Source organism: Nostoc sp., from assembly GCF_036919595.1.
GTDB lineage: Bacteria > Cyanobacteriota > Cyanobacteriia > Cyanobacteriales > Nostocaceae > Nostoc.
Genome location: NZ_JBALCO010000157.1, coordinates 1 through 57,671, shown reverse-complemented (window position 1 = coordinate 57,671; position 57,671 = coordinate 1). Strand labels below are relative to the sequence as shown.

49 protein-coding genes and 2 pseudogenes (1 of these 51 running past the window's edge) are annotated in these 57,671 nt (G+C 42.1%); 27 read left to right on the top strand and 24 right to left on the bottom strand.

Going from position 1 to position 57,671, the window contains the following annotated elements:
- The 3 genes from V7K21_RS24250 to V7K21_RS24240 all read left to right on the top strand — a co-directional run.
- A protein-coding gene (locus V7K21_RS24250; protein ID WP_335177750.1) for a glycosyltransferase family 4 protein crosses the window boundary here: on the top strand, window positions 1-900 show its 3' portion. Its footprint begins 159 nt before the window's first position; only the last 900 of its 1,059 coding nucleotides appear in the window; the start codon falls outside the window, past its left edge; the stop codon is at window positions 898-900.
- A gap of 164 nt (window positions 901-1,064) precedes the next feature.
- Window positions 1,065-2,258 (top strand): glycosyltransferase family 4 protein, encoded by a 1,194-nt coding sequence (locus V7K21_RS24245; RefSeq protein WP_335177748.1) that lies wholly within the window; start codon window positions 1,065-1,067, stop codon window positions 2,256-2,258.
- Window positions 2,259-2,794: 536 nt separating this feature from the next.
- Entirely contained in the window at window positions 2,795-5,008 is a 2,214-nt protein-coding gene (locus V7K21_RS24240) for a GumC family protein (protein ID WP_335177746.1), read from the top strand.
- A 585-nt stretch (window positions 5,009-5,593) separates the two neighbouring features.
- Here V7K21_RS24240 and V7K21_RS24235 read toward each other — a convergent pair.
- From V7K21_RS24235 to fabI, 5 genes are all read right to left on the bottom strand, one after another.
- Entirely contained in the window at window positions 5,594-6,952 is a 1,359-nt protein-coding gene (locus tag V7K21_RS24235) for a right-handed parallel beta-helix repeat-containing protein (protein ID WP_335177744.1), read from the bottom strand.
- A 1,390-nt stretch (window positions 6,953-8,342) separates the two neighbouring features.
- Window positions 8,343-9,806 (bottom strand): SLBB domain-containing protein, encoded by a 1,464-nt coding sequence (locus V7K21_RS24230; protein ID WP_335177742.1) that lies wholly within the window; start codon window positions 9,804-9,806, stop codon window positions 8,343-8,345.
- Between the two features lie 239 nt (window positions 9,807-10,045).
- The gene (locus V7K21_RS24225; protein WP_335177740.1) at window positions 10,046-11,029 is read right to left on the bottom strand and encodes an ABC transporter ATP-binding protein; all 984 of its coding nucleotides are present in this window, start codon (window positions 11,027-11,029) and stop codon (window positions 10,046-10,048) included.
- Between the two features lie 153 nt (window positions 11,030-11,182).
- The gene (gene hisB / locus V7K21_RS24220) at window positions 11,183-11,824 is read right to left on the bottom strand and encodes an imidazoleglycerol-phosphate dehydratase HisB (protein ID WP_335177738.1); all 642 of its coding nucleotides are present in this window, start codon (window positions 11,822-11,824) and stop codon (window positions 11,183-11,185) included.
- 67 nt (window positions 11,825-11,891) lie between these two features.
- Window positions 11,892-12,668 (bottom strand): enoyl-ACP reductase FabI, encoded by a 777-nt coding sequence (gene fabI, locus V7K21_RS24215; protein ID WP_335177736.1) that lies wholly within the window; start codon window positions 12,666-12,668, stop codon window positions 11,892-11,894.
- A 380-nt stretch (window positions 12,669-13,048) separates the two neighbouring features.
- Here fabI and ntcA point away from each other — a divergent pair, with 380 nt between their 5' ends.
- From ntcA to V7K21_RS24200, 3 genes are all read left to right on the top strand, one after another.
- Entirely contained in the window at window positions 13,049-13,720 is a 672-nt protein-coding gene (gene ntcA, locus V7K21_RS24210; RefSeq protein WP_010998529.1) for a global nitrogen regulator NtcA, read from the top strand.
- A gap of 168 nt (window positions 13,721-13,888) precedes the next feature.
- Window positions 13,889-15,376, top strand: coding sequence for a DUF3084 domain-containing protein (locus tag V7K21_RS24205; protein ID WP_335177735.1), 1,488 nt, complete (start codon window positions 13,889-13,891; stop codon window positions 15,374-15,376).
- Between the two features lie 145 nt (window positions 15,377-15,521).
- Entirely contained in the window at window positions 15,522-15,974 is a 453-nt protein-coding gene (locus V7K21_RS24200) for a Holliday junction resolvase RuvX (protein WP_335177733.1), read from the top strand.
- 59 nt (window positions 15,975-16,033) lie between these two features.
- Here the strand turns inward: V7K21_RS24200 and V7K21_RS24195 are convergent, their stop codons facing one another.
- Together V7K21_RS24195 and V7K21_RS24190 are read right to left on the bottom strand one after the other, a co-directional pair.
- Window positions 16,034-16,297 carry a DUF3146 family protein gene (locus tag V7K21_RS24195; protein ID WP_069070640.1) on the bottom strand — a complete coding sequence of 88 codons (264 nt, stop codon included), beginning with the start codon at window positions 16,295-16,297 and terminating at the stop codon, window positions 16,034-16,036.
- Window positions 16,298-16,555: 258 nt separating this feature from the next.
- A complete protein-coding gene (locus V7K21_RS24190; RefSeq protein WP_335177731.1) occupies window positions 16,556-17,092 on the bottom strand; it encodes a hypothetical protein in 537 nt (178 codons plus the stop codon).
- 386 nt (window positions 17,093-17,478) lie between these two features.
- Between V7K21_RS24190 and V7K21_RS24185 the strand changes: the two genes are divergently transcribed.
- Both V7K21_RS24185 and V7K21_RS24180 read left to right on the top strand, forming a co-directional pair.
- The gene (locus V7K21_RS24185) at window positions 17,479-18,345 is read left to right on the top strand and encodes an aldo/keto reductase (protein WP_335177729.1); all 867 of its coding nucleotides are present in this window, start codon (window positions 17,479-17,481) and stop codon (window positions 18,343-18,345) included.
- A gap of 91 nt (window positions 18,346-18,436) precedes the next feature.
- Window positions 18,437-18,865 carry a GNAT family N-acetyltransferase gene (locus V7K21_RS24180; protein ID WP_335177727.1) on the top strand — a complete coding sequence of 143 codons (429 nt, stop codon included), beginning with the start codon at window positions 18,437-18,439 and terminating at the stop codon, window positions 18,863-18,865.
- Between the two features lie 83 nt (window positions 18,866-18,948).
- On the opposite strand, the pseudogene V7K21_RS24175 reads toward V7K21_RS24180, so the two are convergent.
- Window positions 18,949-19,242: pseudogene (locus V7K21_RS24175) on the bottom strand (cyclic nucleotide-binding domain-containing protein); the annotation flags it as partial.
- A 2-nt stretch (window positions 19,243-19,244) separates the two neighbouring features.
- The gene (locus V7K21_RS24170; protein WP_335177725.1) at window positions 19,245-20,648 is read right to left on the bottom strand and encodes an amidase; all 1,404 of its coding nucleotides are present in this window, start codon (window positions 20,646-20,648) and stop codon (window positions 19,245-19,247) included.
- 208 nt (window positions 20,649-20,856) lie between these two features.
- Between V7K21_RS24170 and V7K21_RS24165 the strand changes: the two genes are divergently transcribed.
- The gene (locus V7K21_RS24165; protein WP_335177723.1) at window positions 20,857-22,311 is read left to right on the top strand and encodes a hypothetical protein; all 1,455 of its coding nucleotides are present in this window, start codon (window positions 20,857-20,859) and stop codon (window positions 22,309-22,311) included.
- A 260-nt stretch (window positions 22,312-22,571) separates the two neighbouring features.
- On the opposite strand, the gene map is transcribed toward V7K21_RS24165, so the two are convergent.
- The 4 genes from map to V7K21_RS24145 form a co-directional block, all read right to left on the bottom strand.
- Window positions 22,572-23,399, bottom strand: coding sequence for a type I methionyl aminopeptidase (gene map, locus V7K21_RS24160; RefSeq protein ID WP_335177721.1), 828 nt, complete (start codon window positions 23,397-23,399; stop codon window positions 22,572-22,574).
- 83 nt (window positions 23,400-23,482) lie between these two features.
- On the bottom strand, window positions 23,483-26,365 hold the full coding sequence (locus V7K21_RS24155) for a M16 family metallopeptidase (RefSeq protein WP_335177719.1): 2,883 nt from the start codon (window positions 26,363-26,365) through the stop codon (window positions 23,483-23,485).
- A gap of 141 nt (window positions 26,366-26,506) precedes the next feature.
- A complete protein-coding gene (locus V7K21_RS24150; protein WP_335177717.1) occupies window positions 26,507-26,950 on the bottom strand; it encodes a VOC family protein in 444 nt (147 codons plus the stop codon).
- 76 nt (window positions 26,951-27,026) lie between these two features.
- Complete coding sequence (locus V7K21_RS24145) at window positions 27,027-27,536, bottom strand: TIGR02652 family protein (protein ID WP_442935949.1); 510 nt, start codon at window positions 27,534-27,536, stop codon at window positions 27,027-27,029.
- 242 nt (window positions 27,537-27,778) lie between these two features.
- Between V7K21_RS24145 and V7K21_RS24140 the strand changes: the two genes are divergently transcribed.
- The 3 genes from V7K21_RS24140 (at window position 27,779) to V7K21_RS24130 (ending at window position 30,290) form a co-directional block, all read left to right on the top strand.
- Window positions 27,779-28,306, top strand: a complete 528-nt coding sequence (locus V7K21_RS24140; protein ID WP_335177715.1) for a gamma carbonic anhydrase family protein — start codon at window positions 27,779-27,781, stop codon at window positions 28,304-28,306.
- Between the two features lie 234 nt (window positions 28,307-28,540).
- On the top strand, window positions 28,541-28,666 hold the full coding sequence (locus V7K21_RS24135; RefSeq protein WP_335177713.1) for a photosystem II protein Y: 126 nt from the start codon (window positions 28,541-28,543) through the stop codon (window positions 28,664-28,666).
- 325 nt (window positions 28,667-28,991) lie between these two features.
- Window positions 28,992-30,290: a bifunctional folylpolyglutamate synthase/dihydrofolate synthase gene (locus tag V7K21_RS24130; RefSeq protein WP_335177711.1), complete on the top strand. Its 1,299-nt coding sequence runs from the start codon at window positions 28,992-28,994 to the stop codon at window positions 30,288-30,290.
- A gap of 16 nt (window positions 30,291-30,306) precedes the next feature.
- Here the strand turns inward: V7K21_RS24130 and V7K21_RS24125 are convergent, their stop codons facing one another.
- Entirely contained in the window at window positions 30,307-31,605 is a 1,299-nt protein-coding gene (locus tag V7K21_RS24125; protein ID WP_335177709.1) for an ABC transporter substrate-binding protein, read from the bottom strand.
- Window positions 31,606-31,874: 269 nt separating this feature from the next.
- Between V7K21_RS24125 and pilM the strand changes: the two genes are divergently transcribed.
- Window positions 31,875-32,981 (top strand): type IV pilus biogenesis protein PilM, encoded by a 1,107-nt coding sequence (gene pilM, locus V7K21_RS24120; protein WP_335177707.1) that lies wholly within the window; start codon window positions 31,875-31,877, stop codon window positions 32,979-32,981.
- A gap of 230 nt (window positions 32,982-33,211) precedes the next feature.
- Here pilM and V7K21_RS24115 read toward each other — a convergent pair whose 3' ends face one another.
- A complete protein-coding gene (locus V7K21_RS24115) occupies window positions 33,212-33,355 on the bottom strand; it encodes a hypothetical protein (protein ID WP_335177705.1) in 144 nt (47 codons plus the stop codon).
- Between the two features lie 52 nt (window positions 33,356-33,407).
- Here V7K21_RS24115 and V7K21_RS24110 point away from each other — a divergent pair, with 52 nt between their 5' ends.
- The 7 genes and pseudogenes from V7K21_RS24110 to V7K21_RS24080 all read left to right on the top strand — a co-directional run bounded on the left by V7K21_RS24110 (window position 33,408) and on the right by V7K21_RS24080 (window position 41,787).
- The gene (locus V7K21_RS24110) at window positions 33,408-34,184 is read left to right on the top strand and encodes a PilN domain-containing protein (RefSeq protein WP_335177703.1); all 777 of its coding nucleotides are present in this window, start codon (window positions 33,408-33,410) and stop codon (window positions 34,182-34,184) included.
- On the top strand, window positions 34,181-34,957 hold the full coding sequence (locus V7K21_RS24105; protein ID WP_335177701.1) for a pilus assembly protein PilO: 777 nt from the start codon (window positions 34,181-34,183) through the stop codon (window positions 34,955-34,957). The genes V7K21_RS24110 and V7K21_RS24105 overlap by 4 nt, the downstream gene beginning before the upstream one ends.
- Window positions 34,958-35,095: 138 nt before the next feature.
- The gene (locus tag V7K21_RS24100; protein ID WP_335177699.1) at window positions 35,096-37,519 is read left to right on the top strand and encodes an AMIN domain-containing protein; all 2,424 of its coding nucleotides are present in this window, start codon (window positions 35,096-35,098) and stop codon (window positions 37,517-37,519) included.
- A 320-nt stretch (window positions 37,520-37,839) separates the two neighbouring features.
- Window positions 37,840-37,935, top strand: a pseudogene (locus tag V7K21_RS24095) (Uma2 family endonuclease); the annotation flags it as partial.
- A 665-nt stretch (window positions 37,936-38,600) separates the two neighbouring features.
- Window positions 38,601-38,885, top strand: coding sequence for an HU family DNA-binding protein (locus V7K21_RS24090; protein WP_103137906.1), 285 nt, complete (start codon window positions 38,601-38,603; stop codon window positions 38,883-38,885).
- Window positions 38,886-38,911: 26 nt separating this feature from the next.
- Window positions 38,912-40,039 carry a threonine-phosphate decarboxylase CobD gene (gene cobD, locus V7K21_RS24085; protein WP_335177698.1) on the top strand — a complete coding sequence of 376 codons (1,128 nt, stop codon included), beginning with the start codon at window positions 38,912-38,914 and terminating at the stop codon, window positions 40,037-40,039.
- A 293-nt stretch (window positions 40,040-40,332) separates the two neighbouring features.
- Entirely contained in the window at window positions 40,333-41,787 is a 1,455-nt protein-coding gene (locus V7K21_RS24080) for a dihydrolipoyl dehydrogenase family protein (protein ID WP_335177696.1), read from the top strand.
- Window positions 41,788-41,940: 153 nt separating this feature from the next.
- On the opposite strand, the gene V7K21_RS24075 is transcribed toward V7K21_RS24080, so the two are convergent.
- Entirely contained in the window at window positions 41,941-42,651 is a 711-nt protein-coding gene (locus tag V7K21_RS24075) for a diacylglycerol/polyprenol kinase family protein (RefSeq protein ID WP_335177694.1), read from the bottom strand.
- 153 nt (window positions 42,652-42,804) lie between these two features.
- Window positions 42,805-44,559, bottom strand: coding sequence for a DUF3685 domain-containing protein (locus V7K21_RS24070; protein ID WP_335177692.1), 1,755 nt, complete (start codon window positions 44,557-44,559; stop codon window positions 42,805-42,807).
- A 472-nt stretch (window positions 44,560-45,031) separates the two neighbouring features.
- On the opposite strand from V7K21_RS24070, the gene V7K21_RS24065 reads away from it, so the two are divergent.
- Entirely contained in the window at window positions 45,032-45,196 is a 165-nt protein-coding gene (locus V7K21_RS24065; RefSeq protein WP_335177690.1) for a hypothetical protein, read from the top strand.
- A gap of 1,236 nt (window positions 45,197-46,432) precedes the next feature.
- Here V7K21_RS24065 and V7K21_RS24060 read toward each other — a convergent pair.
- Window positions 46,433-46,879, bottom strand: a complete 447-nt coding sequence (locus V7K21_RS24060; RefSeq protein ID WP_335177689.1) for a Fur family transcriptional regulator — start codon at window positions 46,877-46,879, stop codon at window positions 46,433-46,435.
- A 553-nt stretch (window positions 46,880-47,432) separates the two neighbouring features.
- Window positions 47,433-47,774, bottom strand: coding sequence for a hypothetical protein (locus V7K21_RS24055; protein WP_335177687.1), 342 nt, complete (start codon window positions 47,772-47,774; stop codon window positions 47,433-47,435).
- Window positions 47,775-48,038: 264 nt separating this feature from the next.
- On the opposite strand from V7K21_RS24055, the gene V7K21_RS24050 reads away from it, so the two are divergent.
- Together V7K21_RS24050 and V7K21_RS24045 are read left to right on the top strand one after the other, a co-directional pair.
- Entirely contained in the window at window positions 48,039-48,509 is a 471-nt protein-coding gene (locus tag V7K21_RS24050; RefSeq protein WP_334721327.1) for a CRR6 family NdhI maturation factor, read from the top strand.
- Window positions 48,510-48,593: 84 nt separating this feature from the next.
- Window positions 48,594-49,508, top strand: coding sequence for an aromatic alcohol reductase (locus tag V7K21_RS24045; RefSeq protein WP_335177685.1), 915 nt, complete (start codon window positions 48,594-48,596; stop codon window positions 49,506-49,508).
- Between the two features lie 294 nt (window positions 49,509-49,802).
- On the opposite strand, the gene V7K21_RS24040 is transcribed toward V7K21_RS24045, so the two are convergent.
- Complete coding sequence (locus V7K21_RS24040) at window positions 49,803-50,762, bottom strand: glycosyltransferase family 9 protein (RefSeq protein WP_335177683.1); 960 nt, start codon at window positions 50,760-50,762, stop codon at window positions 49,803-49,805.
- Between the two features lie 69 nt (window positions 50,763-50,831).
- Between V7K21_RS24040 and ispD the strand changes: the two genes are divergently transcribed.
- The 3 genes from ispD (at window position 50,832) to V7K21_RS24025 (ending at window position 52,761) form a co-directional block, all read left to right on the top strand.
- Entirely contained in the window at window positions 50,832-51,515 is a 684-nt protein-coding gene (gene ispD, locus V7K21_RS24035; protein ID WP_335177681.1) for a 2-C-methyl-D-erythritol 4-phosphate cytidylyltransferase, read from the top strand.
- Window positions 51,516-51,734: 219 nt separating this feature from the next.
- Entirely contained in the window at window positions 51,735-52,271 is a 537-nt protein-coding gene (gene scpB / locus V7K21_RS24030; RefSeq protein WP_335078699.1) for an SMC-Scp complex subunit ScpB, read from the top strand.
- 142 nt (window positions 52,272-52,413) lie between these two features.
- A complete protein-coding gene (locus V7K21_RS24025) occupies window positions 52,414-52,761 on the top strand; it encodes a DUF760 domain-containing protein (protein WP_273764562.1) in 348 nt (115 codons plus the stop codon).
- A 332-nt stretch (window positions 52,762-53,093) separates the two neighbouring features.
- Here the strand turns inward: V7K21_RS24025 and V7K21_RS24020 are convergent, their stop codons facing one another.
- A complete protein-coding gene (locus V7K21_RS24020) occupies window positions 53,094-54,302 on the bottom strand; it encodes an HhoA/HhoB/HtrA family serine endopeptidase (RefSeq protein WP_335177680.1) in 1,209 nt (402 codons plus the stop codon).
- A 225-nt stretch (window positions 54,303-54,527) separates the two neighbouring features.
- Between V7K21_RS24020 and V7K21_RS24015 the strand changes: the two genes are divergently transcribed.
- Window positions 54,528-55,421: a LysM peptidoglycan-binding domain-containing M23 family metallopeptidase gene (locus tag V7K21_RS24015; protein ID WP_335177679.1), complete on the top strand. Its 894-nt coding sequence runs from the start codon at window positions 54,528-54,530 to the stop codon at window positions 55,419-55,421.
- A 98-nt stretch (window positions 55,422-55,519) separates the two neighbouring features.
- Here V7K21_RS24015 and V7K21_RS24010 read toward each other — a convergent pair whose 3' ends face one another.
- From V7K21_RS24010 to V7K21_RS24000, 3 genes are all read right to left on the bottom strand, one after another.
- The gene (locus tag V7K21_RS24010) at window positions 55,520-56,557 is read right to left on the bottom strand and encodes an isochorismatase (RefSeq protein WP_335177678.1); all 1,038 of its coding nucleotides are present in this window, start codon (window positions 56,555-56,557) and stop codon (window positions 55,520-55,522) included.
- 38 nt (window positions 56,558-56,595) lie between these two features.
- Complete coding sequence (locus V7K21_RS24005; protein WP_335177677.1) at window positions 56,596-56,871, bottom strand: hypothetical protein; 276 nt, start codon at window positions 56,869-56,871, stop codon at window positions 56,596-56,598.
- Window positions 56,872-57,001: 130 nt separating this feature from the next.
- A partial coding sequence (locus tag V7K21_RS24000; RefSeq protein WP_335177676.1) for a hypothetical protein occupies window positions 57,002-57,671 on the bottom strand: 670 nt, incomplete at its 5' end.

Here is a 57,671-nt window from a genome sequence, read left to right as displayed (position 1 = left end):
TTTTTATGGATGTTAATAAAGGAAGAAGTTGATATTGTTCAAATTCAAATTTCCCAGCGCGGTAGTGTTTTCCGACAAGCAATTATGATACTTTTAGCTGGGGGATTTCACAAGCCGATAATTTTACATGCTCATGGTAGTCAATTTCATCTTTTTTACGCTGGACTTGCAAAATGGATCCAGAAATTATTAAGTTGGGTATTTGGCAAGTGTCAACGCTTAATTGTCTTATCTGAAAGCTGGAAAAGCTTCTACATAGAAAACCTTGGTCTGAAACCTGAACAAGTTGTAGTTTTTTACAATCCAGTAAAAATTCCTGCTGAAGTTCCAGACCGTTCAGTTTCTAAAAAAGTGAACTTACTTTTTTTAGGACGAATCGGTCAACGGAAAGGAGCATTTGATTTGATCAAAGCTTTTTCTTTTTTGCCTACTGAATATCAAGCCAGATCAAGTATGATTATGGCAGGAGATGGAGATATAGAACAAGCACGTAATTTAGTTACGACTTTAAATCTAGAAAAATATATACAATTGCCTGGCTGGATAGGGTCAGATGAACGTGATATTCTTTTAACTAAAGCAGATGTTTTTGTGTTGCCCTCTTACAACGAAGGTCTTCCATTAGCAATGCTGGAAGCAATGGCTTGGGAGTTACCAGTCATAGTTACACCAGTAGGAGGCATACCTGAAATAGTTACTCAATCTGAAAATGGATTAATTGTTAATTCAGGTAATGTTGAGCAGTTATCAGATGCTATGAAGTCTTTAATTGGAAATGATGGTTTGAGGCTTGATCTAGGTTCTAAAGCAAGAACAAGTGTTTTTGCTCTTGATATTAAAAATCACTGGGTTTCTTTTCTTGATTTATATCGTTCACTATTAAATTCAAATGATCAATAATGTGACTGTAAACAGCTAGCAATTGCAAGACTGAAAGCTATAAGGATGCAGATATGCAGGTTATTAAGTCCAGTTTCGCCAGGTATGACTAAAATTTCCCCAAAAAAGGCAGATTTTAGAACTGACAAGTCAGTCTTTTACTAAACTCATTAAGAATTGAGATTATGGCATTACCTAGAAAAGTACTAATTATCGTTGAAAATCTGCCAGTTCCCTTTGATCGGCGGGTATGGATGGAAGCAACTACTCTGCAAAAAGCTGGGTATGAAGTTAGTGTAATTTCACCCACAGGTAATGGTTTTGAAAAAGACTATGAGGTTATCGAGCAGATTCACGTCTACCGTCATCCTCTACCACCAGAAGAAAGTTCTGTCATTGGGTATCTTCGAGAGTATAGTTGGGCAATTAACTGGCAATTCCGTCTAGCTCAACGGGTATGGCAAGAGCGTGGTTTTGATGTCATCCATATTTGTAATCCGCCGGATTTACTTTTTTTAGTAGCAGGATGGTTTAAATTATTTTATGGTACATGGGTTATCTTCGATCATCATGACCTCAGTCCGGAGATGTATGAAGCTAAGTATCAACGGCGGGATATTTTTTATCATGGATTACGCTGGGCTGAACGCTTAACCTATGCCACAGCAGATATAGTAATTTCAACGAACGAGTCACACCGAGAGGTAGCTCTTACCCGAGGGCACAAGAAACCAGAGAAAATCTTTGTAGTTCGTAGTGCACCCGACCTTTCCCGTTTTTGCCGAATGTCCCCAAATCTCAATTACCGTAGAGGTAAGAAGTACTTGATAGGGTACATGGGTGTCATGGGTGAACCAGAGGGAATTGATTATCTCTTAAGAATGGTATATTACATTGTCCGCAAAAAAAATCGCCAAGATATTCACTTTATGTTAATTGGTAGTGGACCAGCAGCCGAAAAACTTAAAGTTTTATCTAAAGAGCTAGAAGTGAGTGAGTTTGTAGAATTTACAGGGTTTAAGCAAGGGGAGGAACTTTTAGAGCGGCTTTCTAGTTGCGATGTGTGTGTAGAACCCTCTCCAACATCTGCTTATAACGAAAACTGTACCATGAATAAAATCCTTGAATACATGGCAATGGGAAAAGCAATTGTCCAGTTTGATTTGCGAGAGGGAAGACGTTCTGCACAGGAAGCATCTCTTTATGCCAAGCCTAATAATGAGGTGGAATTTGCCGAGAAAATTTTAGAGCTTCTAGATTCTCCTGAACGTAGAGAAAAGATAGGAGCCGAAGGGCGACGCAGAATGGAGAAGATCCTTGAGTGGCAATATCAAGCTCCGAAACTGTTAGAGGCTTATGATAAAATCTGGCAAAGCTAGTAGTTACTTTAAATTCAGGAATCACTATTAAGTGAGGCTGAGTAATGGGTAGATATTTATGGTCAAAAATCGCAAACTGACTAGACGGTGAGTTTTTACTGGGCTGAGTAACTTTGGACAGCATGAGTGATTTGACAAGGGGGAGAACCATATAAATAATCTTCGAGGAAAAAAATCAATCCCTTGATAATCGAGAAATAAATTTTAATAATAATGGCTAATGGCAAAAAAACTTTAAATGAATGTAGTGGCGCTAAAGGGTTGATTTATGGTGTGGCAGAGAGTTATGACACCTTTAACTCGCCTCAAATCTAGAATTTCACAAGTTTTTTGCTGATTAGCATCGTATCAACACTATGGCATTATGGTGCCAAAATCGGAACTAAATTTGTAACTTGGATAGTCTATACTATTGTCATATTGTCAAACCGCATCAGTTCAGTATTGTCAATTGCAGTGGTTTGTGCATTGTCTAAGTCAATTTTTAGTTTCTTGCTTAAGATCTGTACTTTGGAAGATTTATGTTGGAAAAATCTATGGAATCTAGAGAATCTATTGATTTAGACCTTAGTCGTTACTTATTGATCTTGAAACGATGGTGGCTACCTGCTACTGCAATATTTGCAGCTACAGTTATGCTCAGTGCTATAGCTACACAATTTATGAAGCCATCCTATGAAGCTGAAGGAAAGCTATTATTTAGAATTCCTTCTTTTAAAGTAGTAGGATCTAATCTTTTGCCTACTAACAGTGAAGGAGGAGATGCAGGAGATTTAAAATCCCTACTAGCGACTCAAAATCCGATAAACACTCAAATTGAAGTTATTTCTTCACCTATTTTATTGCAGCAAGTAATAGACAAACTACGACTTAAAGACCAAGAAGGTAAACCTCTGGAAGTAGAAAAACTACGAAAATCTGTGCCCATGAAAATTGTTGGCGGCACAGATGTATTGCGAATTAGCTATACCAGCCGTGACCCCGAACAATCAGCGGCAGTGGTCAACACAATCATGAAGCTTTATTTAGAAAATGATATTCTGACAAATCGCTCTGAGGCAGCAGCAACTCGTCAATTTATTGCCAGGCAGCTTCCTAAAACTCAAGAAGCTGTTAATAATGCAGAAGTAGCACTACGTATATTTAAACAGAAGCATCAGATAGCAGATTTATCAGAGGAGACAAAGTCAGCCGTTACGACTATTGGAAATCTAGACAGTGAGATGGATACTGTTAAGGCTCAATTGGATGAGGTAAACGCCCAAACCAATGAGCTGCGCCAGAAAGTAGAGCTAAATTCTCAGCAAGCGATCGCTGTGAGTGCCCTCAGTCAGTCACCTGCAGTCCAGGGAATTCTTACACAACTTCAAGAAACCGACCAACAGCTAGCGATTGAGCGTAGCCGTTTCCTAGATGACAACCCCGTAATTGTTAACTTAGTAGCAAAAAAAGCTAGCTTAAAATCTCTCCTGCAACAGCAAATTGGTCAGACTGTTGGCAATCAAACACAAATTCCGCAGAACCTATTGCAGATTGGAGAACTCAGACAAAACCTGATCGAAAATTTTCTCCAGTCAGAAATACAGCGCTTTGGCTTAATTAAAAGACTTTCCTCTCTAAATAATTCCCGTTCTACCTACGAACAGCGAGTGAAAATCATACCCCAGTTAGCACAAAATCAGCGGGAGTTAGAACGGAAAGTTGATGTTGCAGAATCGACATATCAAACTCTACTGAAAAAGGTTCAGGAATTACAGTTAGTTGAGAATACAAATACAGCCAGCTCGCGGATTATTGCTCAGGCTTCAGTTCCTAATAAGCCAGTACAAGGCAAAAAAATTATCGTTTTAGTGTTAGGAGTAATGTTCGGTTTATTTTTGGCCACTACAACTGTTCTCTTTCTAGGAATGAGAGATAGATCTCTGAAAACACTTAAGGAAGTCAGAGATGTATTTGGCTATACTTTGCTGGGAATTGTTCCTTTGTCTGTTAAAAAAATTCGCTCCCGTTATTCAAATTCAGAATCAACAGTTCAAACAATTGCTGTCAGAGATACGCCCCACTCTTTGACGAGTGAAATGTACCGGATGATTCAAGCCAATTTGAAATTCCTGAGTTCAGATAAAGTGCTCAAAACTATCGTGGTAACTAGCGCAGTTCCTAAAGAAGGCAAGTCTACAGTTTCAGCTAATTTGGCAGCAGCGATCGCTCAACTAGGACGTAAAGTTTTACTAATTGATGCAGATATGCGAGTTCCTTCTCAGCATCATCTCTGGCAATTAACCAATGCAGTTGGTTTGAGCGAGGTTCTTGTAGGTCAGGCTGAATTTGACATTACTGTATCTAAGGTAATGGATAATCTTGATGTCTTAACTGCTGGAGTTAGACCTCCCAACCCACTTGCTTTGCTTGACTCAAAACGGATGGCATCATTAATTGAAAATTTCTCATCTCAAAATAACTATGATTTTGTAATTATTGATGCTCCTCCCCTCCTTTTGGCAGCCGATGCTTTGACTTTAAGCCAAATGACTGATGGGATTTTGTTAGTAGCTAGACCTGGGGTAATTGATTCTAATAGTGCTAACGCTGCTCAAGAGATATTAGAGAGATCCAATTACAACGTCTTAGGTTTAGTCGTAAATGGAATCATTGATAAAAATGATTCTAGTATTTATTTATATCATGAGCATGAATATTTTAAACCAAGGGAGTTGACAAAAGAACTTAAAAGACTTGCAAAAAAGTAAAATATCCAAAGTTTAGGGGCTACTAAAAGACATATCAATAAACTATTGACTAAAATTTCGTAGTTTCTCTAACCCCAAATTGTTTATCTCGACTTTATCCAAATCAAATAACGTCGCCTTATTATTTGAGAAAAAGTATAAATTTGAGGCTCAATTATTGGGTATTTTTTGTCTAAGTCCCATAAATAAAGAGACTATATTTAATTTGGTTCTACCGCCGCCTTATTTATGCTGCAGCATTAAAATCAAGGTTTTATATCAGGTTCGGAATGTGGGTTACAACAACGGGTTGTAGACAAAAACCTTCTAAAAATCAGGATTTTGCCATACAACCCTATGTTATACTATCGATTACCCAATATTTTTGCAAAAAAGAGAAGTAGGTTTAACTATTTGCCGAAACGACCCAAGATAAGTGTGTGTTTGGGTGTTAAGCAAAACAGAGAGCCGCAGTGCATGAAGATAGGACAGTAAAAATTCCTTTCATAAAAACCATACAGGGTTTTACCTGATGGCAACCAGATGCACGCATCATCCAGTTTTGTTTTATGTTAATCTTCGTAAATTGGCAAAGGGCATTGTTAACTAATACCGCATTTCGTATGCCCCTCTATCGGAGGCTGAACCATACACACGAGGGTTGCCTAAAGCATCAGTTTTTAAATTATTCCACTTCAAACCTCTATTGATTGCCGGACTCTTCTTTTTCAGTCTAAAGTCACCAGTCGAGGCATTAATAAACTGTGGATCTGCCATAATATCATTAGGCCCGACAGCAATTTGACTAGAACCATTGTTGTTGTAAAGGTTATAGTTAAAAGTAGTGTTGGGACTTTGATTTATTGAGCTTATTGGTCTGTTACGCGCAGAATAAAGGATGTTATTGAAAACTTTGATATCACTTGAATGATTACTCATGATTTGCCCGTAATTAATTACCGGAGTCTGGTTATTCAGATAAGCTGTGTTGTTAACAATATCTACATGTTCGCTTTCATAAGTATGAATGCCCGAACCACCATTTTTATATGAGATATTGTCTGCAATCAAAGTACGTCCTTTATACCCAAACCTTCTGGTACTGTCAACAATAATGCCATTACCGTCTTGGAACTTTTTGTTCTGATACCAGGGAATTAACATTTGATTGTTATAGACCTTGTTTCTGGTCACAACTATCTTATAATTTTGGCTGTTGTCATAATTCCGAGAGGTGAGCACCCCAATACCGCTACAGGCGAAGACTGAGTACCAAGCATTATTAAACACCTCGTTCTTATCCACTGTCACATAGTCCGATTCCACCACTCCAATACCTCCACCTCCACAATCGTGTACCTTGTTATTCAGAATACGTATATGGTGGGTGAGACGATTGTTTTTTCCATTTATGGCAATACAGCCTCCATTTGTCAGCGGGTTTGATTTGTTATTCTGCTGACTCCGAGCATAAGCAAGGGTTATATTGCTATTATTCCCTACAACCTCCAGCCCGTTTACCTCAATATATGACGCTCCATTGGAAATTAAAACTCCATGCCATCCATTGCTTTGAAGTCTCGGCCGATGTCCAGGATATGCTTTATACGTAATCCATGCATCTGCCCTTCCAGAGCGTTTAATATCTAGTACTGTTCCAACTTTGCTTGTATTCTTGTATACTCCATTCATAATGAGTACTGTATCCCCAGGGTCAGTCAGGTCTGCTGCCCTTTCAAGTGTCTTAAACGCTGATGAGGTAGAGAGTCCGCTATTTCTGTCGTTTCCGTTACTACTAACATAGTATGTTGTCTTAGTTGAAATAGCACTGATCAGCTTGCGGCTTGGTAGTGGGATTTCCTGATCAGTGAATGACTGACGAACATCTTTAGCTAAAGACTCTGTTATTCTCTCTCCTGTAACCAGACCTGTTAATGCCCAGGGAAGTACAAGAGATGCGCTCAAACTGAGAAAACCGAAACCATGAATCATCATAGGGAAAAAATAGGGTATGTTGCAAAAACTGAATCGTCAACGGTCAGTAGCTCTAGCCTTAGTAAATGACTCAATATTGGATCTGGTCGTGTAACTGCCGTTTGTTAAGTTTATACATGGTTTATTAGGTTACCACCTGAGAATTTCCACGTAAATACGGCTGAAAAGCCTTTTTATCTCGTTTTCCAAAAACTGGCACATATCTGGTAAAAGTACTGAAGAAAAATTATCAGTATCCAGAGATACTCAATAAATGCACACGAAGCAAGTGTACAAATGCCATCATTTCCAATTCGACATCATTGTACTGTGTATACGTGGTATCTGTGGTTAAGATAGTATATCTGTCATCAATCAGTTAATTTACTTAAATAATTCTTATAATAATGATAATCAAAAAATGAGTATAATAAAGGCATAGGCTGTAATTATCGCCTTCAAATTCTAAAAGATTCTCATTATCATAAAAAATTAGAGTAACTAAAACAAAGTTTGAAATAGCCTATCAATGGTAAATTAGTAATTTTCAGTGATGACTTTAGGTCTACAGGATTTTTAAATAAGTAATAGTACCTAAAACTACCCTCAAATGTGGATAGAAAATACAATTTTTGAGTAAGCGAACCAAAAGGCAAGCCAGTTCTGTACCCTAGTCTTGTCTTCTTTTGTGGTCGAGGCGGCGCGTAGCTTGCTTGTCTGTAGGAGTACGAGAACGGCTATTCTCAGTAAATCAAAAGCTTTTTCTTTGAAATAAGAGACGCTTTGTGTAGCTTGCTTCTCTACAAGAGTACGGCTCTATCGTTTATTCTTGCCTTCAAAAGGCAGTACAAGAGTTAATTTAATAGTCCCATTATGAATTAATAAGAAAGTTGTTTTTTATAGCAATCCAAATTAAATCTTGAGAAAATATGGAGATTGATTCTGAATGCAGAATCAACGACCGTGGGGAATTCAGACCCACTACTACGAAAGTTGACCACAAAACAAGAAAATTTGGTGGCAGACTTAACCCATTTATTCATCCACCTTTCTTCTGACGGAGACGCTAACGCCTGCCGTAGGATGCCCGAATGCAAGAGCGTTTCCTGTCTTGAGAGGGGCTGTAGGGAGAAGACCGCGCTGCTTCACCAGTTGCACAGAATTTAATTTTGAATTTTGGCTTTTGACTCTTGACTCCTAAATTCTTTCTTGTTAAAAGTACGTAGCTATAAACTTTTCAGCTTTTTTCTCTCTCATCAATGATTCAATGATTAAGTAGGGTTGTATTAACTCTTGACTATTAAGCTTTGACTCATAGATAGTGTAATTTGAGGGACAGAGGGGGTTGACCAACGCCCCCAATTCACATCTGTACTTTAAACTAAAGTCCGACCAAATTCAGAAGACTAAAGATAATACCTAGAGGTCCAGTTATAGTGCTTATGGTATCGCCAGTCTTAGCTGAACCAGATCGGTTGACTACCACAACATCATTATTACGGAGTATAGGATTAGTTTGCTCATTAATCCCAGCGGAGAAATCCACTTTTACTATCCGTTTAGTGACAGAACCATTAGGGTTGAGGCGAATCAAATCAACAGCCTTACTACTAGCTCTGGCATCATTAAATCCTCCAGCAGCGAGTATAGCTTGATTTAAAGAGCTATTTGGCTGAACGTCTGTTAAGCCTGGTTTTTTAACTTCACCTACCACACCAACTTGAATACGTGTAGGAGACAGAGTAGTGGTAGCTAATTGAGTAGCTTCTGCGGGGTTTATTTCAGTAGCCGTTGGAATAACAATTGTATCTCCGTCTTGCACAATGATGTCTTGATTAGCGTCACCACTCTGCAATAATTGCCAAAGATTAATATCTATAGCTTGTTCTGAGCCGGATCGTGTAGGTCGGCGTAGCCTGAGATTACGAACATCAGCCTGTGCTGTAATTCCCCCAGCTAGTTGAATTACCCGCGTCACATTTGGTAGACCAGCGGGATTGGCAGTGCCACTGTTAACGGTATTAGGGGTTGCGTTCCCCTGGGCATCTGTGTTACCTGGGGTGACAAGATAGGAACCGGGACGGTTAACTTCACCAATAATTGTTACTGTACGAGGTGTGGTTTGGCTAGCGGCAAAGTTAGCTGCAAAAAGATTGCGGGATTCTGCCACGTTGAAGTTGGTTGCTGTTGGGACAACTATGGTGTCTCCATCCCGCAAGGTAATATCCTGTGATAATCTGCCTGTTTGAATGAGTTCCTTCAAATTGACACTGACGGCTTGCTCTGAGGAGCGTCCTATTTTACGCCGTAATTGAACTTGAGTCACATCCGCAGCCAGGGTTACCCCCTGTGCTGTTGTCAATGCAGTTAATACTGTGGGGTATTGTACGCCTGGATTATCTCCCGCGCCTCCGCTCAAGCTGAGAGTGTAAGCTCCTGGACGTGTCACCTCTCCAGCAACGAAAACATTGATGGGACGAGGCGATAACAAATTGATTGAGATTAAGGGACGTTTGAGGAAGCGAGCATATCTTCTAGCAATTTCGTCAGCAGCCTGTTCAGTTGTTAGACCGAGGACTGACACGCTGCCAATTAAAGGCAGGTTGATTGCTCCACCTGGGGGAATTTGGTATTCACCTGTATATTCAGGTACTTCAAATACATTTACACGGATGCGATCGCCGCCTCCTAATGAATAATTAGTATCTATTTGTGTTTGTGTAGTTGGTGGTAATGGTTGTCCCTGAGCTAGACTGATACATGGCACAGCGGCATTGACAGCAGTTAACAAAGCCACACCCACAACTGGCTGAGTTAGGAATTTAAACAAACTTATGTTAAACATATTTACTTGAGACTCTGAAACTACGATCAATAATGTACTGTCTAAACATTTTTATTTTGACTATACCTAAGTATTCAAGTTCCCTGACACTCTTATTTTCCTCGAAAAGTGTGATTTCCCGGAGGAAATTTGTTGATTGAATTTGAATTTTTAGTGAAGTTAATTTAAAGTTAACTCTGCTTGATGGATATAGCAATTTTAAACACCTAAAATTTACTATTTGGCAATAAGCAACAAGACTATTTCAGTGAGTTATTTTTTATTTCGATTTGTTGAATAAAAAACTCTTCTAGGGAGTAACGCGACAAGTTCATGGCAATAATTTTACCCTCCATGAGACGAAGACTGGCGAGAAAATCATAGTAATCGTCTTGTAGTGTACCTTGCCAGGAACCATCTGGTTCAAATCTGAGAGTAGGTATCCATTTTTTGAGAACTTCCCAGTCACCACCTTGGCCTTTGACGTGATATGTGTTTTTCGTGCCTAAGAGTTCATTAAGGGAACCAGAGCAAATTAATTCACCTTGCGCGAGGATGGCAATGCGATCGCAAATCTGTTCTACTTCACTAAGAACATGGCTATTAAAAAAAACCGTCTTACCAGCAGCTTTTAGCGCCAGGATAATTTCCCGCATTTGGTAGCGTCCCACAGGATCAAGACCAGACATCGGTTCATCGAGAAAAACCAAATCTGGCTCGTTAATTAGCGCCTGTGCCATGCCAACACGCTGTAGCATTCCTTTGGAATAGCGGCGCAGCAGCTTTTTGCGGGCATCGGCTTGGGATAAACCCACTAATTCCAGCAGTTGGGGAATGCGTTGGCGTTGGACACTTTTGGGAATTTGGAATAGCCCAGCTGCTAGCTGCAAAAATTCCCAGCCAGTGAGATAGTCATACAAATAGGGATTTTCCGGCAGATAGCCGATATGTTGCTTGATAGTGCGATCGCCTACTGGTTTACCCAATAATAATCCCCGTCCAGAGGTAGGACGAATAATTCCCAGCAACAATTTTAAAAGGGTGGTTTTACCCGCACCATTTGGCCCCAGCAACCCAAAGGTTTCCCCTTTGTAAACTGTTAAAGAACAGTTTTTGAGAGATAGGATTTTTTGATTTAGCCAAAAACCAGTGCGATAGACTTTTCGCAACTCAGAAGTTAGGACTACTGGCGCAGTGTTTGTCGGATTAAGTTGAGAATCAGGGTCATCTGCAACAGACTTCATCTCGATTAAATCGCTATTTACCAGCTTGGTATTAATTACAAGTTACCCGATAGGCTGATAATAACCATCACGAAGCAGTGTGTCAATTATCGCAAACAGAGTAGCTGAATTAATACTATAAATGTCAGTCCTGGTAAGTAATTCTCGCTAGCTTTACAAAACGCCTTTAGAACTGGGAATTATACCAGCCCGACGGGGGTCGATTTCCACTGCCAACCGGGTTGCCCTCGCAAACGCCTTAAATGTTGCTTCAATAATGTGATGGGAATTAATGCCATCCAGTTGCCGAATATGCAGTGTCATTTGGCTATGGTTCACCAGTGCCACAAAGAATTCGCGCACCAGTTGGGTATCATAGGTTCCTACCCGCTGGCTAGGAATTTGCAAGCCGTAGCTAAGGTGAGGACGTCCGGAAAAGTCTAGCGCTATCTGAACTAAGGCTTCATCCAGTGGTGCAAGAAAATTACCAAAGCGGACAATGCCTTTTCTGTCGCCCAGTGCTTGGTTCAAAGCTTGCCCTAAGGTAATGCCTACATCTTCGTTGGTGTGGTGGTCATCAATTTCCCAGTCTCCTTTGGCTTGAACATCTATATCAATCAGCCCGTGGGAGGCAATTTGATGCAACATATGATCCAAAAACGGAATGCCAGTTGCTGCGTTGCAAGTTCCTCTACCATCCAGGTTGATGGTAACTTGCACATTGGTTTCACCAGTGGTGCGGTGAACAGTAGCAATCCGAGGGGTTTTAGTTGACTGGTCGTAGTTTGAATTAACTTGGCGATTGGTTGTTTGCATGGGGAGTGGAAAGAGTTAGAAGTTAGGAGTTATGAATTTTTAACTCTTAACTCCTCACTTTATCGCGTCACATTCCCATAATTTCATATCCTGCATCTACATACAGAATTTGTCCGGTAATGCCGCTGGACAAATCACTACACAAGAAAACCGCAGCATTGCCCACTTCTAACTGAGTGACGGTGCGTCGTAGGGGAGCTACTTCTTCTACATGATGAATCATATCCAAAATACCACCTACCGCTGAAGATGCCAAAGTGCGGATGGGGCCTGCGGAGATGGCATTGACGCGGATATTTTGCGGCCCTAGTTCAGCGGCTAGGTAACGCACACTAATTTCTAACCCCGCCTTGGCAACTCCCATAACGTTATAGTTAGGGATTGCCCTGACACCGCCTAAATATGTCAAGGTGACGATACTACCTCCGTCTGTCATCAAAGGTTTAGCTGCACCACTTAACTGCACCAGCGAGTAGGTACTGATTTCTAAGGCGGTGTTGAAGCCTGAACGAGAGGTTTGGCTAAAATCTCCACTCAAATCATCTTTGCTAGCAAAGGCAAGACAATGGATGAGGATGTCTAGCTTCCCCCACTGATCACGAATTGTTTCAAAAGTAGATTGAATCTGTTGATCATTTTGGACATTACAGGGAAGAAATAAGCTGGGGTTGAGGGGTTCTACTAATTCCGCAACTTTTTTCTCCATCTTGCCGCGTTCATCCGGCAAGTAGGTAATACCCAGGTTTGCTCCGGCTTTATGCAGCTGTTGGGCGATGCCCCAGGCGATCGAGCGGTTATTGGCAATACCTGTAACAAGAGCATTTTTTCCAGTCAGATTCAGCATAGAAATTATTAATGCGATCGATCATTAGGAGCATACTAGAATCTGAGGCACGTTTTGTCTTTGTTTTACATAGGATTTGCAAAAATGAATATTGGTAAGGGTGTTTCCTGTGACAAAATTCTTGATTTTTCCTAAAGATATTCTCAAGATATCTTTATTTGTTCTTTAAAAAACCCTTTTTAATACAGCTATTGGAACTACTTATCAAGAACTAGTAGCTGAAAGGATCAACAATTATGTATCATTATAAACAAAGAGTTATGAAGCGATTAGTTTGAGTATAGGAAAGTACAGAAAGGTTGACGGTGCTTTATTCATTTTTCAGGTGTATTCTTAGGTAATCAGTTTTTGTTTTTCCGGCATTGGGTAGGGGAAGGGAGATGATCGTGACACAAGATAAAGCCCTAGCAAATGTATTTCGTCAGATGGCGACCGGGGCGTTTCCGCCAGTTGTGGAAACGTTTGAACGCAATAAAACGATCTTTTTTCCTGGCGATCCTGCCGAACGAGTTTATTTTCTTTTGAAAGGTGCTGTTAAACTTTCCAGGGTGTACGAGGCAGGAGAGGAAATAACGGTAGCACTGCTGCGAGAAAATAGTGTTTTTGGTGTATTGTCTTTGCTGACAGGAAATAAGTCGGATAGGTTTTACCATGCGGTTGCATTTACCCCTGTGGAATTACTGTCAGCACCAATTGAACAAGTGGAGCAAGCACTCAAGGAAAATCCAGAATTATCAATGTTAATGCTGCGAGGTCTGTCTTCGCGCATTTTACAGACGGAGATGATGATTGAAACTCTCGCTCACCGAGATATGGGTTCCAGGTTGGTGAGTTTTTTGTTAATTCTTTGTCGGGATTTTGGGGTTCCTTGTGCAGATGGGATCACTATTGATTTGAAGTTATCTCATCAAGCGATCGCAGAGGCAATTGGTTCAACTCGTGTTACTGTCACTAGGCTGCTGGGGGATTTGCGTGAAAAAAAGATGATTTCTATCCACAAAAAGAAGATTACTGTGCACAAACCTGTTACCTTAAGTAGGCAATTCACATAAATGCAATTGGAGAAAGGGGAATCGGCGCGTGTTGTATTTTGAAAAATGGCACTAATAGCTAGAGGTAAATCTAAAATTGAGTAATTTCAGCTATTGCCAATTTCCACTTCTTTCCAGACAATGGTTAAAAGTAGTAGGCTGTATCTGGAAGGATTTCGGTAGCTAAAAATGACCACCGGATACATCCTCATCGCAGCAATTTTAATTCTGGGAGGCGTAATTGCAACCGTGGGCGATCGCATCGGCACACGAGTTGGCAAAGCCCGCCTCTCACTTTTTAATCTTCGTCCGAAAAACACTGCTGTACTAGTAACAATTTTTACGGGTGGTTTGATTTCAGCATCAACTTTAGGGATTTTATTCACTGCCGACGAAGGCTTGCGAAAGGGAGTCTTTGAATTAGAGGATATTCAAACAGACCTCAGGCAGAAGCGGGAACAGCTAAAAACCGCAGAAACTCAGAAAAGTCAGGTAGAGAGTGAGCTAAACCAAGCAAGAATTGCCCAAGCAAAAGCACAACAAGACTTGCAGGTAATCAATCAATATTTGCAGGCGGCGAATGCCAAACAACGCCAAACACAAGCTCAGTTGAATCGCACCATTAATCAACAAGCTCAAACCCAAACTCAACTCCAACGGACTCAAGGTCAGCTAGGACAAGTTGTAACTCAGTACCAAAAAGCCATAACTGAACTCCAAAGCGTTTACAATCAGAGAAAGGAGCTACAGGCGGCAGTAGAACTACTGAAGACAGAACGTCAACGACTGTACGCTGAAGCTAAAAAAGCCATTGACGAAGCCAAAACAGCTATTGAAAAACGCGATCGCGAACTTGCTAACCGTCAAGAAGCGATAGAAGTGCGCGATCAAAAAATCGTCCAGCTCGATCAACTAATTCAAAAGCGGAATGTAGAAATTACGGCGCGAGAGCAAGTGATTGCCAAACGTGAATCGCGCCTTAAAGAATTGGAAGCGCAACAGGAGCAGCTAGAACTGGAAGTTGCAAGGCTGGAAAAATATTATCAGTCCTACCGCGACCTGCGTCTAGGTAAGCTGGCCTTAGTTCGCGGTCAAGTTCTGTCTGCTGGTGTAGTTCGTGTTACTCAACCTGCTGCTGCTCACCAGGCAGTAGTACAACTTTTACAAGAAGCCAATCGCAACGCCAACCAGAAATTAAGTGAGCCTGGTGCTCCTGCCAATGTAGAGTTACTACGTGTGACCCAGGATAGAGTTGAGCAATTGAGCAAGCAGATTGAGGATGGTCAAGAATACGTGGTGCGAATTTTCTCGGCTGGTAATTACGTCAGGGGAGAAAAGCAGATAGAATTTTTCGCCGATACAGCCCGCAATCAATTAGTATTTTCGGGAGGCGCAGTCCTGGCCACAACCACTGCCGATTCCCAAACCATGACATCTTATGAGTTACAGCAGCGGCTGGAAATACTGATTTCTGCTTCCCAATTTCGTGCCCGTAACGCTGGAATTGTCGAAGATGTCCAAGTAGACGGGACTTTTCTGCGCTTTGTCACCCAATTAAGACAGTATAATCAACCATTGGAAGTTAAAGCGATCGCAGCAGAGGACACTTATACAGCCGGGCCATTGAGAGTAAAATTAGTGGCAATAGTAAACGGACAAATCATTTTTAGTACTTAAAAAATAAAAAAATATTTGCACACTGTTATTAGTAAGATTTAAACATATTTGAACAGTAGCTAAAATACTTGCTGCAATTGCATTTATTCTCTACGAGATGCTATGCGAACATTTCTAATTCTTCATTTTGAATTTTGAATTTATTATGATTTTCCGTGAATTTTCACCAACGCAACCAGTTATTTTAGGGTTTGATCCAGGTCGAGATAAGTGTGGTTTAGCGGTGATGGGACTGGATCGGCAATTGCATTATCATCAGGTCGTGTTAGCAAAAGAGGCGATCGCTACCATTGAGACACTCCGTCAAAAATTTCCGATCTCCTTGATGGTTATGGGAGACCAAACTACAGCAAAGCAGTGGAGACAGCAATTATATCAGGAATTGACAGAACCGCTGAATATCATTTTAGTGGATGAGCGCTACACAACCTTAGAAGCACGCGATCGCTATTGGCAAATGTTCCCGCCCAAAGGGCTAATGAAGCTATTGCCGCAGGGTCTGCGACAGCCACCAAGACCGATAGATGACATTGTTGCCATCCTGTTAATCGAAAGATACTTAAATCGCCTCACGGAATCAGCACTCAACCAATTTTAGATTTTGGATTTTAGATTTTTTCTTCAATCCAAAATCTAAAATTGAATCACTCCTAACTTTTAAAGTTCCGCCCGAATAGTGAAAGCATAGTCTCCTCCAGGCTCTAGCTGGTAGTCTTGTTGCTCCAAGAATCGACCAAGGGGTTCTTTGATTAAGGCACGGCCTTGGGAAGGCTTGACGGCAAGTTCCCCCCGGCGAAAATGCCACTGGAAATGCCACTCAAACTCACCCGCACTCACTTCGCCTTCAAGGAAGCCGTGTTGCCAGGATTGGCGAGTAATTCTAACATGGGCAATGGTTTCTGGCAGACGTTTGGCACTCACAATGCTTTATGTCAAGTGTGGAATAACAGCCGATCATGTAGGCTACTTATTTTATTTACCAAACATAGCTTAATTAAACAAACTGACAAAGTGGGTATTTGTAGTTGACTAGGTTGTGTTAATAAGCAAAACGACTTCGGTATCTTGAAGTCGTAGTTATAACCCAAGACAGTTCATACCAATTCCATGTGAGGTTGCGCTTTATTCACGTAGAGGCAATTCATAAATTGACCCTACAGGATGTTATGGTGATTTTTGTTAATATCTGAGGAATGAGTGTATCCTAGAAACTGCATATCTAATGCTCCTTTCATCAGTGTATTGTGGATTAATTGGGATTTCCTTGAAGGATTTCAGCAAAATTACAGCCCGATAAAGTTTGGAGTATTTATATTGCTTTTCTTGGATATCAAAACGCAGAATATATTTTAATGGATGTTCGATAACTAGGTTTACACGCAAACTTTTACGTTCGATAAATACCTTATCGATACTCTTATAGAAGGTGCAGGTAGTTACAGGTGATGTGGCGAAAAAAGCAGCGATCACCATAATAATCAATGTAAATAAATTTAATAAAAATAGGTAATTTCGCTGATTCTGCTGCACTAATAGGGAAGTTTGCTCAGAGCTGATAAAATCGTTAATTTCAAAAACAACTTCTTGATTCTCTTGATAGCTAACATGTGACAGCAGAGCAAAGTCTCCAAATGGAGTCACAATCATAACTTGATAAGTTTTCGATCCTTTGCTACCAGTCTTTGTAAGAATGTATGCTTCCTGGAGATCAAACATTTTGAGTTTCTCCATACTTCCCAGCAAATTAAACCGCTTCAATTCACAGTTTATTTGGTTTGGTGAAGGTCGAGTGCAATTGAGACTAACTGAAGCAGAATCAAAAACTAAGCAGTAAATCAAAAAGCTTAAACAGATAGTAAAAATGCACCCCCCGCTGAACCAATATCTGAGTGGTCGATGTTTGAGTTGCAATCTAGTGCGGGTTTCCTCTACAATTTTCATCGGTATTTGTGTATAGAATACTTAATCCCTGAGTAGAGTATTCCCCTCGTAGCCCATTCACTTATCGCCAAGTCTAAGTACTAGGGAAGATTTCCGATGAATCGCTAAAAAAGCTTTGGCTAGCTGGTACATAATTGGGGCAGAAAGCTATAGCTAGAAGCATGGAAACCAAACAGCTAGGAAAAAGTAGTATCTTTGTGAGTGCGATCGGTTTGGGTGGTATGCCCATGTCAATTTCTAATCGCCCTCCCGAATCGCAATCAATCCAAGTTATTCATCGGGCCTTGGATCTGGGTATTACATTTATTGACACTGCCGACTCTTACTGTAAAGATGAGTCAGAAAAGCACCACAACGAGCAATTAATTCACAAAGCACTTAGTAGTTACAAAGGCGATGTTAGCCAAGTAATTGTGGCAACTAAGGGCGGTTTGATGCGTCCCAATGGCAACTGGACAAGCAACGGCAACCCAGAACATTTGCGCGAAACAATTCGAGTTAGTTTTGAGGCGTTGGGTGGTGCTAAACCTATCGATGTTTGGCAATACCATTCTCCCGATTCTAATTACACCATTGAAGAATCCCTTGCGCCAGTGAAAGAAGCAGTGGAGGCTGGTTTGATTCGGTTTGTGGGAGTTTCTAACTTTTCCGTAGAACAAATTAAGCAGGCGCGGGATGTGGTAGATATTATCTCGGTGCAGAATCAGTACAGCCCTTGGCAACGACAGCCAGAAAAAGATGGCGTGTTGAAGTATTGCGAACAGCAAGGATTGACCTTTTTGCCTTGGAGTCCCTTTGGTGGTAGGCGTCGCCATCAGGACTTGCAAGATATCCCTGCGATCGCTCAATTAGCGAAAGAAAAAGGTGTGTCAGTGTACAATATCGTTTTGGCGTGGTTGCGTTCCAAATCGCCTGCTATTTTGCCAATTCCTGGTGCTAGCAAGATTTCCAGCATTGAAGACTCAGCACAAGCTATAAATGTGAAACTATCTGATCAAGAAGTGGAAAAAATTGATCGGGCAACTTAATCATTCCACTAGCTTACGTAGATTTAGCAGGGTGCAAAATGTAAAAGTTAAAATTCCTAGATTGCCTGCACTCAGCGCATAGAGAAAAGACATGATCTTAGAAACACACCGCTTGCTAATGCGTGACTTTATAGAGGCAGACTGGCAGGCGGTTTTTGCATATCAATCTGATCCTTTGTATTTGCGTTACAACGATTGGACGCAGCGGACACAAAAGGATGTTTGCGAGTTTATCCAGATGTTTATTGATCAGCAAAAAGAGCAACCACGAACAAAGTTTCAGTTAGCTTTTGTCCTCAAAGAAGAAAATCGGCTTATTGACAATTGTGGTATTCGTGTAAACGACCAGGAAATGCGGGAAGCAAATATCGGTTATGAACTAAATACTCAGTATTGGGGACAAGGTTATGCAACAGAAGCAGCACAGGCCATTTTAAAGTTTGGCTTTGAAGAACTGGGAATGCATCGTATCTGGTCTTGGTGTGTCGCAGAGAATGTTGCTTCTGTAAGGGTATTATAAAAAATTGGTATGCGTTGTGAGGGTCATCTACGGGAAAAAGAGTTAATTAAAGGTAGATGGTACGACAATTTTCTTTATGCTATAGTCACAGTTGCTGGAGAAATTCCATTTCCTAATAAAGCTGGAGCCGCAAAAATTTCTCCAGCAGCTAAGGCACGGAGAATCGTTTCTTTCCCCGTTATCGCTGTTTTGGTAACTTGAATTGAACCACTGACAACAGCATAGAGTTTTGCTGGTAAGACATCGCCCTCATGTAGAATAATCTCTCCTTTGCGATACCGTTGCACTTGAGTGTAAGGTTGCAAACTTACTTTGTCTGCTGTTTCTAAACCTGCAAACACAATAATTTGTGAAAGTTGTTCCAGGGATGCCTGCATGATTAGCCTGATATTGCAAAGGCTGGACGATGATCAATCCAAGGGTTAGCCGCTTCTAATTGTGCTGCTAGGCTGATCAGGGTAGCTTCAGCCGCAGGTTTGCCAATTAACTGCACACTAATGGGTAAACCCCTACTATCAAAGCCTACAGGAATTGCGATCGCAGGCTGTCCAGTTGCATTAGCAGGTGGACAAGGGGCAACCCATTCAATAATATTTTGGAATGTCTCTTCTGGACTCAGCGAAGCCCATTCCCCAACGCGGATAGGTGAATGTAGATAAACTGGCAATACCAGCACATCCACGGTATCGAAAAACGCCACAATCTGCCGTGCCACTATCTGCATTTGCGAAACTGCTTTCAGGTATTCTGCAACAGAACCTGTACGGGCAAATAGCCAGCGATTCAATGGCTGCAAAGCTTCAATAGGAAGTCCTGACGCAGCTACCCCAGCTTGCCAGACGATTTGAAATGGTTCAACTAAACCGCTAAAATCTGGAGATTTCTGTTCAACTTGGTGGCCGAGTTGTTCTAATAACTCGACTGTTTGGCGGACACCTTGCTGACAGTTGGCGTCAGCTTCTCCCAAAGGAGAAATGCTAGTGTCAAAAGCAATTCGCAAAGCACCGAGTTTTGTTTGAGTAGCGGCGAGAAATGATGGTTCAGGATCGGGCAACCAGTAAGGATCGCCTGTGACATAGCCAGAGATGGCATCCAAAAGGGCAGCAGCATCAGCGACAGTCCGGGCGATTGGGCCGTTGGCGGCAATTCCAGCCAGGCGTTCACCTACGGGTGCTTTACTCACTCTGCCCCTGGATGGTTTTAGTCCCACCAAACCACAACAAGCCGCAGGCCCCCGAATTGAACCACCGCCATCAGAACCTTGAGCGATCGCACACAATCCCGCTGCTACCGCCGCCGCTGCGCCACCACTGGAACCGCCAGGGGTGTATTCTAAATTCCACGGATTTCTAGCTGGGGGAAAACCCGTAGGTTCGCTGTATGGGAATGAACCTAATTCGGAAGTAGCCGTTTTACCGATAATAGTAAACCCAGCTTGCTTAATCCGTGTCACAACGCCATCATCATAGTTAGGAATATTGTTCAGTAATGCCGGATTTCCAAAAGTACAGGTAACATCCGCTACAGCATTGAGGTCTTTAATAGAAATCGGCACCCCAAAAAATGGCGGTAATTCGGAGGTAGTTGTCAATAATTCTGTTTTGGCTTTGGCATCTGCGATCGCTAATTCTGCCGTCACCGTAAAATAACTTCCTAATTGGGGATTTAACTGCCCAATCCGTTCTAAATATATTTCCACCAACTCTAACGGTGATACTTCCCGGCGACGAATTAATTGCGCCAACTCTAATGCTGGGGTAAACGCTAAATCAACTTCATTCATAAGTTAGTGAATGGGTAATTTTGGCTTTCTCTGGAATTTTGAAACTTCAATTGTTACTTTAGCAGGATTTCCGGGAACTATACATTTTATAACTCCTGAGATATGTCACTCCCTTAGGATGCTCAGATGCAACAGGCGTGGTTATGTTCTTACTCAAGCCATTTTAATTGTTTCGTATAAACTTTCAACAAATCCCTAAGGGGTATTTATGGCTAACCTAGAAATACTTGTTAGTGAATTGCCAACACTGATTCAGAGTCTCAAACTGAATATTGGCGATTCTAATCAAATCATGGAACAAATTATCCTGATCAATAATGTTCAGGAACAATTACGAAATCTTAAAAAATTAATTGCTCAGGAATTTAAGTTTGATAACATCAACAATTCTGCGATCGCTACACTTCCTCGAATAAGTACTGCAACTAGTTTTTTTATACCTTGTGTTGAGTTAGTAGATTCAGCTATAGCAGAAAAATTTGGCAACTCAAAAACTAAAATTTCATTAACTGATTTACAATCAAAAATTGATGGTTGGATTGAATGGGGTTATTTTTTGCAGGCAATAGCTACTGATATTCTCAGTGATGTTCAGTTAGTCAATCAAATCAATTCTGATATTAATCATCTCAGCCTTAGTGCCAATTTTCAGGTAATTGCTGAAAGCTTAAAAATTAACTTATATTTGGAAAACTCTCATTTATTAGAGCATCAAATTCAAAATATCAGTAATTCTCAAAATGAATTATTACAGTTGCAACAGAAGTTAAATTATATTTTTAATACGATTAAAAATAGTCGTAGCTTATTAAATATTTTATTAGGAGTATCTGCTTTTTGTGGCAAATCGGGCTTCGTTTTAGAATGGTTAGATGATGACCACGAATTAATTATATCAAGTGATGGCAAATTTCAAGAATTGACAGATATTCTGAATGATTGTGATTTTTTCCAAGAACAAATTGTTGCTTTAATTATTCAGGCTGACACTTTAAGGGAACAGGCAGAACAAGCCCTAAAAAAGATTAAACAGGAAAGTAGTAAAGAAGCAATTATTAGCCAGCATGTAGAAATAGTACCATCATCGACACAAAAAATAGTCCGTTCGGCTTTGCTCATCGCCTCAAGTTTATTAATCTTAGGTTTTGGTAGTTGGAAAATTCAAGAGCAAAGTCTAAGTTTAACTCAAGAGGGAAGTGCGATCGTCAAGTTTAAATCTGCTCAAAAACTTGGTATGGAGGCTGCTTCTCTAGTTCAAAAACCACCGCATCCTCTAAAAGTTTGGCAACAAGCACAAAACAAATGGTATCAGGCAATAATCTTGTTAGATAGTATTCCTAATGAAACATCAGTTTATGACCAGGCAAATAAGAAATTGGCTTACTATCGAATTAACTATAAATTTATCAGTCAAAGAGTCTTAATTGAAAAGAAAGCCTTAGCAAACTTAGAATCAGCCCAAAAATTAGCAATAGAAGCTAATTTATTTGGACAAAATTCATCTCATTCGCTACTAATTCGGCAGCAAGCACAAGATAAATGGCAACAAGCAATCAATTTATTAGAAACTATTCCAGAGAGTACGTCTATCTCTATACAAGCTAAAGAAACACTTACTATTTATAAAACTAACTATGCAGCTATCAGTCAAATAAGTAGGTAGGCGGGAAAGATTTATAACTATGTGATTGCGTTGGCGTAAGCCTTCCCGTAGGGTACGTAATGAAATGAAGTGAAGCAATCACAAGAGCTTCTAGCTTTTTACATTTTGTTACATAGTTAGGTTTATTTGTGCTTATCTACTTAATCCAAAATTAATAAATAGACTATAGTAATCTTATTTTATTTGTAAAAATTGCAAGTTGCAGATCCCTGACTTCGTAAAAGTTGTCGGGGATCTGGTTTCTCGTAGTCTTGACACGACTACACCTTAGAACGGTCAGTCAAAATCTCATAACCAGTCTCTGTAACCAACACTGTATGCTCAAACTGAGCCGACAAAGAATTATCCACAGTTACTGCTGTCCAACGGTCAGATAATGTCCGGGTGTGTCTAGAACCCGCATTTAAAATTGGCTCAATTGCCAGTGTCATCCCCGCACGGAGTTTAACATTTGGCATCTCGCGGGTACGGTAGTTGAATACTGAAGGTTCTTCATGCAGATTACGACCGACACCGTGTCCAGTGAATTCTTCAACTATACTAAAGCCGTTAACTTTCACATGGTCTTCAATTGCTCCAGCTAAGTCAAGCAGGTAGACGCCAGCCTTTACTTGTTCAATGCCCTTATATAAAGCTTCTTCTGCTACGCGAATTAATTTAGCAGCTTCTTGCGTCACTTCACCAACAGCAATTGAAATGCAAGAATCACCATGAAAGCCTTGGTAATAAGCGCCCGTATCTACTTTTAATACATCCCCTACGCGAATCACTTTCTTGGAACTAGGAATGCCATGTACTGCTTCATTGTTGATACTGGAGCAGATAGAACCGGGAAAACCGTGGTATCCTTTAAAACTCGGTGTTGCACCCATTTGGCGGATGCGTTTTTCTGCATAAGTGTCCAAATCAGCCGTGGTCATTCCTGGCTTTACTAGCTCGGAAATTTCTTTGAGGACAGTTGCTACAATTGTCGCTGATTGCCGCATGATTTCAATTTCACGCGGCGATTTAATTTCAATTCCTCGGCGCTGTTTTTTCGATGTTGTAGGCTGAGTTGTTTGAGGAAGTAAGTTACTGAAAATGTTCATAGTAAATTAATAATTACTGGTGGCTTTGCCGCTGAAGTATCAATGCTTTCTCTTTCTTTATTATCCATGCTTAGTGCCCATCTCTACCTAATGCTTTTCTCTGTTAACACAGATGGGCCAGCAGTAACGACTACGATTTTATCTGGGTGGAGTAACTCACGAGCCGCTTGATTAACTTGGGTAAGGGTGACTTTCTGGATTTTATCGGTAAAGGAGTGTAATTCTCCTTTATCTAGTCCATACACCTCATTCATCAGAATTCTATCTGTTAATTCCTCTGGGTTTGCCAGAGAAACGTTGTAGTTGCTGATGAGGGTGCGTTTAGCTGTTTCTACTTCCAGTGCAGTGACGCCTTGTTGATGGATTTGCTGTAGTATTTGGCGGGTACTAGCGATCGCTTTGGTGCTATCTCCTGGACTAGTTTGCATCTCAATCACAAATGTCCCTGCATTTTTCCCGGCTTGGAAGGAGCTATAAATTCCATAACTCAAACCTTGGCGATCGCGCACTTCTGCACCTAGTCTACTAGATAGGGTATCGCCTCCCAAAATCTGGTTCAATACTAAGGCTGCATGAAACCGAGGATCATAACGATTAATACCTGTGTAACCCATATAAGTAACAGCTTGGGTTTTACCTGATAAAACTGGGTTTACACTGACTATTTTCTCCGGCATTGATACCGTGGGATATTTTAATGTGGGTGCTTGGCCGCTAACTTCCCAGTCACCAAACTCATTTTTAATCAGCGATCGCACAATGTCTAAATCAAAATCTCCCACCAGCGCTAGCACTGTCGTGTCTGGACGATAATGTTTGGCTTTGAAATCAATCACATCCTGGCGCTGAATCTGCTGTAAACTCTCCTCTGTGGGAAAAGTATGTAAAGGATGTTTTTTCGGGTAAATTGACTGAACAAATATTCTTCTAGCTACTTCTGATGGCTCATCTAATTCCAGTTGCAGATCAGTTAAAGTTTGTTGGCGATGCAATTCCAATTCTTTGACTGGAAAGGTACTATTTTTGACAACATCAGCCAATATCTCCAGGATTATCGGCAAATCCTCTGCTAAACTATCACCTTCGATATGTACACCTTCGCGGTAGGTTTGAAAGTTTAGACTCACTCCTCGTTCTGCCAAGACTTTGGCTATAGTTAAGACATCCTTGCTCTTAGTACCATTGAGCAAATTATCTGCGACAAAAGCAGCTAGTCCAGCTTTATTCTCTGGATCAAATTCCGTCCCAGCTTGAATGTGGCCGCTCAGGGTAACGGTGGGAGTACTATTGTCAGGTAACAGTAATATCCGCATTCCGTTAGGTAATTTTAATTCCTGTGGTAAGACTCGTGCGATTGCATCTCTAGCCAAATCCACAGGTGGTAAGTATTTCGCTACCTCAGAAGGAAGCACGGGTACGCCAGGAGAGAAATTATCTGTAGTTTGAGCTGAGTCTGGTTTGTCACCAACTCCTGTTATCCGCTTCTGGGTTGGTTCAAAAAAGCCTGCTATCCGGGCTTCTTTTGTCAGGTATTTGTTAATCACAGCAACAACATCCGTCGGCTTCACCAGACGGACAGCTGCCAAATAACGGTCTGTGTAGCGATAATCACCAGCAGTTGTCTCATCATTGCCCAATCGCATTGCTTGAGAGGTGATATCACGGTTACTCAAAATTACATCTGCTGTTAATTGAGTTTTAGCTCGTTCTACTTCCTCAGGTGTCACACCTTTTTCTGTTACATTAGCAATCGCACTACTCAACACTGAGTCAATTTTTTTCAAATCTTGTTTAGATCCAGCCGTCACCAATACCTCATACCAGCCAGATTCTCGCAAACTGGTAACCGACGCTGTGACTTCACTAGCTAAACCTGATTCCACTAATACCTGATAAAGCCGAGAATTCCGTCCCTCTGTCAAGATGTAATCCATCACATCCAGCGCCGGCACATCCGGTTGATTTGCATCCGGTAGCGGATACACTGCCTGCAATAGCCGCCCTACTCCCGGTTCTCGCAATACTATGGGAGTGCTGTTAGCGGATAGCTGTGGTTTAGCCCGTGCTGTTAGCGGGGCGTTTAGCCCGTGTTGAGTGCTAAGTGTTGGGAGGGTTGAGTGTTGAGTGTTAAGTGAGGCTTTTGACTCAGCACTGTTCTTTGCTAATTTGCCAAACACCTCTTTAATTGTTTCCAGGGTATTTGCAGTTTGAAAATCTCCAACAATCACTAAGACGGCATTATCGGGACTATAAAAATTGCGGTAATATTTTTGTACCTGCTCAACTTCAAATTTCTCGACATCAGCTTTGGTACCACCTACAGGCAACCCGTAAGCATGATTGGGAAACACTGCCTGCATGACGGCGCGGTTGAGGCGATATTCTGGGCTATTTTCGTAACCCTGCAACTCTGAAATTACTACCCGCTTTTCATTCGCTAGTTGCTCTGGCTCAATCTGAGAATTTTGCATTCTGTCTGCTTCTAGCACCAAAAGCGCTTTCAGCTTGTTTCGTTCTACAGTACCGTAATACGCAGTTTGGTCATAGCTGGTGAAAGCATTAGAATCACTACCTAAAGCACTAAACAAACGTCCAAATTGAATCGGACGATTTTTTGTACCTTTAAACATCATGTGTTCCAACTGGTGGGCAATGCCATTCACGCCCGGTTCTTCGTTGCGTGAGCCAACCTTGTACCACACCTGCACTGTCACCACTGGCGCAGTATGTACTTCCTTTATCAGAACAGTTAAACCATTCTCTAGCACTGTCTTGCGGACGTTTTCTGTCAGTGTTGAGGGCATTATTGTTTTTGCTAAGAAGGTTGACTGGTATTTTTCTTTGTTAGATATAGCTGCATGTTGGCTATGAGCAGGTTGATCGCTTAACAAAAAAACCGCTACTAGCCATAGGCTTAAAAGTAATAACGGCAAGGGATATTTATAAAATCTGGAAAATCCATACATTTATTTAGCAGATATATCTGTAAATTAAGTTACATAGTTATTTTGGAGAGTGACCATAGTTTAATCTGGTAACAAAATCTGTTACTTCGGTAACAATACAAAAAACAATATATTAGCAACAAAGGTAATAAAAAAGCTAAATTATGGGAGTTTTGCTAAAACCCGAATGAATTCCAGAGGTAAGCCATCGGTATCGGCGATGAAAGCCACTTCGTAAATGCGATCGCCTATTTGCTGTTGTGTCGGTTCTAAAAGTACTTTCAAGGGTTGTAATACTTCGGGTTGACTCTCAGCAGCTACGGATACACGTTCTTGTAAATTTGTCAACCAGTTAGGTAAATCTGGTGTAATCTCAGTTAAATCGAACGAGAGATGATAGTACCCCACATAATGTTCGTCAGCAAAAGCATCTGGGGCTGGCTTTGGTTCAGGAATTTGGATTAGTTCAATTCTGCCGCCCAATCCTTCCATCCAGCAAGCTAGGGTGTAGCCTGTAGTAAAGCGTTCCGAAATTGTAAACCCCAAATGTTCGTAGAAAGCGATCGCTCGATGAATATTTGCAGTCCGAATAGAAACGTGGTGCATAACAAAAGTTAGGAGTTGTAAATTATGAGTTATAAGTTGAATTTAACTCCTAACTTCTAACTCCTAACTTGTAACTTTACTCAAATAACCTGAAATAGGGGTAGCGTACAGGGACGCCAGGCTCTTTTTCCAAGTCAAAATTAATCACTTCCCAACAGGCATCTTCTGAGGTATCAGGGCTAAACTCTACGGGTAAGCCGTATAGTCGAGCAGCAGTAGCTTCCGGTTGTCCAGAACGCCAAGGTGTACTGCGTTCCAAGTAGCCACTCATCAATTCCTGATAGCGTTGAGCAATTATCACTTTTGTTGCTCGATAGCCTTGAGTATAAAGCTTGTCTAATGCTTCATGAATTTCAAAGCGAATACCATCGGGATGAGTATGCTGCCTATACCATTCATTATTCCACCTTCGCCAATGACGTCCCGATTGCAAATGGATTAACTCTCCATTTTTAGGATTAGCTTCAAACGCGCCATGACGCGGACACAAATAGGTATCTGTTAATGTCAGCGCCGGAATAGTCTGGCGACAATGGGGACACTGTATTTCAGGTCCAAACATCGGGTACTGCAAGCCTGGATTCATCATGAAGTGCGTACAAACATAATTTTGTCTTCACCAGCACTAGTAGGTTGGATTATACACTTCGGCTTCGCCACTTTTGGTTACTTGCTCACTTTTGCAAAGACACGGGCTTGCAGCAGTAATATTGCTAACTAGTGTTTTCCTCAGCGTAGAGGCTTGACGCTGTGATATCCTGGTTGTGAAACTAGCCTCACAAGTTGGATTTTCTCCAGTGTTCCTGGGTACCATATTCATATTCTATCGTGTCTACCGCTTCTTACTGGACATCTGTCGATTTTTCTCAAGCTGCCTTTATCGCAGCTAATGCTGTTGTTATGGGTTCGGTAAATATAGCAGCAGGGGCGAGCATCTGGTATGGAGCAGTGGTTAGAGGAGATGTAGAACGGATTGAAATTGGCGAATATACAAATATTCAAGATGGGGCAGTTATACATGGTGATCCTGGTTTTCCGACAATTTTAGAAGATCATGTTACCGTGGGGCATCGCGCTGTAATACATTCCGCTTACATTGAGCGTGGAAGTTTGATTGGCATTGGCGCGGTGATTTTAGACGGGGTACGAGTGGGTGCTGGTAGTATTATCGGTGCTGGCGCAGTCGTAACTAAGGATGTACCTCCGTTGTCCCTAGTTGTGGGCATTCCTGGCAAAGTGTTACGGCAAGTAACAGAAGCTGAAGCCGCAGAACTCATTGAACACGCTAAACGTTACCAAAAGTTAGCTTTAGTTCATGCTGGCAAGGGTACTGATATCGGGTTTAAGAAGTCTTAGGGAGTGGGGAGTAAGAATTTTAGATGTTTAGATTGAAATTTAATCCAAAAGACGCTCGCGGACTCGCTAACGCTGCGCTATAGTCAATCGAAAATCCAAAATTGAATTGCCCAATGCCCCATAATTTAAACATTCTTTACATATAGGTTGGGAAAAGTTGCCCACTTCAGCTAAAAATAAAAATGAGAGCAGTTGACAAAACTTTAATTTCTACTTAAAAGAGGGGTTCTAGATATGGATATCGATTTCCGTATAGCGATAGTTTTAGCACCAATTGCCATTGCCGCTAGCTGGGCAGCGTTTAATATTGGCGCTGCGGCTTTAAGACAAATTCAAGGCTTTTTTGATCGGGAAGCTTAAATTCGGCTCAATATCATCACTCTTCAACCGACTGTTTCTCTTCACAGGGGCAGTCAGTTCCTCTTTTCCAAGTTCTGAATAAAGAATAGGACTTAGGCACACTCTTTGAATTATTCTCTGCTAGACGCTGTGTGATCGCGAAGTGTCTAGTAGAGTTGGCTCTTTTAGCGTCAACTCTTAAAGACGAGAGGCGTTCACGTAGTATCTGGTAAAATTGGCGGTAGCCTGCGGCAAGCCACTACATGTCTACGAGAAATTAAGCTTTTTAGCAATTCTTGCGTAAGTCCTAAATAAGTAAAATTCCCGACTCCCCACTCCTTCTTCCTTGAATATCGATTCTGTAATACAACCCCTTCAACGCTTTGGTGTCCATTTGGGACTTGATCGCATTGTCAACCTATTGGCAAGTCTCGGTAATCCTCATCACCAAATCCCAGTAATTCACGTTGCTGGCACCAATGGCAAAGGTTCGGTTTGTGCCTATCTTTCTTCAGTACTTACTGAGGCTGGTTATCGTACAGGACGCTACATTTCTCCCCATTTAGTTGATTGGACGGAACGTATTTGTTTAAATGAACAGCCAATTTCCTTTGAGGAATTGAGCCAATTATTAGAAAAAGTCCAAGCTGCTATTCGTCCTCAGGACGAATCGGCAACTCAGTTTGAGGTAATAACGGCGGCTGCTTGGTTGTATTTTGCCCAGCAGCAAGTGGATGTGGCTGTGGTAGAAGTCGGACTAGGAGGGCGCTTGGATGCTACCAATGTCTGCTTGGAACCGCTGGTTACTATTATCACTTCCATCAGCCGGGAACACTGGCAGCAACTTGGCCCCACCCTCGCCGATATTGCTAGAGAAAAAGCAGGTATTCTTAAACCTGGATGTCCGGTTGTGGTTGGACCATTGCCACCGGATGCAGAGAAAGTTGTGCGATCGCGTGCTTTAGAATTACAATGTCCGATTTTTACGCCTCAACCCGCCCGTCAACTAGCGTTAGGATGGGCAGAATATCAAACTATTCAAAATTCTAAATCAATTAAATATCTTTTACCATTAGCCGGACAAATTCAATTAACTAATTCAGTTTTGGCTTTAACTGCTTTAGAAATTCTCCAACAACAGGGTTGGCAGATTTCGGAAGAAGCCATAATTAACGGCATGGCAAAAACTAAGTGGCCGGGGCGGATGCAATGGACTACCTGGAACAACCATAAATTATTAATTGATGGTGCTCATAATACAGCTGCTGCCCAAATTCTTCGTCAGTATGTTGATAGCTTAGATGCAGTTAACCACAAGCCCGTTAGTTGGGTTATAGGAATGTTTTCCGATAAGGATCATGCGGATATTTTTGCCGCCCTGCTACAACCAGGCGATCGCCTTTATTTAGTACCAATATCAATAGAACCTTGGCCGGGTAGAACTTCTGCTGATTTAGACTACCTAGCAAACCTAGCTTACAGCCTTTGTCCAGAATTAGGCGATCGCCAAATCTATCCAGATTTATTCACAGCATTAGAAGCAGCAACCTCAACTGCTATCACAGACGATTTAATCGTTTTGTGTGGTTCCCTTTATTTAGTAGGCGATTTTTTATCTACAACCAATATAATTCGTAAATCATAATTACGAATTACAAAATTTATCTTTGATTCCATTGTTGCGCTGCATCTTCTACAGCTTTATCTATACTCTTCTCACCTAACATTGCTGCTTGCAAGTTTTCATAAACTGCTTTTTGTAAAAGGTTGAAATCCTTCAAAGTCGGGGTTAATATTTCTGCCTGTTGTAGTTCTTTAGCACTAAGAACTCGCGCTTTTTGTACTGTTGAAGCATTAGCTGGAATATCTTTAAAGTAACTATCAGACAATGCTTTGACTGTAGAAGGTAGGACATTTGCAGCTTTAGCAAAGGCTAACTGATTTTCGTCATTGGTAACAAATAAAGCAAACTTCACAGCGCCGTCTGGTTGTTTAGTGTCGCGGGGAATAACTATGTTCATCACCGCGACATTTTTTTTCCCTGTGTCACCAGTAAGTTGAGGAGCTATTCCCGATGCTTGAGCAATTTTCGGGGCATTATTAGCGATCGTTTTCAGAAACTCCGGTCCAGAAGCAAGAAACACAGTCTCTCCAGATTGGTATAAATCGATCGCGTGGCGATGTCCTTGCGTCAAAGCTTCTTTTGGAAGCAACCCTTTTTTATACAAGTCTACCCAATACTGAAACGCTGCTTTACCTTGTGCTGAATTAAACGCTGCTTTCCCCTCAGCATCTACTAGAGTGACTCCCATTTGCACAAAAGATTCCAGCACTTCACCAGAATCTTGCGGTACAAAAGTCACAAAAAAGGCATATTTGCCAGTTTTATCTTTAATTTGTTGAGCTGCTTGTGCCAATTCTCTGTAGGTTGCAGGTGGTTTATTGATACCTGCCTGTTTTAATAAATCGGTGTTATAAATGGTTAACCGTGTGGTGAGATACCAGGGAATCCCAAAACTCTTGCCATTAAGCGTAGAAGATTCCCAGATATTCGGTAGATAGGAGGAACGTACATCCTTTGGGACTTTTGCATCTAAATCTAACCAGGCATTTCGTCCGGCAAGTTGGGAAGCAAAACCCGGATTCAGGTTAACTACATCAGGTGGCGTTTTTGCTGAGACAGCTGTTAAAATTTTGTTCTCCATCGCCGCCCAAGGTACATCAACCCAGTTAATCTTTATACCTGGATTTTGCAATTCAAAATTCACAATTAGGCTTTTGAAGTAGTCGGTAAATTGAGGTTGGAGTTGCATCGTCCAAAACTCAATAGTTGCCGCTCCTGAAGTAGCCTGTTTTGTACTTGTACTAACATTACCTGTGCTGCAACTTACAATCCAACTGGTTAATAAGCCAAGCAGTACAAAAGCAACAAGTTGTTTAAATTTTCGTAATTGAATCATTTTCCCAGTATTTTTACGCTTGCTCAGTGTGAAAAGCTTAGACAAAATTGTCGAGATTATAGGCTAAATAAATTACCTAGAACACCAATTCAGTAATCCTGGAAGAACTTCTCCCCTAACCCCTCTTTGCTTTGGAGAGTGGAGTTTATCTCCCCAAACCCTTGTAGGAAAGGGGGCTGGGGGCTTAGGTTTTTCATTAATGACTCTAGCACCAAGTCCGTTTTTAGTATCATTTAAATTTTCAATTTAGTAGTCCAGCGGGCACAACTGTGGTACAAAGCTTCAATCGTCTGTTTGGCAAATCGAATAAAGGGGTCGGTATTGAACTTGCTCCCGAACGGGTAAATGTAGTTCAGCTACGCAAGCAGCGTCAAGTCTTGAAACTAGAAACCTTTACATCAGTAGCAGTTCCAGAAGGCGTAGTTACCGATGGTCAAATCACCGACCCCGCAGCAATGGCGCAATTAATCCAGCAGGCGCTAGCTGAGAGCAAAATCAAAACTTCTCGCGTGGCCACTGGTGTACCAGGGCGAGATTCCATCGTTCGGATCATCCCTGTGCCAGCAGAGTTAGATGACAAAGAACTGCGAGAAATGGTGCTAAACCATGAAGCAGGTTTATATTTACCCTATCCTCGTGAAGAGGCTGATGTAGATTATCAGAAACTTGGGTACTTTGTAGATGAAGATGGCATTGAAAAAGTACATGTACTCCTAGTAGCCACCCGCAAAGAGATAACGGATACCTATATAAGTACATTCCAGCAAGCAGGATTAGAAATCGATGTTTTAGAAATTAACAGTTTTGCTCTGATTCGGACTATTCGTGAGCAATTGCGACAGTTTGGCCCGCAAGAAGCAGCAGTATTAGTTGATATAGAGTTCGACAGTACAGAAATAGCCATCATCGTTAATGGAGTGCCGCAATTTTCACGCACAGTCCCAATCGGGACTTATCAAATTCAAACTGCCTTAGCAAGAACAATGAGCTTACCCACTTCACGAGATATGGAACTCTTACACGGAATGATTATTCCCCCAACTTCCATAGACGGTGGGAAAACCGGCGTGACCGAACTTGATCCTGGGATGGCAGCCATATTGAGAGTATTGGGAGAATTAACGGATGAACTGCGCCGTTCCATCGATTTTTACCTTAATCAAAGTGAAAATTTGGAGGTAGCGCAGATTTTATTAGCTGGGCCAGGAGGTGGACTGCAACAGCTAGATGAATTCTTTACCCAACGATTGAGCTTGCCAACTACCCAAATAGATCCAATCGGGGCTTTGTCCTTGGAGGTTGACACTGATAAATATCCACAGGTGCAACGCTCTGGCTTGGCGATTGTACTTGGTCTAGGAATGCGGGAGGTGTAATACCAATTTTAGATTTTGGATTTTAAATTTTGGTGAAGCAGCGCGGTCTTCTCCCTTGGCGTTAGCCTCTCCCAATGTGATTCGGGGAGACGATGCCGCGCATAGCGCACAGTAGTAAGCCTGCGTACCCCTACGGGGATCTTGCTAGCAAGAGCGTCTCGTAGAGTGCGTCTGGGGGTTTCCACGCCACTTGACGGCAGTTGCTTCTCCCTTGGCGCTAGCCTCTCCCTTTAGGAGAAGGGGAAACGCGCAAGGGACAAGTCGGGAAACCGCAAGGGCGCACTGCCTCCTTTATGCCGGGGAACCCGTCCACCACAGTGGCTCTTCATCAGCGACTGCACCAAGCCGAAGGGATTGTCTGTTTTGACACTCACGCAGTTTGAGAATTCTCAAACCATAATATTTATTTCTAGTTGGTGTGAGAAAATGTATAGTTTGGATGTTAACTTTCTTAAAGACCGCCCAGCATACCAGGAAAACCCTAAGAGAAAGCGAGGCATATCCCTAAACCTGCCTACGGGGAATTTAACACCAGTATATGTGGGAGTTGCAGTGGGTGTAGGTCTTCCAGCTTTATTGGGAGTTAGTTGGTGGTTTTTGCAAGGGAAGATTGTTGAATTAGATGGTCAAATTGCACAACTTGACCAAGAAAGCAAGAGATTAGATACAGAAATAGGAAATATTAACAAAATCAAAGCCGAGACGAATGCAATTAAAGGGGAAACCCAAGCTTTAGTCACTGTATTTGACCAGATTCGACCTTGGTCAGCAATGCTGCAAGATTTGCGTGATCGCATCCCAGCAGCAGTGCAAATCGAGAACATTAAGCAAATCCCACCCGTTGCGGTAGTGGCAGGTCAGCCACCAAACAATCCCGCCGGGGGATTAGAAATTACCGGATTGGCTCGTTCTTTTAACGATGTCAATGATTTCTTATTGAGTTTACAACAATCTCAGTTCTTAAAGTCCACAGAAAGCAGAATTGTAACCGCAACGTTAGTAGATGCTCCGTTAACACCAGGTGTGAGTCCACCTCCTACGGGTGTAATAATTAAGCCAATTAAAGTAGTTAAATACACTATTCAATCGAGTATGAGCGATGTTCCAGCTTCGGAACTGATCCGGGAGTTGGAAAAAAAAGGCACAGTAGGGTTAGTGACTCGAATTCGTAGTATGCAACAAACAGGAGTCATTCCAAAATGACGCTGAGTGATGATTTAAATTTTGCCGAACATGGTGGGGAATTCGATCAGGCAACGCCAGCCTCCCCCGTGATCTTTGGTATTGCCTTCACACCAAAAATTATTGGGATCTTGGTGGGGGTAATTGGTTTGGCGGGAGCAGGTTATATATTCTTAAACCTGTTGATGCCAGCTTGGGAAACCTATCAGCAGCAGCAAGCAAAAAGCTCGGAACTGCAAGCGCAAGTTGCCCAAAAAAAAGCCAATATCAAACAGATTGATCAAGTTAAAAACGAACTAGCACAGGCAAAACAGCAAAAAGTTCAAGTTTTAAGTTTATTTGCTAACGAAAAAACTTCGGATACATTGCTGTTAGATATGAACCGTTTAGTTGAGTCTGGCAATACTCAAACTTCTATAAATGCAGTAAGAGCCAAACTGAATAAATTTGTACCAGTTTCTCAAAAACCAGAACCAATTATCGATGGAAGTCTAGGACTACAGGTTGACGGCAAGCTGCAACGTAGCAGCATCAATGTTGAAATTACAGGAACTTATGAACAAACGCAATCAATAATCCGTAACATTGAGCGTTTACAGCCTTTGTTAATAATTAAAGATTATCAAGCAACTTTGGCTCCAGTAGAGTCAAGATCCCCATTAGATAAAACGCCTGTGCAGGTAGGTCCAGCAGCGATTAATACATCATTCCAGTTACAAATATTGATGCCACTTAGTCCAGAAGAAATAGCAGCGGCAGCGGCAGCTGCTGCTAAAACTGCCCCGAAAAAGTAGTTAAGAGTTAGGAGACGCGATTAATCGCGTCTGTACAGGAGTTAGGAATTATGAGTTATCATTCTTGACTATTTACTCCTCACTCCTAACTATTCACAATTGTTTGTAAACAAGGTTTTATTAAGTGAGGAATGAACTGTGAAACAGCTTCACGGTAATAGTTTTTTATTAGGTACTGCCGCTTTTGTATTTTTGGCAGCTCAACCAGTTTGGGCACAAATTAGTCAAGTTACTAATGTACAGTTAAATCCAGTTAATGGTGGAATTAGCGTTGCTTTGAAAACTTCTTCAGGGTCACGCCCCCAAGTTTTCACGACAAAAAGAGGTAAGGCTTTAGTTGCAGATGTTATCAATACTCAATTACGATTACCACAAGGCAATAGTTTTCGTCAAGATAGCCCAGCACCAGGAATTGCCTCCGTGGAGGTTAGTCAGCTTGATACCAATAGCATCCGGGTGACGGTAACTGGCAGCAACAACGTACCTAGCAGTCAACCGGTGGTGCGATCGCCAAATGGAATTACACTCAGGTTTAGCCCATCCGCAGGCACTATAGCATCAGCACCAAGGCCAACAGCGCCAACATCCACAGCACCGCCTGCTACTACTCCAGCCCAACCGGGTCAAAAGCCAGGTGTTCTAGTTCCTAACCCGGAAATCACGATTGACGGAAAACCTGCACAAGCTGCTGGGACAGATCAACCTGTGAGTCAGGCTCCACCTTTCTTACCGAGAGCTGTTGCCCCACCTGTGGGAGATATTGCCATTTCCAATACTGATGCTTCTCCTAGCGCCATTGACTTAGGAACTCAGGAACGTGTACCTCGCCTAGTACTGCGAGATGCGCCGGTGCGTGAGGTTTTGTCACTCCTTGCCCGTGCTGCTAATCTTAACCTGGCTTACGTGGGAGGTGAGCAAGCTGCTGCTGCTGGAAGTCAGGCAACCTCTCAAACAATCTCCCTGGATATAGAAAATGAGCTAGTGCAAGATGTGTTTAACTACGTCTTGCGCTTGAGTGGTTTAGAAGCTAACCGCAGTAATCGCACAATTTTTGTAGGGCCTAAACTACCTAATTCCACTCGTGACATGGTTATGCGTAGCCTGCGACTCAATCAGGTAACAGTCGGAGTTGCTTTGAATTTTTTGGTCGGCTTGGGAGCAGAAAGTGCTGTCAGCCGCGAACGACAAGTTACTAGCGTTAATGCTGTACCCGTGGGTACTGGAGTTGCGCCTATCACCCAAACTCAGACGACCACAGAAACCAGAGTTGAAACTCAACGCGTTACTTTTACAGACTCTAACCCATTACTGAGAGGTTTACAGGCATTAGGAGATGAGCGTACTAATTCTCTGACCTTGATTGGCCCTCCCCGGCTAGTTGAGATGGCGATGGCTCAACTAACTCAGCTTGATATCCGCCGTCGTCAAGTTGTAGTCAACGTCAAGATTATCGATGTTAACCTCTTGAATACCCAGGACTACAACACTAGCTTTTCTTTTGGGGTTGGCAACAACTACTTTACAAATGATGGCGGTGCAGCATCTTTAAATTTTGGTGGTTCGAGACCAGCTACAAGAGCTGAAGCATCAACCAGTGTGACTAGTACACCTGTCATTCAGAATCCCGTTACAGGAACGCCTTTGGTTAACCCCAACACAAGCGTAGCTATTCCAGGAACTACTCCAGGTACGGTAGTAGTAGATGCAAATGGCAACGTTACTAGAATTGCAAACCCAGGAAGTGGCACTTTCTATCAACCTATTGCGCCTACTGGCAACCCCCTACAACCAGGTTTCTCTAATATCACTCCAGCAACCGATAACATCATTACAAGGAATGCCGATGGCACATCGAGTATTACACAAGGTACTCTTGGTACAGCTACTACAGCTTTGCCAAGTTTATTCCAGTTTCCTAAGCGTCTTCTCGCTAGCTTGCAGGCTCAAGTGCAAAATGGCAACGCCAAGATTTTGACAGACCCGACCTTAATTGTGCAAGAAGGTCAAACCGCTAATGTCAACCTGACTCAGGAAGTGGTAGGCAATATTAAAAGGGAAATAGTTCGCGATACAAATCTTGCTACAGAAACGATTTCAGCGGAAAAAGACCGAGTAGGTTTAACCTTAGCTGTCAAAATTGAGCGGATTGACGATAACGGTTTTGTCTCTCTTTCAGTAGCTCCTGTTGTCAAAGCACCCCAAGCTCCAGCTACCATCAATGTTGGCGGAGGTGGTAGTCAACAAATATTCTTGGTATCTGAACGCTCTCTTAATTCTGGCTCGATTCGCTTAAGAGATGGTCAGACGTTAATTCTCTCAGGCATTATTCAAGACGCAGACCGAACAACTGTTTCTAAAATTCCCATCTTGGGTGATCTTCCGCTGATTGGTTCACTGTTTAGAAGTACAAACAGACAGAACCAACGCAATGAGGTAATTGTGTTGCTCACACCTCAAATCATGGATGACTCTGATAACTCCTCCTACGGCTATAACTACACCCCTAGCCCAGAGGTGCGGCAAATCCTTGAGCGTCGGGGCTTGAAGATTCCTAGCAGATAATGGGTAGGTGAGTCACCTCTAGCTCAAATCCTCGAACCTCTCCCTGCCTTGAACTTTAGTTCAAGTCTGTCCCTCTCCGACTCGGAGAGGGACGGTTTTGCGTAGTTAAACCTCTTAGAGGTCTTTTGTATTTAGCTAATTAGACAGACACTATATGAGGCGTTTAATCCACGTCAAGCAGAAGAAACAATGATTTGAAAAAACATAATTTTTCAGCTTGTCAGCCAAGATTCAACAGATAATGTTCTGACTTTTTGAATACGTTGTAAATCGCGATCGGCTGAGACAATGGTGAGATTTTGTTGCAGAGCGATCGCAGTACTTTTGCGCCTGTGTTGGTCAAGGAGATTCCTCAGTTTATCCAAGAAGCGAAGAAGAATGGGGAAATTGCTACTACCCGTGCTTTTCGGGCTTAGGTGCAACAGAAAATTTATGCTAGGGAAAAGTAAAACCATATCCGGCACATTATCGCCAAACATCTCCCGTAGTAATGCCTACTGTGTTCACACAAGTCTCTGTGGACACAATTTATGGTTTATCGAATAGCTCAAGAAAACCAGTCCCTCTCCTCGGTAAGGAGAGGGATTAAAGTCAGGACAGGGAGAGGCTTTGATTTTTCCAGATGAGGTGAAAAGTCAACAAGATCCCGGATTTCTTAAAGAAGTCGGGGATCTGAGGCTTCGATTTTCAATAACTCTTCAAATCCTTAATTAATCTCAACAAATACTAACCATCTCCCACCTTCCCACTCCCCTGTTACTTTGGCGATGCCTGCGGCGGGCTGCGCCTACACAGGTTTAATAAGTATTTATTCCTAGTTTTTGGGTGGTTTTTAGTGAAACAAGTACCCTAAAATGACAAAACATCCCGAAATCTATATAAATTAATGGTTTCATCTATCCACATCAGGCTACAACACCTTAGAATGATTCATTGAAAAGTCGAGCCGATGGGATGTACAGCCATTTTGAGTAAAAATACTCCCAAAGGATGATTTTTGTATTTCTGCGAACAAAAATTTAGTACAGATGTACCAAAGTACATCCGTAAAAAATCTCAAGTAAACCTTCAGGAGTTTGACATGAACAAAGGTGAATTAGTTGATGCCGTAGCTGAAAAGGCTAGTGTTACCAAAAAACAAGCGGATGCAGTCTTAACTGCCGCTTTGGAAACGATTATTGAAGCAGTTTCCTCTGGTGATAAGGTAACACTGGTAGGATTTGGCTCATTTGAATCACGGGAACGTAAAGCCCGCGAAGGTCGCAACCCGAAAACAAATGAAAAAATGGAAATTCCAGCGACGAGGGTTCCTGCTTTCTCGGCAGGAAAACTGTTTAGAGAAAAGGTAGCACCCCCAAAATCATAGGTTCTATCTTCTGGAACCCTTTTTTAATGCGGCAACCTGCACACGGGGGAAATTTAGCCTGGGCAGCAGCACTGGCTGGCTGTCCCCCTGACGCTATTCTGGATTTTTCTGCTAGTATCAGCCCGTTGGGGCCTCCAAACAGCGCGATCGCTGCTATCCTGTCCCAAATTGGTAATCTTAAGCACTATCCAGACCCCAACTATAGTGAACTGAGACTAGCTCTCAGTCACTTCCATCAATTGCCGCCTGAGTGGGTTCTGCCGGGTAACGGCTCCGCAGAATTACTCACTTTAGTAGGTAGGGAATTAGCTCAATTAGCTGCGACAATTTTAATCACTCCAGCCTTTGGCGACTACTACCGAACCCTGAGGGCATACAACGCTAAAGTGCTGGAGTGTCCGCTGATTGGTTCTGAGCAACCAGTTCTGAGGAGCCAGTACGTTGCTAACTTTCCTAAAGTTGTAGCAACTGGTGTTGCTGAGTTAAAAGCTCTACTCAAGACTCAGCACTCAGGACTTAGTTCTACTGACTGCGCCTTACTGCTAAACAACCCCCACAACCCAACCGGAAAACTATTTTCGCGGGACTCTATTTTGCCCTACCTGGAGCAATTTGCTTTGGTTGTGGTGGATGAAGCATTTATGGATTTTGTGCCGCCTAATGATGAACAAAGCCTGATTGGGGTGGTGCAGGAATATGCAAATTTAGTAGTATTGCGATCGCTGACCAAATTTTACAGTCTCCCAGGACTGCGATTGGGATATGCGATCGCACACCCTGACTGCCTAGCTAAATGGCAGCTATGGCGTGACCCCTGGCCCGTAAACACATTAGCGGCGGCGGCAGCAATTGCGGCACTCCAGGATACGGAGTTTCAACAGCAAACCTGGGTATGGCTACCACCTGCACGAAACCAACTCTTTCAGGGTTTAGCTGAAATCCCAGGATTGCAACCCCAAGCAAGTGCTGCTAACTTTTTACTAGTTGAGTCCCAACAGTCTACTTCGCACTTACAGCAACAATTACTCCATCATCACCAGATTTTAATCCGCGATTGCCTTAGTTTTAAAGAACTAGGCGATCGCTTTTTCCGGGTTGCTGTACGTGAAGAGTCCGATAACCAACGCTTACTAACAGCGCTAAAAGAGAGTTAAGAGTTATAAGTTATAAGTTATGAGTTATGAGTTTGTAGCGAGCGATCGTTTGTATGCAATATACTCTGACCTCACTTCCATTCCTCTCTCCTAAAAGGAGAAAGGCTTTGAATCTTACTCCCCTTTTCTTGCAGGGAAGGGGCTGTTGTTGTTAGGTCTGTATTGAACTTAACGCAGAAACCCTATAAGAAGGGTTTTAACTCCTAGCTTCTAACTCCTGTACAGACGCGATTAATCGCGTCTGTACTCCTAACTCCTAATTCCTAATTCCTAATTCCTAACTTTAAATTCGCGTGACCGTTGACTATGATGTTGTAATTATTGGTGGCAGTCTTGCTGGATACTACGCTGCCCTTGCTGCCACCCAACTACGTGCTACAGTTGCCCTGGTGGAACCCAAAGTAGACTACGGGTTTACTGCTCACCATGCTCTTACCGAAATCGGTAAACTGGCGCAGAAGTTGAATGATGCCACTAGTTTTGGTATTCATGCTACACACACTGATACCTCAGAAGAATGCCACATATCTATGGCATGGCAAGAGGCAATGCTGTATGCTCAATGCATCGCCTCAAATCTCAAAGAACAGCATTCTCCAGCCATCCTAGCCGCGCTGGGGGTAGATGTCATCGTTGGTAGTGGTCAATTTCAATCTTCACCCCAACTGGCTTTTGCTGTTAACAATCGCCTACTACGCGCCCGTACCTATTTGCTGGCCAGTGGTTCGCGTCCAGAAATTCCAGAGATTGAAGGATTGCAAGCCACTGGCTACTTTACCCTATCTAATATTTGGCAATCCTTAAAGGGAGCGACATTACCCAAAAATTGGGTAGTTATTGGCGGGATTCCCCAAAGCATTGAAATCGCTCAAACTTTAGCGCGGTTTGGTTGCAGTGTGACGCTGGTAGTCAAGCATCCCTATGTTTTACCCCATCTTGACCCTGAGATAGCCATACTGCTTCAGGCACAGTTGGAAGTTGAAGGTGTGTGCGTCCTCACTGATAAACCAGTAACTCAGGTGAGGCTAATTGAGGATAAAAAGTGGATTCAAGCAGGAGATAAAGCCATTGAAACTGATGAAATTCTGGTGGCGACTGGACAACAGCCGAATTTTGAATTTCTAAATTTGGCAACGGTAGGGGTGAAATGGCATCGGCGTAGCTTAGTAGTGAATGATAAACTACAAACTACTAACCACCGCATTTACGCTTGTGGTGATGTAATTGGTGGTTACGACTTTGCCAATATCGCTAATTATGAAGCAAAAATTGCCCTGAACAATGCACTCTTTTTCCCCAGGTTAAAAGTAAATTATCACTCTATTCCTTGGGCAATGTTTTCTGTACCGATGGTGGCGCAAGTGGGTTTGACAGAGGCGCAGGCAAAACGCCAATTTGGTCGAGATGAAATTTTAGTTCTGCGACAATATTTTAAAACAGTGGCAGCAGCCCAACTTCGGGACGAAACCACTGGTATGTGTAAATTAATTGTGCTAGGCAACGGTGAAATTTTGGGAGCTTCGATATTTGGGGCAGAAGCTGGAGAGTTGATTAATTTGATTGCCTTGGCAATGTCTCAAAAAATTAAAGTCAAAGATTTAGCAAATCTATCTCCTGTCTATCCCAGTTTCTCAGAAATTCTGGAACAAACGGCAAGAGAGTGGAGTAAGCAAAAGTTAAATAGCAATATTGCTTTGCAAGAGTTTTTAGAAGGCTTCTTTCATTTTCGTCGCAATTGGAATTTATGAGTGGGGAGTTAGAAGTTTGGAGTTGAGCCTTTGAACTCGGACGTTGAGCCTCTGAACTTGGAAGTTGAGCCTTTGAACTCGGACGTTGAGCCTCTGAACTTGGAAGTTGAGCCTTTGAACTCGGACGTTGAGCCTCTGAACTCGGAAGTTGGTTTAAAAGCCCTGCATCAAAACCCATACCACTCCTGCCGCTACCAGAGGCACGCTGAGGTTATCTGTACCGTGGGGTGAAACTGCCTCTGCTAGGGTGGCAAAAGTAGCAGTTATTACCGCCGTCAACAAAGTCCATCCCAAACTAAAAGGTTTTGCTAGGGGACTCAGTGACGAACCAGGTAGCAGCAACAGCACTAAGAAAATAACTACTGTACTCGCTACAAACATTGCTGCTGAACCTTCCCAGGAACGCACAGAATTTCCCACTTGGTATTTATGCTGCCCGAAGCGTCTACCGATTAATGCTGCTAGTGCATCCCCCCAGGTCATCGCCATTACCCCGGCTATAGCGATTGGAGCGCTATCTACTGGCCCATTTGGTCGCCACAGTAGCCCGAAAAGCAGTGTCACTGAGATAACGAAATAAACTGTGCCAGGTGAGCTATCCTGGGTATCCATTGCGCCGATGATTCGGTAGCGGTAAAACAGGTAGTTAAGTCCGATAAAGGTAGCAAAAGGTATAATTCCGATTTCCCAATGCTTAAACAGCAGCAGGACGCCAAAGACCCACATCCCTGCACCAATATGGATCACTTTGCGAGTCAAATCCGGCTTTACAGCAAACAGCCTACGCAGTCCCTCGCCAATCACAAGCAGACTAATCGCGTAAACATAAGAAATTGCTAGCCCGATAAAATCATTGTTAGTCATTTGTCATAGGGAGATTGGGCGCTTGTACTGAGCTTGTCCTGAGCGGCGTCGTAAAGCCTGCGGCATAGCTACGCTTAGAGCGCAGCCTCTGCAAAAGTTGTATTGGGCATGGGGCATTAGTCAATTATCAATAGTACTCCTTTCCCTGCTTCTTCATTTAGACCGATCGCTATTTCGTTTAAAGTTCTTTTGTACTAACGAAACACTACCAATACCTTGAAGAATACCACGACCGATTAAACCTAAACCCTGACCAATTACTTGGGTGAGGATGAAGACTATACCACTACCTAAAAAAGCTAATAGTGATTTTAAACGCGGTGTGATCGCATCACTAAATTCTATGAGTAACGTCACTACTAAAGGAATATTAGAAAGTTTTACTAGCTCCTGATTTCGAGGAGCATAAACTGAAGTATTGGCAATGCCACGAGGGGCAATTACAAATAGCTCATAGCGGCTTTCAAAAACTGCTTTTGGCTCATTTATATAATTAGTTAAACGATATTTCCACGATAAATCATTTCTAAATCGTTCAATCTCTCGTGTGGAAATTAATTGCCGCCCATAAAATTTTTTCTTAATCGCTTCTACATCTGCTAAAGAGTTTAGTAGTGGTTGCACTACGCCATTCGCTACCTGAATCAACAAGTTCTCTAAAATCATTAATGCTTGAGACTTGGCTTCAGCGCTCACTACTGGATAAGAAGTATTATCAATGTTTAATTCTGTTTGAAATAGCAGATAAGAATAAAACTCACAATATAGGGGAATTCTATTGAGAATATCTCTTTGCACAACCTCTGTATTTTGGAGCAAAAAATTAACAATTTCTATATTTTGATTTTCTAATTGTATTCGAGAAAATTTTCCAAAAAAATCTGTGATTGCTGCTTGCCATAAATCACGTAATAGGATAAATTTTACCTCATATAATTGATTTATCTCTATTTGAGAAGCACGCAGTTCATCCAATTGTTCAGCCAATTTTTGCAGGATAAGATAAAGTAATTCCCGTTTTTTATCTTCACGAAAGATGTCAATTTCTAAAGGGATATCAGTGACATTTCGTAAAGAAAATTGAAGCTTGGTTACGCAAGATGCAAACAACTCAGATTGTAGTGTTCCCGGACTAAGTAAAGGTGACACAGTTTGCCTTTGTTGAATGGCACTACTCAATGAAAGAACCAGAGGCGGCTGATCCGCAATGGGGATATCTTCCTCTTGCCTTTCTTGTAATGAAACCAACAACCGATTTATTAACCAACGAGCCGCTAGCAGTTCTCGCCGCTGTCCAGCCAAAATTGCTCGATCTAGTACTGGTAGTCCGGGAACTTGTAATTGTGCTGTTACTGTGGCTAGGGTAGCGTCAATGTAAGCAATTCCTGACAAACGTAAATTATTTCGCAGTCTAAAAAAGGGAAGTGGGGAGTGAGGAACTCGCGGCCCCCTTTGGGGATTAGGAGTGATTATTGCTTCCGTGTCCTGAAACCAATAGGAACCGCCATCTGCAACTTCTTGCATGGCGGCGACTAACTCAGGAAGTGGTGTGCCTTTAGGACAGTAGCCATTAATACCAACAGATTTCGCAGCCAATAGTAGTCCTTGTTCTTGAACAGAACTGAGCAGTAAAATTGGCAGGTTGGGATATAAGGCTCTGAGTTGCCGACAGAATTGTAAACCTAGCTGCTGACTAGTGGAGCGGCCATTACCGAATTCCAAAACCACCAAATTTACCTGGTTAGGGTCTTCTTGGGCAATTTCTGCTAAAATTTGCAAGGCAGCAGTATCAGTTTCTACCACTCCTGTAACTTGCAGGTTAGTAATTGCTTCCAGAGCTACCCGTAATCCCAGACGAAAAATAGGGTCTTGGTCGATTAACAATAATTTTAAAGGGCGATCGCTCATACTCTACTCAATTACCCAAGCACTGTTTTTTACCAATCAGAAAACAGCTTTGATACAAAACTTTGTCTTCCCCATTGTTACCTGTTTTCGCAAATTGATAAATTGATCATAGTTGCCATAGGCAGCCGTCACTGTGTAATTAAATGAACCTGAGTATTCGGCACTGGTTGATAGAACCCTATATCGCAATCAATCAAATCAGAGGATTTCCAGTGGGGCGAACGCTCAAAATTTCTTTACATTCTGAAAACACACAGGCTTATTTGCCAGCCAATCGAAGTTAAGAGAATTATCTGCCCTTGTCCATCAACCCCTAATGCTGCATTTGTTGAGCATTTTGTACTGCGACGGACTGCTAGATGATGACCTATTGCAGTTAGCTGCTAATACTTAAAAGTCTTATCTGTTATGGGAAATTTATCATCGCCTGAGTTGATGGTTGTTGGGCTATCCAATTGCTGGGATCAAGACGATGCTACTGCGCTCAAAATCGGCTCATATCCACCAAACTCCAAAAGCGCTCGCTAATTTACTCGCTGGTTATCATCCCCAAGATTTACTTGAGCAGATGCAAGATTACACTCTCAAAATATTGCACTTGCAAGTGATCAAATTAATTTGGCTGAGGAATCTATAGCGATCGCTTGTTTGAATGCAATACACTCTGATCTCACTTCCATTCCTTTCTCCTAAAAGGAGGAGCCACTGTGTTGGGCGCTAGTTGCAGTGCTAAACTCAGTAAATCAATAGTATAATTAATGATGTAAAGTTTGGTATCAGAATTCCAGATTTATGATTGTTAACCCATAGAGTATTGATGGTTAAATAACGTAAACAAGTTATTTACAAAAGCTAAAAATAATACTGAAACTCAATAAACAATTCACCGCCAGGGCACTAATTTAGCTTCAAGGTAAATTTTTGTTAATGTGTAAGTTCTAGATTGTTTCTCAAGTTAGAAATAGAATGCGCTATCAATCACCTTAAAAAATTGGTAAACATATGAAGAAAACAATTCAACATATAGTATTTTCTGGTACTAATATTACTTTAATAAGTGTCATGTCCTTGTTTCTAAAAACACCTTTAGCTAACGCCCAAAAATTTGCAAAGGGTATTGTTTTCGACCCACCATCAAATGTCAGGGTGAAACCCAATACCAATAGTAGAGTTCTTTGTAGGATAACCTCAGTAAAGACTATAGATATTTATCCTGAGGGAAAGTGGTATCATACTTATACTTGCGGTCATCATCAAGAAGGTTACATCCATATAAGTCAAGTTCGATTAATAAAAAGTAGTATCCCATCTGGAGCACCTCAGTAAAGACTCACACTGCTTTGACTCAGATAAGCATATCTAGTATATATCTTTGCCACTCTCCAGCGTTTCCTAGAAGTTTCACTGCTATGAATTTAAAAGAGCGATTTCTTCAATTCTTTTTTGACTCTGGTAGCTTATAGATTTATCCGTAAAGGCGAAATGCTTACTATACAATAGTCTTAGCGATTCTAACGCAAGTGCGATCATAAGCGCTTAATGGGCTGTTCTTGTTAGGTGTGTATTCTATGCAATTGACCACCGCTATAATAATTTACCAGGGTTTTACTTTAAATTTCGGGATTTAGAAAACAATCTTGAGCAGAGGAACAAATTCCCTACGAGCAGACTAATTGAAAGCTGCGAAGGCACAATTATTACCAGTAGATTTAGATGATCATACCGATGATGACGAGACAGTTTTTGGTAATAACCCCATTGATGAGACTAATGGTTATTAGGTTTTATTAGCTAGGAAAGCTAGAATCTAGAATTTTAATTCCTAACTCCTGTACAGACGCGATTAATCGCGTCTCCCACTTCTTAACTCTCATCAGCTTTCTTGCGGATTGCGGTAGCCAAAAAAGTTAATACTGTAGTCAGTAATCCGTACTCCTGTTTGTTCTTCAATTTTGCGGATAAAATCTTCTGGCAGTTCCACATGAACATCAAGAATTTGATTTGTATCTATACAGTTAACATGACTGTGAGAGTCACTGATATTACCGTATAAACGCCCATCACAGCGTTCAATACACTCAATGATGCTCTGACTAGATAATGCTTCTAAATTTTGATAAACAGACGTATGACCGATTTCTTTGCCTTGTTGGTTCAAGCGATCATAAATCTCTCTAGCAGAAAGATGTTCATTTGCTTGCCAAAGTAATTCCAGAATAAAGCGACGCTGACGACTAACGCGCATACCTAGGATTTGACACTGCTCAAGGGCATCTTCTAGGGAACGAATTGGTTTTGTATGAATTGTTTGCTTTTGCATATTACAGCTTGTAAACTGTTAAGAAAATTTTCACATTTCAACGTTTATTGATTATTTAATATATGCAATGATATTGCACAGCGCTTTTTTACCTGTATTTGTGTTTTGGCTTTTGATGCTACAGAAGTAACAGGTGGTGATAATGATTTTTTTGGTTATTGACGGCTACTTTGTCAGACCTTTATCTAAAACAAACTCATTACAACTTTAACTTAAAATTGCTGTAAATGTCCACCTTGGGACAGGCGTTGCCTTTTCCAAGTAGGCTAATTATAATCACATACTATGTTAATGGTGTATCAATTTTTATTTAAATATAAATAATTATTGTAATTATAAAAGTAATATTTAAGTGTAGCCAAATCCGCTACACGTAAATTGCGTAGGCGTAGCCCGCCGCAGGCATCGCTAGCAGTTCATATCAAGGCTTGCCACTAGATGTATATTTATTGTAACAAGTGAAAACTAAACAAAAGTATCAAATTAAGTTTGAGAAGGTTAGACTTGTGTATAAACCTTATATAGGTCAGCAAAAAAGTTTCATACCAATTCGCTATAAAGATGCACTTAATGCTCCTTCGCCACCCGGAGCGCTCGCAAACTGCAAAATTGAATCAACATAAGCCTTAACTTTGGGGTTTTTAACTCCCTCTGTAGCTGAGGTGTAGAGCAATTCACCTGATAGATATTCAAAATCTGGTACATATAGGCGATCGCCAACTACTTCAAATATCTGCATTTCTTTCGCTGGTGTAACTGTTAACTTCTCATGCCTGACTCGATCAGCCGCCTTCTCAAGCAGTGTAATTACAGCTAAAATTACTAAAGGGTAGTTGCTATCTATACATCTAATTTCTACCGTGCCGAGATTGTGAACATCGAAGCAAAACACCAACTGGCATCCAGGTCTTGTGGCGAGGCTGGTTAAAATTGCACGACCTCTGTGTTCTACTTTGGTCTGGTAGAGACGACTGGCAGCGAGCGATCTTAAGAGATTTAACGCGAAAAGTCAGAGTCATCACAATCCTCGATTGTAAATTCAACTACTTAAAGAACAAAGTCAAAGTGAGTGAAGGTCAATCTAGCGTCAATCCCTGAAAGCTGCTACTGTAGATTGTCGATCCTACAGTTGAGCATCAAGAAAGTGACTGCTGAATCAATGACAATCGCGATCGCACTCAATAATGACTTCATTAACAATCTGGATCTGTCGCCTGCGTCAACGGTGATTGAACAACTGCTGCAAGCTGGGGTAGCATCCCATGAACAGCAGCTACGTTTTGATATCAAATACGATCTCGAACCTGGCGATCCACGGGAACTCTCAGAAATTCCAGAGGTGCGGCTGTGGTTTGTGCGCCTAGATGCCAAATACCCCTGGTTAGCATTTTTACTAGATTGGAAAGCTGGAGAGTTTGTTCGTTATGCTGCCATGCTTGTACCACATCAGTTCAGTTCTCAAGAAGGCATTCAGTACAATCCTGAAGCCTTAGAAATATTTTTGATGCATAAAATCTTTATTTTAGGTGATTGGCTCAAACAACAGGGCATCCCCAGCCTATCGCGGCTGAAGTCTATGGCCCAAATGCTGGGTTATGAATTAGATGATGCTTTTTTTGAGATATTTTAAATCGCTAAATCGCTAAGTGCAACGACTACTGTATTTAAATCGTGGATTGCTTGAGATAAAACGTTACCCTCCTATTCATTAGTCATGACCTCCATCCTCGTCCTCGGCGCAGGCGAACTTGGCCTCTCTATGCTGCACAATCTCGCACGACTCGCCCCAACAGACACAACCATCACCGTTCTCCTCCGCCAAAGCACAATAAACTCTCCCAGCACACGGACAAAGCAGACCGAATTAGACAAACTGAAAGCTCTTGGCATCAGGTTTCTCCCTGGAGATGTTGTTAACAGCTCTAGTTCCGACTTATCTGCCCTTTTCAAACCCTATCATACTGTCATTAGTTGTGTGGGCTTTGTAACCGGAAGTAGTATTCAATTGAAAATCGCCCATGCAGTCCTAGATGCGGGCGTGGCGAGGTATTTACCGTGGCAATTTGGGGTAGATTATGATGTTATTGGCCGAGGTTCAGCCCAAGATTTATTCGACGTGCAATTAGACGTACGAGATTTATTGCGAGGCCAAAGCAAAACGGAATGGGTGATAGTGTCTACGGGGATATTTACGAGTTTTCTCTTTGAGAGATCCTTTGGAGTTGTTGATTTAGATGAATCCGTTGTGCGAGCGCTAGGAAGCTGGGAGACGGCTGTAACGGTGACAACACCAGAGGATATAGGGGCACTGACAGCGGAAATTGTCTTTATGGAGAATCCGAGGTTCAGGAATGAGGTAGTGTTTACGGCTGGAGATACAGTGACGTATGGGCGGGTGGCGGATATTGTGGAGAGCGTTCTGGGTAGGGAGGTGAGGAGGGAAAAGTGGAGTGTGGAGTTTTTAAAGAGGGAGTTGGCGAAAGATCCAGAGAATTCGCTCAAGAAGTATAGGGTCGTGTTTGCACAAGGGAGGGGTGTGAGTTGGGATTTGGAGAAAAGCTTTAATTGGAAGGATGGGAAGGAGGTTGTGGATGTTGAGAGGTGGTCAAGGGAGAATTTAAAGAGATGAGTGCATGGTTACGGTCAATGATTTGATAGGTTCGTAGTTTGCCCTGTCTTCGCTAAAACGCAAACTACGAACAATCTTTAACCATCAATTATTTCTTTACAAATTACTAATGGGACATGGATTTAGTCCTCTGGGGCATAAATGCAGAGAAAAATCTAGTTTTCTAACGCATTTTTTAATACTGAATGACCGCAAAATCTAGCCGTCATGTCCAGTTTTGCGGTCATTTAATAAACGTATAACTACATTGGATATCCAATAGACTGATTGCAGAAATTGGGACAAACTGCTGGTTTAGCCACCCCAAATTTTCTCCAAAACTGCGTTTGGTGAAACATCCGCCGTTTTTCCCGTGGGGGATTCAATGGCCAGGAATTTATCGTTTTTCGGCAACAACTTAGCTGGATCGCTGGGCCCAAATAGGGCGATAGTATAGGTTTGGACTGCAACGCTCAGTTGTAGTGCCGCACTATCAGTAGACAACATCAAATTAGCCCCGGCAATTATAGCAGTTAACTTGCCAATATCATCTGGGGCAGTCACCTTGATATCTGGAGAAGACTCCAGAAGCGATCGCATAAACTGCTGATCATCAAGTCCCTTAATAACCACCACAGGCAGATCCGGCTGCTTATGTTGGAAGGCTTGAATAATTTGATGCCACTTCTCAACAGGGTAGATTTTATCCGATTCTTTAGCCTGGGATAACTGGCCAGAACCGCCATGAATCAAGATATAGCCTGTTTCATGCACCCCTAAGCGTTTTTGTTCCTTTTGTGCCCACTCAATATCTGGTTTTGGCACATTTACTGCTAACTCTGGGACAGGGCTATTTATTTCCAATGGTTGGAGCAAATCATGATATACTGCCGCCGCATACTGGGATGGTTTGAATGGCACAGTATGGCTCAGAAAAACCGAACCTTTGCCTTGGTAGCCAATGCGTATGGGAATTCCTGTCAACCAGAGCAAAAGACCCAGCAACCAACTTTGCTTCACAGCAATGACAACATCGTATTCGCGATCGCGAATTATGCCTACCAGGTTACCCCAATCTGCCAGACTGTTACGGTCTTGAAAATCAAAGTTCAGCACCTCGTGAACTGACTTGCTCACTCGGTAGGCAGCCTTTGACCGGGGTTCAACAAAGACATCTATCTGAGCGTTAGGGTAATGGCGCTTCAGGTCATCTAGAGTCGGAAAGAAGAGAATTTGGTCGCCAATTCCGCCAGGTACAAGGGCTACTACTCGCATAATATTTATTGACGCTTACTCGCTCCCTATTTTAGGGGAAAATATATAGCTTAAAGATTGAGGAATTCTGTGTATTTACTAATTCCAGCTGCGGGAATCGGAAAAAGAATGGGGAGTAACCGCAATAAACTCCTACTGAAACTGCGATCGCAACCAATTATTGCTTGGACTCTATTAGCCGCAGAAGCCGCAAGTACAATCAATTGGATCGGGATTATTTCCCAGCCTGGTGACTGGTCTGACTTGAAAGCAATTATTGCCGATCTGAAGCTGACTAAACCAGTGGAATTGATTCAAGGTGGCTCCACCCGTCAACAATCTGTTTACAATGGCTTGCAGTCTCTCCCAGTAGCCGCAGGACAAGTGTTGATTCATGATGGGGCCAGATGCCTTGTTACATCAGATTTATTTAACTCTTGTGCTGAGGCGATTCGCCACTGTCCCGGTTTAATTGCTGGTGTACCCGTCAAAGATACGATCAAAGTTGTCGATCAACAAGGCATAATTCAAGAAACACCCGACAGACGACAATTGTGGGCGGCACAAACTCCCCAAGGATTTGATGTCAGGTTGTTGAAACAGTGCCATGCTGAAGGTGTCCGTCAAGGTTGGGAAGTAACTGACGATGCCGCTTTGTTTGAAAGGTGCGGTATTGAAGTCCGAATTGTCGAGGGAGAGGAGACAAATTTAAAAGTGACTACTCCACAAGATTTAGCGATCGCAGAATTTATTCTCACAAGTAGAGGCTTTTAATGAAAATGAACAGGTAAAGGGGAAACTTTCTCTAGGTTTTTTCCCATGCCCCATGCCCTATTTGAAAGTTTCAACAATAATTTTGATAATTTAGGATATAATGCCACACACTTGTTGATTGTTAGTTGTCATCTGCTAATGACTAGTAACTAATGACCAATACTTCTCTACCAGAGGCTACGCCAACGGCAACGCTCAGTACAAGTGACTGATGATTAAATGATTATAGCCACAGCGACGAAGATAGAAGCAATTCTCTATTTAAAGGGTAAACCCTTGTCGCTCGGCGAAATCGCCGAGTATGCCGCGTGCGATCGCGCCACTGTCAAAGAAGGCATAATTGAACTAATGGACAACTATGCCCACCGAGATAGCGCTTTAGAGGTAATAGAAACCCCAGATGGTTACAGTTTGCAACTACGGTCTGACTTTCATGATTTAGTGCAAACGATGATACCAGTAGAATTGGGAGTAGGTGCATTGCGGACTTTGGCAGCGATCGCCCTCAATAGTCCCATACTCCAGAGCGACTTGATTAACCTGCGCGGTTCAGGAGTATATCAACACGTTCCAGAACTCGTCGAACTTGGTTTCATCCGAAAGCGCCGAGACAGTGATTCTCGCTCCTACTCGCTCCAAGTAACGCCAAAATTTCACCAGTATTTCCAAATTGAGCAACTCCCGCAAATACTTTCCACCAGCCAGAAAGAAGAACAACTAGAACTAGAACTAGAACTGAAGGGAGTAGAGGGATAAGGGGGATGAGGAGAATAACTGATATGCCCCATTCCCAATCCCCAATGCCCTCTGCTTTTAAAGGCTTATACCCGTAGTGAATGCGCTACCCTTGTACAATGGTTTAAAGTAGAGTTAGCAATTAAGCTAAATAAAACTGCCAATGGTGTTTAATCCTGACTTTTTGAATGACAACTCTGAGGAACACCCTAATCAACTTCTTTCCGACCACTCTGAGGAATACCCCAATCAGTTACTCAAATATCTACAGCATCAGTCTCCTGATGTTTTAGCGAGGATTGCTCAGTCCGCCAGCCCTGAAATTAAACAAATCATCTCCCAAAATGTCCAAGGGCTAGTGGGAATGCTCCCTGTAGAAAATTTCAATGTGCAAATCACTACAGATCGGGAGAACTTAGCAGGGCTTTTAGCGTCGGCCATGATGACAGGGTATTTTCTGCGCCAGATGGAACAAAGAATGCAGTTAGAGCATTTGTCTAATGGTCAATAATCAATAGTCAGTAGTCAAACATTCTGAGACTATTGACCAAATAATTACTAATTCGTAATTCGTAATTAAGAGGGTACGCAGCTACCACCAAAATCTCTAATTTTGTGGTCGACAAGACAGTGAGGGTACAGAGCAAGCACTGATTACAACTACGAATTACGAAAGCATTGCGGTAGCAATAGCGCAGCGTAAAGCCTTCTCTTCTCCTAAGGGGAGACGCTGTTCGCGTTCGCCAACGGCATGGCAACTCTTAGAGATGCCGTTTGCATTCGCTTAGAGCGAGTAATTGAGCGTCGGAACGAGCGTTACTTATCAATTACGAATTACCTTGACTACTTCCTTTCAGGATAAGCACCTGATTGCACTTTAAAAGTTTGAATTTTACCGCTGCGGTTGACTTCGATCACTAAAATGTCCCCAACTTTGCTGGCCTCTACCAACTTCTGAACTTGGGCTGAAGTTTTGACTGGTTTACCGTTAACTTTTTGAATCACGTCTCCAGGAAACAGTCCTCCGCGCTTGGCTGGGGAATCGTCTGTAACTCCTCTAATCACAATTCCAGCGTCCTGCTGAATGTTCAATTGATTTTCTTGATTAATCTGCTGTTTTCTGATCGGAGAAAGGTCTGCCATTTCAATACCCAAGAAGGGATGTTCCACACGCCCTTTGGTAAAAAGTTCATTGGCGATGCGGGCGGCGGTTTCAATGGGAATGGCGAAACCGAGTCCTTGAGCATCAGCGCGGATGGCAGTGTTAACACCAATCACTTCGCCTTGAGCGTTTAACAAGGGGCCACCAGAATTACCAGGGTTAATTGCGGCATCAGTTTGGATAAAGCTGACTCGTTTATCTGGGATACCTACCTGAGTGCTGGTACGATCTGTAGCGCTGATGATGCCAATAGTGACAGTATTATCTAAACCCAGAGGATTGCCAATAGCGATCGCCCATTCTCCTGGTATTAAGTTTTGCGAATTGCCCAGCTTCACTGTCGGTAAATGATTCGCTTTTATTTTCACCACTGCGATATCTGTCACAGAATCAACTCCTACCACCTTCCCCTCTAGACTCCGCCCATCTTTGAGGGTTACTAGTACTGTATCTGTATCTGCTACCACATGAGCGTTGGTGAGTAATTCTCCATCTTCGCTCAAAATAAATCCCGATCCTGTACCGCGCTCAATACGCTCTTGAGGAATTGGTTGTTCATCCTCTCCAAAGAATCGCCGCAAGAGGGGATTTTTCAAAGCGTCAGAGATCGGATTGGCTACTTTGCGGGTGGCATTAATTCGCACCACAGCCGGGCCAACTTTTTGTACTGCCGTCGCAATAAAATTCACATTCTCGCCCCCAGTAGCCCCAATAGCTGCGTTAGGAGAATTTGGAACTATGGATTCTGGAGGCAAAGCCATTGTCACATTTCTTAACTGTTGGAACGAGGGATTTTGTAGCAAGAGATAGCGACTCCCAAACAAACCTGCACCACAGCCGAACACCAGTAAAAATACATAAACGCCCAGTTGCTTTAAAGATAACTTCATAATCATTCTGCTTAAGGACAGCAATGCAGTTGCTAATTTCTAAGTGTAGTCAAGCTAACGGTAAGTGGACAGATCAATTTATAAGGAATTGGGGATTGGGCATTAGTTATTCTCCCTGTCTGTATTGTCCTCCTCATCTCCCCCTGCTTCCCCTGCTCCCTCATCTCCCCACTCTCCACACTTCCCATCTAAAATCTAAAGTTAATGCGCTCCTGACCTGTATACATGATTTTACCCTTTCGTCAACTGTTTCTCTGTTGCTTAGTTAGCGCCTTAGGCCTAGTATCCATAGTGCCAAACACTAACAGTGCTAATGCTGCTGTAGGTGGTTGCCCAACTCCAGCCCTATCTCGCTTCCAACGCCATAAAGTTGTTCGTGGCGAAACTTTGGAGAGCATAGCGCAGCGCTACAATCTCATTCCTACAACTATTATCGGCATGAATCCAGCTTTGCAGAACGGTGCGATCGCAGTCGTTGGTAGTGTACTTCAAATTCCTCCCTACAATGGGGTTGTAGTCGAAGTGCCTCGCGGTGAAACTTGGCGACAAGTGGCGGCAAAATACAAAGTTCGTGCTGATAGCCTTTTTGAGGTGAATGGTTGCCAACAAGACCCCAGAATTGTGTTTGTTCCGGGGGTAAATTGGTCGCCCAATGGTGTTGTAACGAAGTCCGTTTTACCTACTGATACAGGAACGCCAAACCGTGCATCTCTGTCTGGATATCCTTTGGCACAAGTAGCAACTGTAGCATTAGCTTATGGCTGGCAAATTAATCCTGCGACAGGTCAAGTTTTCTTTCATAGTGGTGTTGACTTATTAGCAGCAATGGGTACTAATGTGCTGGCGATCGCTCCTGGAACCGTAGTCTTTGCTAATGAGCAAGGTACTTATGGCAAGTTGGTCATTATTAACCACAGTGGCGGACTCCAAAGCCGCTATGCCCAGCTTGACAGTATCAAAGTTACTGTCGGTCAGCAAGTGAAAAAAGGAGACTTACTGGGAACAGTAGGCACTAGTGGACAACCAAGTTCCAGCCAACCGCATCTCCATTTTGAAGTGCGTTCTAGCTCATCTTTGGGTTGGGTAGCAGAAGATCCAAAGGGTTATTTGAAGAAATAAGGTTCGTTTTGAAACGCATAGGCGCTTCGCCTTCTTGCAGGGTAGGAACGCAGAAGAAATCTCTGTGTTCCTCTACCAAACCTTTACAATCCTTTGCGTTAAAAAAAGGATGCTATATTTTCGCTAGATTTTACGATGTGCATTCCTGCCTCTGCAAACCTTGCAAATGCCGCATCTGCCTGTTCTGTGTAGTCCACAATACCGGGAACAACAACAGGAGAAGTGCAATCTTCTAAGAGATAGATTTTTTGAGCAAGGCTAGCATCTAGTTGTTTAATTTCTGTTAATAAATCGTCAATTGTCCAAGCGACGCAATGACTTTTGGCTTGACCACCAATAATTACTGCATCAAATTCTAAAAGTTGCTGAATCAGGTGCGTGTTCTTTTGAGCAAGTGGACGCTGCTCAAAATCTTCTAACACTTCTGGGCGTAAGATGGAATAGTTTTCTGTTAAAGGATTTTCACCTTTGATTTCAAATTGCGTCTGACTTTGACGAGCAATGCCGTAGAAAAATATCGCTTCTTCTACCGATGAGACTAGAGCATGGCCGATACCGCCCAACATAGAATGATAAGGCCAAACAGTAAGGGGATATTTACCGTCTTGACTAAGTTGCTTAAGGTAATGGTAAGCGTGTTTTTCTAATAATTTATAATCCCCATCAGTAACACTGTTAGCAACTGCTGGGTTAACTTTCCAGATACCTTGTTGAATATCTGCTGGTGTGATGCTAGTTGCTGCTGGGGTGGGATGTTCTCCGGCGGCGTTCACCCAAAAGATGGGATGAAAAATTTGTGTTGCTGTGTGCGTATCTAAGGTGGGTACAATTTTGGTAATCACTCCCAAGTTGCGATAAATAAACTCACATAATCTGACATTATCATCCACCGCCCCATTCCCAGATTTTCCACCTACAAATAATTCAAAATCGGGGATGCAGAAGGTATTTTGGACATCAATTAATAGTAAGCAAATGCGAGTTTTATCTAAAGATGCAGGTTTGATATCATGTTGTTTTGCCCAGATTTCAGCTTGGGCGGCACGTTCTTGGTAAGGTACACGCCAGACTTCGCCCACTCCTTCAGGGTTAAAGTGTGGGGGAATTGGTAATTGGGTTGTTGTTTGGGTATTCATTTAAAATCTGTACTTATTTTTTAATTATTAGGCTTGCCTTAGTTAAAAATAATGGTGAATTTAGTAAACGTCATCACCTGAGCATAATCCCTCTCTGCTTGCACGATTTCTTTTAATAAGTCATCCCGTCGCTGTTGTTTGAGGCGCTTTTGGATAATATCTACAAGAATAGCCTGAGCTTCTGGATCTAACGTTACAACTGCTTCTATGGCTTTCTGGAATATAGATGTTTTTTCTAGCATAGGAGTTAAAGCATTTGGTGATAAGTCTAATTTAGCTGGTAGTGGCAAATGTCTATATAATACCTGCGGCACTGTCAGTTCATCACCACTAAGAATACTGTGTTACTAATATTCAGCTAATTTTCGTAGCGAACAATAAATCAAGCTGTAGCATTGGTATTGCATTGACGACATAAAAAGACGACATAAAAAAAAGTTTTTACTACAATACTCCCCGTCCTTCTTTACCATGCAAAAATGCAGCAATTTGTGCGGCTGACTTTAATTTAACAAGCTGCTGATATCCAAAATGCGGACATTGCAGGTAAAACATATCTATAACAACATCTGAGTGATTGCGTTTTTCACGTAAGACCATAGGCATATGATGTATGGGGCATAGCACATTGCTATTTTCTACTTTCAAATGCTGTGTTACACGATCAACTACTGTAATTTGGATATGTTTAGGTGTAAAGCTCTGACTTAGCTCGGCATTTGATAACTTAAGTTCAAAGACATTTGCTTTGTGCATTAAACCAATATCCTGCGTAGAAAATTTCTGTATACCTCTACATTGGGTATTTGCATGATTGTAATAGCCAATACACGACCAGAAAAAGTCATTTAACATTAATAAACTGCCGTCAGGGCGATTTTTATGTTGTAAAAACATTGGTCTGCCGCACCCGCATCGCTTTTCAAGGACAACTTGCCCCATGTGAAACTGAAGTATGTGAGCTTTATCATTGTTCAAGAATGATGTTTCATATGTATCAGGGTTTTTTGCTTGTTCCGCTACCTGACTTTTCCCGTTAAGTCTTGAAAGGCTTACTAGTAAAGGATTTAAGAAACAGCACAGCAAATACGGTAAAGTAATTGCAATCGAGTGC

Bases quoted from the DNA above. Each gene is read 5' to 3' on its own strand.
- V7K21_RS24060 (WP_335177689.1), bottom strand. From the start codon at position 46,879: ATGCAAAAGCAAACAATTCATACAAAACCAATTCGTTCCCTAGAAGAT.
- V7K21_RS24075 (WP_335177694.1), bottom strand. From the start codon at position 42,651: ATGACTAACAATGATTTTATCGGGCTAGCAATTTCTTATGTTTACGCG.
- V7K21_RS24190 (WP_335177731.1), bottom strand. From the start codon at position 17,092: ATGTTTGATCTCCAGGAAGCATACATTCTTACAAAGACTGGTAGCAAA.
- scpB (WP_335078699.1), top strand. From the start codon at position 51,735: ATGATTATAGCCACAGCGACGAAGATAGAAGCAATTCTCTATTTAAAG.
- V7K21_RS24015 (WP_335177679.1), top strand. From the start codon at position 54,528: ATGATTTTACCCTTTCGTCAACTGTTTCTCTGTTGCTTAGTTAGCGCC.
- V7K21_RS24065 (WP_335177690.1), top strand. From the start codon at position 45,032: ATGCTACTGCGCTCAAAATCGGCTCATATCCACCAAACTCCAAAAGCG.
- V7K21_RS24020 (WP_335177680.1), bottom strand. From the start codon at position 54,302: ATGAAGTTATCTTTAAAGCAACTGGGCGTTTATGTATTTTTACTGGTG.
- V7K21_RS24150 (WP_335177717.1), bottom strand. From the start codon at position 26,950: ATGCACCACGTTTCTATTCGGACTGCAAATATTCATCGAGCGATCGCT.
- V7K21_RS24225 (WP_335177740.1), bottom strand. From the start codon at position 11,029: ATGAAGTCTGTTGCAGATGACCCTGATTCTCAACTTAATCCGACAAAC.
- V7K21_RS24110 (WP_335177703.1), top strand. From the start codon at position 33,408: ATGTATAGTTTGGATGTTAACTTTCTTAAAGACCGCCCAGCATACCAG.
- V7K21_RS24050 (WP_334721327.1), top strand. From the start codon at position 48,039: ATGACAATCGCGATCGCACTCAATAATGACTTCATTAACAATCTGGAT.
- V7K21_RS24200 (WP_335177733.1), top strand. From the start codon at position 15,522: ATGATTTTCCGTGAATTTTCACCAACGCAACCAGTTATTTTAGGGTTT.
- V7K21_RS24145 (WP_442935949.1), bottom strand. From the start codon at position 27,536: ATGAATCCAGGCTTGCAGTACCCGATGTTTGGACCTGAAATACAGTGT.
- V7K21_RS24135 (WP_335177713.1), top strand. From the start codon at position 28,541: ATGGATATCGATTTCCGTATAGCGATAGTTTTAGCACCAATTGCCATT.
- hisB (WP_335177738.1), bottom strand. From the start codon at position 11,824: ATGCAAACAACCAATCGCCAAGTTAATTCAAACTACGACCAGTCAACT.
- V7K21_RS24165 (WP_335177723.1), top strand. From the start codon at position 20,857: ATGGCTAACCTAGAAATACTTGTTAGTGAATTGCCAACACTGATTCAG.
- V7K21_RS24070 (WP_335177692.1), bottom strand. From the start codon at position 44,559: ATGAGCGATCGCCCTTTAAAATTATTGTTAATCGACCAAGACCCTATT.
- V7K21_RS24025 (WP_273764562.1), top strand. From the start codon at position 52,414: ATGGTGTTTAATCCTGACTTTTTGAATGACAACTCTGAGGAACACCCT.
- V7K21_RS24155 (WP_335177719.1), bottom strand. From the start codon at position 26,365: ATGTATGGATTTTCCAGATTTTATAAATATCCCTTGCCGTTATTACTT.
- V7K21_RS24205 (WP_335177735.1), top strand. From the start codon at position 13,889: ATGACCACCGGATACATCCTCATCGCAGCAATTTTAATTCTGGGAGGC.
- V7K21_RS24185 (WP_335177729.1), top strand. From the start codon at position 17,479: ATGGAAACCAAACAGCTAGGAAAAAGTAGTATCTTTGTGAGTGCGATC.
- V7K21_RS24245 (WP_335177748.1), top strand. From the start codon at position 1,065: ATGGCATTACCTAGAAAAGTACTAATTATCGTTGAAAATCTGCCAGTT.
- map (WP_335177721.1), bottom strand. From the start codon at position 23,399: ATGAACATTTTCAGTAACTTACTTCCTCAAACAACTCAGCCTACAACA.
- cobD (WP_335177698.1), top strand. From the start codon at position 38,912: ATGCGGCAACCTGCACACGGGGGAAATTTAGCCTGGGCAGCAGCACTG.
- V7K21_RS24010 (WP_335177678.1), bottom strand. From the start codon at position 56,557: ATGAATACCCAAACAACAACCCAATTACCAATTCCCCCACACTTTAAC.
- V7K21_RS24125 (WP_335177709.1), bottom strand. From the start codon at position 31,605: ATGATTCAATTACGAAAATTTAAACAACTTGTTGCTTTTGTACTGCTT.
- V7K21_RS24045 (WP_335177685.1), top strand. From the start codon at position 48,594: ATGACCTCCATCCTCGTCCTCGGCGCAGGCGAACTTGGCCTCTCTATG.
- V7K21_RS24105 (WP_335177701.1), top strand. From the start codon at position 34,181: ATGACGCTGAGTGATGATTTAAATTTTGCCGAACATGGTGGGGAATTC.
- V7K21_RS24170 (WP_335177725.1), bottom strand. From the start codon at position 20,648: ATGAATGAAGTTGATTTAGCGTTTACCCCAGCATTAGAGTTGGCGCAA.
- V7K21_RS24230 (WP_335177742.1), bottom strand. From the start codon at position 9,806: ATGTTTAACATAAGTTTGTTTAAATTCCTAACTCAGCCAGTTGTGGGT.
- V7K21_RS24040 (WP_335177683.1), bottom strand. From the start codon at position 50,762: ATGCGAGTAGTAGCCCTTGTACCTGGCGGAATTGGCGACCAAATTCTC.
- V7K21_RS24180 (WP_335177727.1), top strand. From the start codon at position 18,437: ATGATCTTAGAAACACACCGCTTGCTAATGCGTGACTTTATAGAGGCA.
- fabI (WP_335177736.1), bottom strand. From the start codon at position 12,668: ATGCTGAATCTGACTGGAAAAAATGCTCTTGTTACAGGTATTGCCAAT.
- V7K21_RS24090 (WP_103137906.1), top strand. From the start codon at position 38,601: ATGAACAAAGGTGAATTAGTTGATGCCGTAGCTGAAAAGGCTAGTGTT.
- V7K21_RS24240 (WP_335177746.1), top strand. From the start codon at position 2,795: ATGGAATCTAGAGAATCTATTGATTTAGACCTTAGTCGTTACTTATTG.
- ntcA (WP_010998529.1), top strand. From the start codon at position 13,049: ATGATCGTGACACAAGATAAAGCCCTAGCAAATGTATTTCGTCAGATG.